General features: G+C 40.4%; 53 protein-coding genes and 4 tRNA genes. 26 read left to right on the forward strand and 31 right to left on the reverse strand.

Translation table 11 applies throughout. From position 1 onward, the window contains the following. The 15 genes from WBM98_RS06610 to WBM98_RS06680 form a co-directional block, all read right to left on the reverse strand. Positions 1 to 722: GTP-binding protein (locus WBM98_RS06610; protein ID WP_424365238.1), on the reverse strand; the 722-nt coding region annotated here is incomplete at its 3' end. Positions 723 to 776: 54 nt separating this feature from the next. After that, positions 777 to 848: transfer RNA gene (locus WBM98_RS06615), tRNA-Thr, on the reverse strand. A gap of 299 nt (positions 849 to 1,147) precedes the next feature. After that, positions 1,148 to 1,220: transfer RNA gene (locus WBM98_RS06620), tRNA-Gly, on the reverse strand. 82 nt (positions 1,221 to 1,302) lie between these two features. After that, a tRNA-Tyr gene (locus WBM98_RS06625) sits at positions 1,303 to 1,384 on the reverse strand. A 25-nt stretch (positions 1,385 to 1,409) separates the two neighbouring features. Then, positions 1,410 to 1,483: transfer RNA gene (locus WBM98_RS06630), tRNA-Thr, on the reverse strand. 101 nt (positions 1,484 to 1,584) lie between these two features. Further along, positions 1,585 to 1,887, reverse strand: coding sequence for a ribosome hibernation-promoting factor, HPF/YfiA family (gene hpf, locus WBM98_RS06635; RefSeq protein WP_424365239.1), 303 nt, complete (start codon positions 1,885 to 1,887; stop codon positions 1,585 to 1,587). 29 nt (positions 1,888 to 1,916) lie between these two features. Continuing rightward, on the reverse strand, positions 1,917 to 2,819 hold the full coding sequence (locus tag WBM98_RS06640) for a tyrosine-type recombinase/integrase (protein WP_424365240.1): 903 nt from the start codon (positions 2,817 to 2,819) through the stop codon (positions 1,917 to 1,919). Positions 2,820 to 2,920: 101 nt separating this feature from the next. Next, positions 2,921 to 3,115, reverse strand: a complete 195-nt coding sequence (gene rpsU, locus WBM98_RS06645) for a 30S ribosomal protein S21 (RefSeq protein WP_109654682.1) — start codon at positions 3,113 to 3,115, stop codon at positions 2,921 to 2,923. A 69-nt stretch (positions 3,116 to 3,184) separates the two neighbouring features. Then, positions 3,185 to 4,324: an acyl-CoA dehydrogenase family protein gene (locus WBM98_RS06650; RefSeq protein WP_424365287.1), complete on the reverse strand. Its 1,140-nt coding sequence runs from the start codon at positions 4,322 to 4,324 to the stop codon at positions 3,185 to 3,187. Between the two features lie 26 nt (positions 4,325 to 4,350). Continuing rightward, positions 4,351 to 5,238, reverse strand: a complete 888-nt coding sequence (locus WBM98_RS06655; protein ID WP_424365241.1) for a ComEA family DNA-binding protein — start codon at positions 5,236 to 5,238, stop codon at positions 4,351 to 4,353. Positions 5,239 to 5,264: 26 nt separating this feature from the next. Beyond that, positions 5,265 to 7,334: an amino acid carrier protein gene (locus WBM98_RS06660; protein ID WP_424365242.1), complete on the reverse strand. Its 2,070-nt coding sequence runs from the start codon at positions 7,332 to 7,334 to the stop codon at positions 5,265 to 5,267. A gap of 102 nt (positions 7,335 to 7,436) precedes the next feature. After that, a complete protein-coding gene (locus WBM98_RS06665; RefSeq protein ID WP_424365243.1) occupies positions 7,437 to 8,441 on the reverse strand; it encodes a potassium channel family protein in 1,005 nt (334 codons plus the stop codon). 2 nt (positions 8,442 to 8,443) lie between these two features. After that, the gene (locus tag WBM98_RS06670) at positions 8,444 to 8,671 is read right to left on the reverse strand and encodes a PspC domain-containing protein (RefSeq protein WP_223198206.1); all 228 of its coding nucleotides are present in this window, start codon (positions 8,669 to 8,671) and stop codon (positions 8,444 to 8,446) included. A gap of 9 nt (positions 8,672 to 8,680) precedes the next feature. Beyond that, on the reverse strand, positions 8,681 to 9,964 hold the full coding sequence (locus WBM98_RS06675; RefSeq protein ID WP_424365244.1) for a DUF2851 family protein: 1,284 nt from the start codon (positions 9,962 to 9,964) through the stop codon (positions 8,681 to 8,683). 60 nt (positions 9,965 to 10,024) lie between these two features. Further along, a complete protein-coding gene (locus WBM98_RS06680; protein WP_424365245.1) occupies positions 10,025 to 10,336 on the reverse strand; it encodes a rhodanese-like domain-containing protein in 312 nt (103 codons plus the stop codon). A 175-nt stretch (positions 10,337 to 10,511) separates the two neighbouring features. Between WBM98_RS06680 and WBM98_RS06685 the strand changes: the two genes are divergently transcribed. The 10 genes from WBM98_RS06685 to WBM98_RS06730 all read left to right on the forward strand — a co-directional run bounded on the left by WBM98_RS06685 (position 10,512) and on the right by WBM98_RS06730 (position 18,587). Continuing rightward, positions 10,512 to 10,958 carry a MarR family winged helix-turn-helix transcriptional regulator gene (locus WBM98_RS06685; RefSeq protein WP_424365246.1) on the forward strand — a complete coding sequence of 149 codons (447 nt, stop codon included), beginning with the start codon at positions 10,512 to 10,514 and terminating at the stop codon, positions 10,956 to 10,958. A 33-nt stretch (positions 10,959 to 10,991) separates the two neighbouring features. Then, a complete protein-coding gene (locus WBM98_RS06690) occupies positions 10,992 to 11,570 on the forward strand; it encodes a YceI family protein (protein WP_424365247.1) in 579 nt (192 codons plus the stop codon). A 245-nt stretch (positions 11,571 to 11,815) separates the two neighbouring features. Continuing rightward, positions 11,816 to 13,213, forward strand: a complete 1,398-nt coding sequence (locus WBM98_RS06695; protein ID WP_424365248.1) for an anthranilate synthase component I family protein — start codon at positions 11,816 to 11,818, stop codon at positions 13,211 to 13,213. Positions 13,214 to 13,234: 21 nt separating this feature from the next. Next, on the forward strand, positions 13,235 to 13,798 hold the full coding sequence (locus tag WBM98_RS06700; RefSeq protein ID WP_424365249.1) for an anthranilate synthase component II: 564 nt from the start codon (positions 13,235 to 13,237) through the stop codon (positions 13,796 to 13,798). Between the two features lie 95 nt (positions 13,799 to 13,893). Next, positions 13,894 to 14,886 carry an anthranilate phosphoribosyltransferase gene (trpD, locus tag WBM98_RS06705; RefSeq protein ID WP_424365250.1) on the forward strand — a complete coding sequence of 331 codons (993 nt, stop codon included), beginning with the start codon at positions 13,894 to 13,896 and terminating at the stop codon, positions 14,884 to 14,886. Positions 14,887 to 14,897: 11 nt separating this feature from the next. Beyond that, positions 14,898 to 15,680: an indole-3-glycerol phosphate synthase TrpC gene (trpC, locus tag WBM98_RS06710; protein WP_424365251.1), complete on the forward strand. Its 783-nt coding sequence runs from the start codon at positions 14,898 to 14,900 to the stop codon at positions 15,678 to 15,680. Positions 15,681 to 15,694: 14 nt separating this feature from the next. Beyond that, positions 15,695 to 16,357: a phosphoribosylanthranilate isomerase gene (locus WBM98_RS06715; RefSeq protein WP_424365252.1), complete on the forward strand. Its 663-nt coding sequence runs from the start codon at positions 15,695 to 15,697 to the stop codon at positions 16,355 to 16,357. Then, a complete protein-coding gene (trpB, locus tag WBM98_RS06720) occupies positions 16,354 to 17,535 on the forward strand; it encodes a tryptophan synthase subunit beta (RefSeq protein ID WP_424365253.1) in 1,182 nt (393 codons plus the stop codon). The genes WBM98_RS06715 and trpB overlap by 4 nt, the downstream gene beginning before the upstream one ends. A 61-nt stretch (positions 17,536 to 17,596) precedes the next feature. Then, positions 17,597 to 18,358, forward strand: a complete 762-nt coding sequence (gene trpA / locus WBM98_RS06725; RefSeq protein ID WP_424365254.1) for a tryptophan synthase subunit alpha — start codon at positions 17,597 to 17,599, stop codon at positions 18,356 to 18,358. A 4-nt stretch (positions 18,359 to 18,362) separates the two neighbouring features. After that, entirely contained in the window at positions 18,363 to 18,587 is a 225-nt protein-coding gene (locus WBM98_RS06730; RefSeq protein ID WP_424365255.1) for a hypothetical protein, read from the forward strand. 5 nt (positions 18,588 to 18,592) lie between these two features. On the opposite strand, the gene WBM98_RS06735 is transcribed toward WBM98_RS06730, so the two are convergent. Beyond that, positions 18,593 to 20,008 (reverse strand): alpha-amylase, encoded by a 1,416-nt coding sequence (locus tag WBM98_RS06735; RefSeq protein WP_424365256.1) that lies wholly within the window; start codon positions 20,006 to 20,008, stop codon positions 18,593 to 18,595. A 158-nt stretch (positions 20,009 to 20,166) separates the two neighbouring features. Here WBM98_RS06735 and WBM98_RS06740 point away from each other — a divergent pair, with 158 nt between their 5' ends. After that, on the forward strand, positions 20,167 to 21,663 hold the full coding sequence (locus WBM98_RS06740) for a M20/M25/M40 family metallo-hydrolase (RefSeq protein WP_424365257.1): 1,497 nt from the start codon (positions 20,167 to 20,169) through the stop codon (positions 21,661 to 21,663). Positions 21,664 to 21,783: 120 nt separating this feature from the next. Further along, on the forward strand, positions 21,784 to 21,927 hold the full coding sequence (locus WBM98_RS06745) for a hypothetical protein (protein ID WP_424365258.1): 144 nt from the start codon (positions 21,784 to 21,786) through the stop codon (positions 21,925 to 21,927). A 110-nt stretch (positions 21,928 to 22,037) separates the two neighbouring features. On the opposite strand, the gene WBM98_RS06750 is transcribed toward WBM98_RS06745, so the two are convergent. Then, positions 22,038 to 24,581 carry a phosphoenolpyruvate carboxylase gene (locus WBM98_RS06750; RefSeq protein WP_424365259.1) on the reverse strand — a complete coding sequence of 848 codons (2,544 nt, stop codon included), beginning with the start codon at positions 24,579 to 24,581 and terminating at the stop codon, positions 22,038 to 22,040. Positions 24,582 to 24,767: 186 nt separating this feature from the next. Further along, positions 24,768 to 25,436: a uracil-DNA glycosylase family protein gene (locus WBM98_RS06755; RefSeq protein ID WP_424365260.1), complete on the reverse strand. Its 669-nt coding sequence runs from the start codon at positions 25,434 to 25,436 to the stop codon at positions 24,768 to 24,770. Between the two features lie 126 nt (positions 25,437 to 25,562). Here WBM98_RS06755 and WBM98_RS06760 point away from each other — a divergent pair, with 126 nt between their 5' ends. After that, complete coding sequence (locus tag WBM98_RS06760) at positions 25,563 to 25,691, forward strand: 30S ribosomal protein THX (protein ID WP_188315505.1); 129 nt, start codon at positions 25,563 to 25,565, stop codon at positions 25,689 to 25,691. Between the two features lie 3 nt (positions 25,692 to 25,694). Here the strand turns inward: WBM98_RS06760 and WBM98_RS06765 are convergent, their stop codons facing one another. The 4 genes from WBM98_RS06765 to WBM98_RS06780 all read right to left on the reverse strand — a co-directional run bounded on the left by WBM98_RS06765 (position 25,695) and on the right by WBM98_RS06780 (position 28,588). Then, the gene (locus WBM98_RS06765) at positions 25,695 to 26,060 is read right to left on the reverse strand and encodes a hypothetical protein (protein WP_424365261.1); all 366 of its coding nucleotides are present in this window, start codon (positions 26,058 to 26,060) and stop codon (positions 25,695 to 25,697) included. A 55-nt stretch (positions 26,061 to 26,115) separates the two neighbouring features. Continuing rightward, on the reverse strand, positions 26,116 to 26,877 hold the full coding sequence (yaaA, locus tag WBM98_RS06770; protein ID WP_424365262.1) for a peroxide stress protein YaaA: 762 nt from the start codon (positions 26,875 to 26,877) through the stop codon (positions 26,116 to 26,118). Positions 26,878 to 26,968: 91 nt separating this feature from the next. After that, positions 26,969 to 27,997, reverse strand: coding sequence for an RluA family pseudouridine synthase (locus WBM98_RS06775; protein WP_424365263.1), 1,029 nt, complete (start codon positions 27,995 to 27,997; stop codon positions 26,969 to 26,971). Positions 27,998 to 28,000: 3 nt separating this feature from the next. Continuing rightward, a complete protein-coding gene (locus WBM98_RS06780; RefSeq protein ID WP_424365264.1) occupies positions 28,001 to 28,588 on the reverse strand; it encodes a PASTA domain-containing protein in 588 nt (195 codons plus the stop codon). 203 nt (positions 28,589 to 28,791) lie between these two features. On the opposite strand from WBM98_RS06780, the gene WBM98_RS06785 reads away from it, so the two are divergent. The 4 genes from WBM98_RS06785 to WBM98_RS06800 all read left to right on the forward strand — a co-directional run bounded on the left by WBM98_RS06785 (position 28,792) and on the right by WBM98_RS06800 (position 33,840). Beyond that, on the forward strand, positions 28,792 to 29,775 hold the full coding sequence (locus WBM98_RS06785) for a D-alanine--D-alanine ligase (RefSeq protein ID WP_424365265.1): 984 nt from the start codon (positions 28,792 to 28,794) through the stop codon (positions 29,773 to 29,775). Between the two features lie 9 nt (positions 29,776 to 29,784). Next, positions 29,785 to 30,237 (forward strand): pantetheine-phosphate adenylyltransferase, encoded by a 453-nt coding sequence (gene coaD, locus WBM98_RS06790; protein WP_424365266.1) that lies wholly within the window; start codon positions 29,785 to 29,787, stop codon positions 30,235 to 30,237. Between the two features lie 209 nt (positions 30,238 to 30,446). Beyond that, the gene (locus tag WBM98_RS06795) at positions 30,447 to 33,446 is read left to right on the forward strand and encodes a PAS domain S-box protein (RefSeq protein ID WP_424365267.1); all 3,000 of its coding nucleotides are present in this window, start codon (positions 30,447 to 30,449) and stop codon (positions 33,444 to 33,446) included. Beyond that, entirely contained in the window at positions 33,433 to 33,840 is a 408-nt protein-coding gene (locus tag WBM98_RS06800) for a response regulator transcription factor (protein ID WP_424365268.1), read from the forward strand. The genes WBM98_RS06795 and WBM98_RS06800 overlap by 14 nt, the downstream gene beginning before the upstream one ends. Positions 33,841 to 33,873: 33 nt before the next feature. Here WBM98_RS06800 and WBM98_RS06805 read toward each other — a convergent pair whose 3' ends face one another. Continuing rightward, the gene (locus WBM98_RS06805; RefSeq protein ID WP_424365269.1) at positions 33,874 to 34,461 is read right to left on the reverse strand and encodes an NUDIX hydrolase; all 588 of its coding nucleotides are present in this window, start codon (positions 34,459 to 34,461) and stop codon (positions 33,874 to 33,876) included. Between the two features lie 7 nt (positions 34,462 to 34,468). Between WBM98_RS06805 and pyrE the strand changes: the two genes are divergently transcribed. Continuing rightward, the gene (pyrE, locus tag WBM98_RS06810) at positions 34,469 to 35,110 is read left to right on the forward strand and encodes an orotate phosphoribosyltransferase (RefSeq protein ID WP_424365270.1); all 642 of its coding nucleotides are present in this window, start codon (positions 34,469 to 34,471) and stop codon (positions 35,108 to 35,110) included. Positions 35,111 to 35,119: 9 nt separating this feature from the next. Continuing rightward, the gene (locus tag WBM98_RS06815; RefSeq protein ID WP_424365271.1) at positions 35,120 to 35,515 is read left to right on the forward strand and encodes an SRPBCC family protein; all 396 of its coding nucleotides are present in this window, start codon (positions 35,120 to 35,122) and stop codon (positions 35,513 to 35,515) included. 1 nt (position 35,516) lies between these two features. Here the strand turns inward: WBM98_RS06815 and WBM98_RS06820 are convergent, their stop codons facing one another. After that, positions 35,517 to 36,248 carry a biotin--[acetyl-CoA-carboxylase] ligase gene (locus tag WBM98_RS06820; protein WP_424365272.1) on the reverse strand — a complete coding sequence of 244 codons (732 nt, stop codon included), beginning with the start codon at positions 36,246 to 36,248 and terminating at the stop codon, positions 35,517 to 35,519. 95 nt (positions 36,249 to 36,343) lie between these two features. Between WBM98_RS06820 and rsfS the strand changes: the two genes are divergently transcribed. The 6 genes from rsfS to WBM98_RS06850 are packed head-to-tail and all read left to right on the forward strand — an operon-like array spanning position 36,344 to position 41,198. After that, a complete protein-coding gene (gene rsfS / locus WBM98_RS06825; RefSeq protein ID WP_424365273.1) occupies positions 36,344 to 36,721 on the forward strand; it encodes a ribosome silencing factor in 378 nt (125 codons plus the stop codon). A gap of 9 nt (positions 36,722 to 36,730) precedes the next feature. Continuing rightward, a complete protein-coding gene (gene ftsH / locus WBM98_RS06830; protein ID WP_424365275.1) occupies positions 36,731 to 38,815 on the forward strand; it encodes an ATP-dependent zinc metalloprotease FtsH in 2,085 nt (694 codons plus the stop codon). 58 nt (positions 38,816 to 38,873) lie between these two features. Beyond that, positions 38,874 to 39,485: an LUD domain-containing protein gene (locus WBM98_RS06835; RefSeq protein WP_424365276.1), complete on the forward strand. Its 612-nt coding sequence runs from the start codon at positions 38,874 to 38,876 to the stop codon at positions 39,483 to 39,485. Between the two features lies 1 nt (position 39,486). Continuing rightward, a complete protein-coding gene (locus WBM98_RS06840; protein ID WP_424365277.1) occupies positions 39,487 to 40,290 on the forward strand; it encodes a phosphatidate cytidylyltransferase in 804 nt (267 codons plus the stop codon). Further along, on the forward strand, positions 40,280 to 40,960 hold the full coding sequence (locus WBM98_RS06845) for a phosphatidylserine decarboxylase family protein (protein WP_424365278.1): 681 nt from the start codon (positions 40,280 to 40,282) through the stop codon (positions 40,958 to 40,960). Before WBM98_RS06840 ends, WBM98_RS06845 begins: the two co-directional genes overlap by 11 nt. Beyond that, on the forward strand, positions 40,938 to 41,198 hold the full coding sequence (locus tag WBM98_RS06850) for an acyl-CoA-binding protein (RefSeq protein ID WP_424365279.1): 261 nt from the start codon (positions 40,938 to 40,940) through the stop codon (positions 41,196 to 41,198). Before WBM98_RS06845 ends, WBM98_RS06850 begins: the two co-directional genes overlap by 23 nt. A 13-nt stretch (positions 41,199 to 41,211) precedes the next feature. On the opposite strand, the gene WBM98_RS06855 is transcribed toward WBM98_RS06850, so the two are convergent. From WBM98_RS06855 to WBM98_RS06870, 4 genes are read right to left on the reverse strand one after another with little or no spacing between them, the layout of a single operon-like run. Next, positions 41,212 to 41,973, reverse strand: a complete 762-nt coding sequence (locus WBM98_RS06855; RefSeq protein WP_424365280.1) for a creatininase family protein — start codon at positions 41,971 to 41,973, stop codon at positions 41,212 to 41,214. 19 nt (positions 41,974 to 41,992) lie between these two features. After that, on the reverse strand, positions 41,993 to 43,261 hold the full coding sequence (locus tag WBM98_RS06860) for a sterol desaturase family protein (RefSeq protein ID WP_424365288.1): 1,269 nt from the start codon (positions 43,259 to 43,261) through the stop codon (positions 41,993 to 41,995). Between the two features lie 42 nt (positions 43,262 to 43,303). Continuing rightward, positions 43,304 to 44,014, reverse strand: a complete 711-nt coding sequence (locus tag WBM98_RS06865) for a response regulator transcription factor (protein WP_424365281.1) — start codon at positions 44,012 to 44,014, stop codon at positions 43,304 to 43,306. Beyond that, entirely contained in the window at positions 43,998 to 45,281 is a 1,284-nt protein-coding gene (locus WBM98_RS06870; RefSeq protein WP_424365282.1) for a sensor histidine kinase, read from the reverse strand. The genes WBM98_RS06865 and WBM98_RS06870 overlap by 17 nt, the downstream gene beginning before the upstream one ends. A gap of 258 nt (positions 45,282 to 45,539) precedes the next feature. Between WBM98_RS06870 and WBM98_RS06875 the strand changes: the two genes are divergently transcribed. Then, positions 45,540 to 46,685 (forward strand): hypothetical protein, encoded by a 1,146-nt coding sequence (locus WBM98_RS06875; RefSeq protein WP_424365283.1) that lies wholly within the window; start codon positions 45,540 to 45,542, stop codon positions 46,683 to 46,685. 100 nt (positions 46,686 to 46,785) lie between these two features. Here WBM98_RS06875 and ppk2 (WBM98_RS06880) read toward each other — a convergent pair whose 3' ends face one another. The 3 genes from ppk2 (WBM98_RS06880) to WBM98_RS06890 form a co-directional block, all read right to left on the reverse strand. Further along, the gene (gene ppk2, locus WBM98_RS06880; RefSeq protein WP_424365284.1) at positions 46,786 to 47,568 is read right to left on the reverse strand and encodes a polyphosphate kinase 2; all 783 of its coding nucleotides are present in this window, start codon (positions 47,566 to 47,568) and stop codon (positions 46,786 to 46,788) included. Positions 47,569 to 47,578: 10 nt separating this feature from the next. After that, positions 47,579 to 48,427 (reverse strand): polyphosphate kinase 2, encoded by an 849-nt coding sequence (ppk2, locus tag WBM98_RS06885; RefSeq protein WP_424365285.1) that lies wholly within the window; start codon positions 48,425 to 48,427, stop codon positions 47,579 to 47,581. Between the two features lie 108 nt (positions 48,428 to 48,535). After that, positions 48,536 to 48,972, reverse strand: a 437-nt coding sequence (locus WBM98_RS06890) for a hypothetical protein (RefSeq protein ID WP_424365286.1), incomplete at its 5' end; no start/stop codon positions are given.

A 48,972-nucleotide genomic window follows, 5' to 3' on the forward strand; every position in this document is an offset into this window, starting at 1 on the left:
TCACCTGTATTGGCAACACCTGTTTCGATACGCCCAGTTGCAACAGTACCACGACCAGTAATCGTAAATACATCTTCAACCGGCATTAGGAAGTCTTTCTCAATATCCCTTTTTGGTAATTCGATCCACTCATCAACAGCGTTCATCAATTCCATAACGGTATCAACCCATTTTTGCTCACCATTAAGTGCGCCAAGAGCCGATCCAGAAATAACGGGACCGTTATCACCATCATACTCATAGAAAGAAAGCAATTCCCTTACTTCCATTTCAACAAGCTCTAAAAGTTCATCATCATCGACCATGTCAACTTTGTTCAAGAAAACAACCATTCTTGGAATACCTACCTGACGTCCTAAAAGGATGTGCTCACGAGTTTGTGGCATTGGACCATCTGTGGCCGCAACCACCAAGATAGCACCGTCCATTTGGGCAGCACCTGTTACCATGTTCTTCACATAATCCGCGTGACCTGGACAGTCAACGTGTGCATAGTGGCGATTCGCCGTAGAGTATTCAACGTGGGACGTGTTGATGGTGATACCTCTTTCTTTTTCTTCAGGAGCGTTATCGATAGAATCGAAACTTCTCACTTCAGATAGTCCTGCGTTAGCCAATACTGTTGTAATAGCGGCAGTCAATGTAGTTTTACCGTGATCTACGTGTCCAATAGTACCGATATTCAAGTGCGGTTTGGAACGATCAAATGTTGCCTTTGCCATATTTAATAAATTTAATCTTAGTTATATATTAGTGTACAATTAATGCCTTAAATGAGCCAACGACGGGAATTGAACCCGTGACCTCTTCCTTACCAAGGAAACGCTCTACCCCTGAGCTACGTCGGCTTGTTGGGTTCTAGGTTGATGTCATACGTTTTTTGATAAACCAAAACAACATCGAAATACAACAAACGTTAACCCATGGTTTTTGGGTGTTGGACCAGATTCTTAAGAACCTACCCAGAAACGATACCATCGTTTCCTTACTACCCAAAGAACATATCAAAAGAACAGGTCTTTCGATATTCAGAGGGAGACATGGGTTTACCTTGACTCCACTCCTTACAGGCTTTCACCCTTTTTTATCCCAAACATCCTGAACCGTTCGATAGAAACAAAATTCCTGATGCCAAGAAAAATCCTTGAGCGGGAGACCGGGTTCGAACCGGCGACATTCAGCTTGGAAGGCTGACGCTCTACCAACTGAGCTACTCCCGCAATTTTTGCAAATCCCTAAAATCATATTCCAAATTCCAAAAATTTCTCTTTGGTGTTCGGAATCCAACATTTCCCAAAAGTGTGGGGAGAGCAGGATTCGAACCTGCGAAGACGTAGTCAGCAGATTTACAGTCTGCCCTCGTTGGCCGCTTGAGTATCTCCCCAATACCTTTATTTAAAGAACTTTTGAGCCGATAGAGGGACTCGAACCCACGACCTGCTGATTACAAATCAGCTGCTCTAGCCAGCTGAGCTACATCGGCCTATCAACACTTTTTTACGCATAAAAAAGTCCGCTATTTCTAACGGACTGCAAATGTATATATTTATTTGTTTAAACAAAATAATTTAAGGAAAATTTTCGTTACACTTTTTCACGCTGGATTTCCTTTATTTTTTTTAGTTTCCTTTCCAGGGAACTGCATGCCGAATCGATTGCTTCCTCGAACGATTTGCATTGTTTATTGACAACGAATCTATCCTTGGGCACATTTAGTCTAATATCCACAATCTTATTCTCCTTTGAACTGGTATTCTCAACTTTCAAATACACATCCGCACTTATAACCTTATCATAGAAAGTTTCTAATTTATCCAAACGATTCTGTAAAAAATCCAACAATTTTTTGTCGGCATTGAAATTAACTGACTGCGCATTTACTTTCATAGGCTATAATTTTAAAATGTTAAACGATTTTATTGCCCTTTCGGTTCTTTACCCCTTGGGTGGGCCGATGCATGTATTTTTTTAAGTTCAGCAATACTGTTGTGCGTATAAACCTGTGTTGAAGCTAAACTCGAATGGCCGAGCAACTCTTTTACCGAATTCAGATCCGCCCCTTTATTGAGCAAATGAGTCGCAAAGGTGTGTCTTAATATATGTGGACTCCTTTTCACCTTCGAGGATACCCTACTAAAATACCCATTTATAATTCTATAAACAAGGGTTTCATATATTTTATTGCCCGAATTGGTAAGAAAAACAAACTCCCCCTCCCTAATGGTTTCCAATTGATTCCGCAATGGAATATAGGTATTAAAAAGCGCCACTGTAGGCGACAATAAGGGCACAATACGTTCCTTGTTTCGTTTACCCAAAACCTTTATCGACCTTACGTCGAGTTTCACATCGTTCATTTTGAGATTGATAAGTTCAGACCTTCGTATTCCCGTCGCATACAACAATTCGATGATCAATTTATCACGTCTTCCCTCAAAATCATCGCCAAAGGGCAATTGCGATAGCACGCGCTGCATCTCATCCTCTGAAAATGGCACTTCGATCTTTTTTGATGTTTTTAGGGCTTTATGTTTTGCCAAAGGATTGGCGGCTATCGTACCGATTTGTTGCAGAAACTTATAATAGGCCTTCAATGAGGCTATTTTTCTATTGACCGACCTATTTGATATTTGGGTATTGACAAGGGCAACGATCCAACTTCTAATAATGGGGTATTCGACCCTATCTATATCCTCAAGGTCATGAAAACCGGAACAAAACGCAATAAATGATTGAATATCCCTTTGGTACGCATTTCGGGTATGTTCCGAATAATTCTTCTCTAGGTGTAAATAAGAAATAAACTTGGGTAGCGACATACCACAAAGTTAGTAAAGTTGGCCTACCAATGATCCAAAATAAAAAAATCCCATCTCTCGATGGGATTTTTTTCAATAATTGTACACTGTTATATAAAATCTTAGATTTCCTCTTGATCTCTTAAACCTTGTATGTATTGTGCTTTTTGAATCTGCGCTCTTCTTTGTACTGAAGGTTTGGTGAATTGCTGACGTTTACGCAATTGACGCATGGTACCCGTCTTATCGAACTTTCGTTTAAAACGCTTTAAAGCTCTGTCTATGTTTTCTCCTTCCTTGATCGGTATTATTAACATGGGCTACAACCTCCTTTCTTTTGTGATTAAGGGTGCAAATATAAAATGAATTAATGGATTAGTAACGAACTATTTTAAAATATTTTTCGCAATAACCACTTTTTGGATTTCAGTAGTCCCTTCACCAATGGTACATAGCTTGGCATCCCTATAGAACTTCTCAACGGGAAAATCCTTTGTATACCCATAGCCCCCATGTACTTGAACGGCCTCATTGGCTATTTTAACACATGCCTCGGAAGCATACATTTTGGACATCGCACTTAATTTGGTCATTTTTCTACCTTGGTTCTTTAGAAATGCAGCTTTATGAAGCAGTAATTCAGAGGCCTCAATCTCCGTTGCCATATCCGCCAATTTAAAGGATATGCCTTGAAATTGGTTTATCGGCTTCCCAAACTGTACCCTTTCCTTCGAATATTGCAATGATGCCTCGTAGGCTCCCTTGGCAATACCCAAAGACAAGGCGCCAATCGATATCCTCCCCCCATCCAACACCTTCATGCTTTGAATGAAACCTTCACCGACCTCACCTAATCTATTGCCATCGGGAATGCTACAATTATTGAATATAAGTTCTGCCGTTTCACTGGCCCGCATACCTAATTTGTTCTCTTTCTTACCGCTGGAAAAACCTGGAGTACCTTTTTCAATGACAAAGGCCGTCATACCATGGCTATCGCCTTTTTCCCCAGTCCTGGCAATTACAACGGCTATATCCCCGCTTATACCGTGGGTAATGAAATTTTTGGCTCCATTCAATACCCATTCACTTCCTTCTTGAATGGCCGTAGTGCTCATTCCCCCTGCATCAGAACCTGTATTGTGCTCTGTCAACCCCCAGGCACCGATCCACTCGCCCGTTGCCAATTTAGGAATCCACCGCTGCTTTTGGGCCTTATTGCCGAAAGATAAAATATGGTTGGTGCATAGTGAGTTATGGGCAGCAATCGATAATCCTATGGACGGGTCTACCTTGGAAATTTCCTCGATAATCGCGATATACTCGTGGTACCCTAGCCCAGAACCACCATATTCTTCTGGGACTAAAATTCCCATAAATCCCATTTCACCGGCTTTCTTAAAAAGTTCAACCGGGAAGAACTGGGCTTCGTCCCATTCCATTATATGCGGTCGTATATGTTGTTCCGCAAATTTTTTAGCCGCCGAAGCAACATGTTCTTGGGTTTCAGAGTAATCAAAACACATCGTATCTTTGAACATTCTCACATTTTTTATAGGGCCAAATATAATTTAATTCTATCGATCTTTTGTGTTGGGAAACCCTCAATTTCATTTAATTCGCCAAAGGAATTGAAAGCACCGTTGTTTTCCCTATACCCTACAATTTTTACAGCCAACGTCTTCGATATATAAATAAGTCGGGAAATTTCATTTGCGGAAGCGGTATTGATATTGATCTTCACGACTTGGGGTTGGCTCATCACTTTGAATCTTTTAAGAGTTCTTTGAACCACTTCGGGCTCCAAACCATAGACATCATATAGTTGGTCATCACTGAAAAATCCACCTAATCGATCCCTGAATTTTACGATTCGCTGTGATAGTTTATCCCCTACCCCATATACCGCTCTTAATTCGGCCGCGGTTACCGTATTGAGGTCCTTGATCTGTATCGATTCACTATTTTTGCCCTGCTCATCCTCAGCATCGAAAACCAGGGGCGCTTGATTATCGGTAGCCTTCGTTTTAATCCAATCAGGAAACTTGAAAAAAGGTGCTATACGGTTCAACAGCGTATCCGATACCTGGGTTACCTTTTGAAATTCCTTAGCACTGTTCACGAATAAATTCTTTGAGCGATATGCATGCAGCCTATCAATTTCCTCCAAGGACATCCCTAAGGTATAGCCTTTATAATCCGAGATATAATTAGGGTTAAAAGGGTAAAGTGGTATGGATTCCTGTTGTAGCGTTTTTCGCTTAAGTGAATCGATGCGCCCTTGGGTTTCCATATCGACCGAAAGGTTTCCTTCCACATCGGTCGAAGCATTTTTCACACCATATAAAATGACTTGCAACACAACAATGATCCCTAGCAAAAAGAAAATCCCACTGCGTTCCTGTTTGGAAAACTTGAGGTGGGATTTTAAACTTTTCATCTTTATGACAACTGATGGAACCTATTTTATTCTGCCAACTTCTGTTTCTTGTACAATTGGTTGGCTTTTAATTTGACCCAATATTCGTTCAAATCCTTTTTTACTTCCCCAGACATTATATAGAGGCCAATGATATTTGGAAATGACATCGCCAAAATCATCATATCTGAAAAATCGAGTACCGCTCCCAAACTCACTGAAGCTCCTATCACGACAAAAATCAAGAAAAACATTTTATAGACCATTTCAGATTTCCTGCTTTTCCCGAAAAGATAGGTCCATGCACGCATGCCATAATACGACCATGAAATCATTGTGGAAAATGCAAACAAGAAAACGGCCAAGGCAAGAACATAGGGAAACCAAGAGATTTGACTTGCAAAGGCGTCGGAGGTCAACTGTGCCCCTGCCATGCCTTCTACTTCGTGCATTCCTGTAAAGATGAGCACCAAGGCCGTTAGGGTACATACCACGACCGTATCGATAAATGGTTCAAGTAAGGCTACAAAACCTTCAGAGGGCGGATGATTGGTCTTGGCCGTACTGTGCGCAATCGCCGCAGAACCCACGCCAGCTTCGTTGGAGAAGGCCGCTCTTTGAAAGCCAATAACAAGTACCCCAATGATACCTCCCTTAAGGGCTCCTGGATTGAAAGCCCCTTCAAAAATAGCAGAAAAAGCCGGTCCGATATTCTCAATGTTCATTACGATTACCACCAAGGCCGCAACGATATAAATCGATGCCATTATAGGAACGATTTTACCGGTTACCCTGGCAATACTACTAATGCCTCCGATAATGACCACACCCACAAGAATGGCCGTGATCACCCCAAACCAAAATCCGTTGCCTGCCAATATAGGAAACTGCCCTGCCAATTGCTCAAAAGATTGATTGGCCTGAAACATATTCCCTCCACCAAAGGAGGCCCCAACAGCAAGTACGGCAAAGAATCCAGCAAGCACTTTTCCAAGCCCCTTCATATTCCTTTTCTCAAGTCCATAACGCAGATAATTCATCGGACCTCCGAACACTCTTCCATCGGGAAGAATATCCCTGTATTTGACACCTAGCGTACATTCCACGAATTTTGAGGACATTCCCAACAACCCGCAAACGATCATCCAAAAAGTGGCGCCGGCACCGCCAAGCGAAACCGCTACGGCCACTCCGGCAATATTTCCCAAACCAACAGTGCCCGAAACAGCTGTGGCCAAGGCCTGAAAATGGGTAACTTGCCCTGGGGCGTTGGGATCGTCATATTTACCCTTGGCCAAATCGATGGAATGTCGAAAACCCTTAATATTTATGAAGCCCATTCGAATGGTAAAAAATAAGGCCCCTAGTACCAACCACATCACGATAAATGGTATGCCTTTGGTTATGGGATCACCATTGGGATGGGTCATGACCATTGGTTCGTCATATTTTATGCTCGCCAAATAATGGGCCCCCTGCTCGATTACATGCTCCTGATTGTCAGAATTGTATATTACCTTGCCTTCCTCTACCAAATAGTCCAATTTGCCCGTTGCAGTGGACAAAACCGTTTCTTCTGTTCCCTGGCTGTTGGAAATTATCGCAAGTTGATCTCCTTTTTTGACTTTTGCCCCATTGGGTTTCAACCATCGTTTCAGGACGAATTTGTCCTGCACATCATGTGACCAATTTGGGACGGCTATCATTTTTTCATCGGCATAGGCGACTGGGTCATAGATGCCAATGGCCGCAAAGGGATCCCAAAATAATACGGAGCCCAAGGCACTAACGGCTGGGGTCATGGTACCATTGAACACTTCTGTAATGGATTGGGTCTTTATGGTAAAAACCTTGGTTACGGATTGTCCGGCAGCATCGATGACGGTAACCGTATAAGGAACCCCTTCTACCAAGCCGCTAGACATTTTAGAATGCAATGAAGTACTTTGGTTGCTCCATTTATAGGTATAAGGTTCGGTGCCTCCATCAACTTTCAATTCTATAGCCCCATCATTTATATCATCTGATGGATTTATGGCCTTACCGGTAACCGCAAGATCTTGGGAAAATGTCATAATGCCAAAGAGCATAATAAAGGGAAGGAGATACTTCTTCATAATTAATTGTAGCGGTTAATATTTGATGGTTATAGGCTGAAATGACCGACAATATCCTAAAAAAAATCAACCCAATCAAATATTGGGAAGAAAGAAAAAGGATTAAATGTGAAACATTTCATTCAATTTGCGTATTTGTTCTGGCCTTCCCAGCACGATAACCTTGCTTTTGGGCTGTAAGGGCAAGTCGGCTTCCGGGTTAATGGTGTATTTACCGTTAGGAGCGATATATCCGATAATGGTGCACCCTGTTTTTCGCCTTAAATCAAGATCTCGAAGCGATTTGTGCTCTCCATGTTCCGCAAAATCCTCTATGGCTACTTCCTCTAGATTCGTTGTATGCTCACCTTCCAAAGACAGTTCATCCATAAATGAGATGAGATCTGGCATGACCACCAGCGAAGCCATATGGTCTCCACCGATCTTGTCTGGCATAATGACCTGATCCGCACCTGCCAATTTGAGCTTTTTCTGGGAGGTAACCAATGAAGCCCTACTGATGATATTCAAGTTCTTATTCAATTGCCTTGCGGATAAGACCACAAAAAGGTTGGCAGCATCATCGGGTAAGGTTGTTATAAGATAACGCGCACGCTCAATACCCGCCTCCATCAATACTTCATCTTCATTGGCGTCACCTTCAATAAAAAGTACGCCATCACCATATTTTTCAATAATTTCCTTATCTTTTTCTACAACAACAAATGGTCTTTTATAGGCTTTTAACCTTTCAGCTGCCTGATTACCATTACGGCCAAATCCGCAAATAATTACGTGGTTAGAAAGAGATGCGATCATGTTTTTCAATTTTTTCTTTTTTAAAACGTCCAAAGAATTTCTACTTAGGATATATTCCGTTATTACCGATATAGCAAATCCAAAGATGAATACACTTGCTATTATTAAAAATACAGTAAAAATCTTTGCTTCGGGACCTAATGGGCCTACCGTGGAAAAACCGACAGTAGTGACCGTAATAACAGTCATATAAAAGGCATCTAGCCATGACATATCTGAAAGAATCCTATACCCTACCACTCCGGTCGTCACAATAATGACAATCAATACTACTGCAATGTATATTTTGGAACGAAATAATCTTATCATATTCAGAGGTCAAATACCGATGTTCTTTTGGTGTGCACCAAATCTTTTATCTTCAACCAAAAAGCCAGAAAAAGATACAATGCAAATCCAAAGCCTAAAGTTACGAATGTGAGGTAAATGAACGATGTCCTGACCACCCTGGCACGAATACCCATCCGTTCCGCAATACGCCTACATACTTCAAATCCTCTTTTTTGAAGATAGTATAAAAGTTGATAGAAAACATTCATGTTCTAAAATTAAATATTTCCATGCAATAAACTACTACCTATCGCACATTGAAGGCATTTATTTTTCAAACAGTAGCCTTTATAAAGTTGTAGGATCGCTTGGCTATCGCCAGCGGATTTCACGTTCACTCCAAAGGCTTTGAATTTCTTCAGAATAACGTTGTCCTCCTTTTTTATTTTATCTATTATAGCGCATATTTCCTCCATACAATCCACACCCCTATGCCTGGCATAACAGAATTTCAAAGGCAGAATGGTATTGATAATCAAGAGGTCGATAAAAGGCTTTGTCAATTTTTTTATCCGCTTTTTCGATTCTTTTCCAAATGTAAAATGATTGTCCCAATACCGACTTGCAGCTATATCGAAAATGGTGTACAGTCCATCAAGACTTTGAGTGTTCATTACCTTTTGAAACAGATTGGGGTGCCTTTCATATACACTGACGATTTGTGAAAGCCTGATTGTGGGAAAATTGGTAGGTCGAAGCTTAAAGAATTCAGGTTGTGGCACACGTTCTTGGTTAAGGCCGAATTTTTGTTGCAAATAGGTATACTCCTTTTTCAAAACTTCAAAATAGGCATCCTTGGTATCGTCCCGATCCAATAAACCTGCCAAACCGAATAAAACACTTTCCAATCTCAGTGGGTCTTTCTGTAATTTTCTTACGATTGAAAAATCCAACGCCTGGGCAATACCAAAGAAAGAAGCACCATTGATATTCAGCCCGAAATTTTTCAGAAGTAGCATGAACAAAACTTTCTCCCAATCATTATTGGAATCCTTTAGAAGTGCGTTGACCATCACGGATTTTTGTTCCAAACGCTCAATGTAAAGGCGTTCTAACCAATTTTTTAATGCAAAAGCATCAACTTTTGAAATATCACTTTCGCAATTGATGAATTTCGTTGATCGATTATCAAATAAATACCTGTAATTCTTCAATAGTTCCACGGGCACATACTTCTTTAATTCAAGGGTGGGAATTCGTGTCTTATCCTTTCTATAGACATCTATATCATCATGCCAAACGACATGGAGAATGACGTTGTCATAAGAACTATCCTTTTCATGGTGATGGGCATACCAGTCCGAGGCATTTGAATGGACTTCCACATTACCGGCCCAAAGTTGTCCATCAATTTTGATTTTGGCATTGAAAAAATCGGGGCCAGATTGTTGGTTGTGGGAACCTGGATCTAGAATGTCAAGTGTTTCATCCCACGTGGTAACCAAATCCTGCCAGTACAATTTTTTGTATTTCCAAATAAATTGAAGTAAATCTTCCCGCATGCCTCTAAAATAAAAAATCCCACATAATTGTGGGAGTTTTCATTCCAATATTATCAATGGTCAGCGGATTATCTCTCCCTGCCAGGCTATAATCCCGCCACTGAGGTTATAGGCCTTATCGATACCAATGCTATTCATTAAAGCGCATGCCTGTCTGCTTCGGGCCCCTGACCTGCAATAAACATAATAACTTTTTGATTTGTCCAATTTTTCCAATTCAGCCATAAAGTGTTGACCAAGGTAAATATCGATATTGCTGGCGTCTGGAATAAAGCCTTGTTTAAATTCCAAGGAAGTACGAACGTCCAGAATGAAAGCATTCTCATCGGTTTTCAATTGTTCCATCCATTCCTTTTGGGATAAATCTGCCATAGTATCTCATTTTTAAGGCGCAAAAATAATATTTTTCTAGTATTAAATGCGCGTAAACCATGGAATACCATAGCCAAAAAAGGGTGCCTCAAGTTTTTAACAAAACTTTATCTATCCATATACATGGACATAATGGGCAATAATATACATTTGTACATACAACTATTGTAAGTACATGAATGTAGAAGAGCGCATAAAATCAACGGATGAAATTCCTTTAAATCGCAGAACGATAATTCATTTGATGTTGGTGGCCAACACCATCAATGAACACTTGGGTCATGCCTTAAAGCCTTTTGATATTTCGATTCAACAATTCAATGTGCTCCGCATCTTAAGAGGTCAAAAAGGGAAACCTGCCAACCTTTCTACCTTGAATGAAAGAATGGTGACCAAGATGAGCAATACGACCCGCTTGGTCGATAAATTGATTATGAAAAAATTTGTCGAACGGCATACATGCCCGTCAAATAGAAGAAAGATAGAAATTCGTATCACCACCAAAGGCAATGAGCAACTCTCAAAAATGGACGTGCTCATTGCTGAAACTGAAACAGATTTATTGAAACAATTCACAACGAACGAATTGGAACATTTAAACCTTTTATTGAATAAATTTTAAATCCTGATTAGTAACAACTAAAATTAAAAACAAATGAAAAAGAATTTTTTTGCACTGACCTTGGCCGTTATATTCGGCGCTACAGCAACGGCCACCGAACCCATTAAAGCAAATAAGAAAGATGTGAAAACCGAGGATAGCAATGTCACTTGGAAAGCCTATAAGGTGACCGGGTCGCATACGGGAACTGTAAACCTGATAAGCGGCGCCTTGCATTTTGATGAAGGCAAACTTAGCGGCGGTGATTTTACGGTCGACATGACCTCCTTAATAAGTACTGACCTTGAAGGGGAATACAAGGGAAAATTGGAAGGGCATTTGAAATCGGATGACTTCTTTGGTGTTGCCAACCACCCTACTTCTTCCTTGGTTTTCACCAAAGTCGAGGCCTCGGGTAAAAACTCCTATAAGGTGACTGGTGACTTGACCATTAAGAACATTACCAAACCTGTCACCTTCGATGTGTCCGTTTATGGAAGCAAAGCGACCGCAACCATGAAAATTGATAGGGCTGCATATGATGTACGCTATGGTTCGGGTAGCTTTTTTGATAATTTGGGCGATAAAACAATCTATGATGAATTCGACCTTGTAGTAGACCTTGTATTTTAAGGGACCGATTTACATACGGTAAGCCCTAGCTATCAAAAGGTACCTAGGGCTTATAATTTTTTTACAAAAAACGTGTTTGTTGTTTTAAAAATGATTTCTATATTTGGGCCAATGAAAAATTTTGTAACAAATACTTGGTGGTGGAGTACCTTACGAAAATCGTCGTGAGCGAAGCATCATTGTAGTTATACCATACAAAAGGCTTGTCTATCACGACAAGCCTTTTTTAATTTTATATTTTGAGCATGGTCTACCAATTTAAATCACATCATAAAAAAATCCTTGCCGATACCATTACCCCGGTAAGTGTCTACTTAAAAATACGCGATAGATTCCCGAACAGTATTCTATTGGAAAGTAGCGACTATCACGCCAATGACAATAGTTTTTCCTATATCTGTTGCAATCCCATCGCCTCGATCAAGATTGAGGATGAAACGATAGTGGAGGCATTTCCTGATGGAAAAATTACGACAAGGAAAATCGATTCTGACACCGATGTGGTGAAGACCATCAACGATTTTAGCCTTAAATTCAAAGCCGATCAAAATTCGTTCAAGTTCATAGATAATGGCCTATTCGGTTATATGGCCTATGATGCGGTGCGCTATTTTGAGGATATAAAAATCAACAAGAAAGATGATACGATGGACATTCCGGATATTTATTATGCGGTATACCAGAACATCATTGCCATCAATCATTTCAAGAATGAAGCCTATATCTTTGCCCATTGTTACGAATCGGCGAGTAATATTGACGAAATCGAACATATTCTCAATGTAAAGAATTTTGCTTCCTACAACTTCAATAAAGAAGGGAAACCCACATCGAACCTCAGGGATGATGAGTATAAAGCGCATGTTGCTTTGGCAAAAAAACATTGTCAACGGGGGGATGTTTTTCAATTGGTCTTATCACGTAGATTTTCCCAAGGGTTCAAAGGGGACGAATTCAATGTATACAGGGCCCTTCGCTCCATAAATCCCTCCCCCTATCTGTTCTACTTTGATTATGGCGATTTCAAGATTTTTGGCAGCTCCCCCGAGGCCCAATTGATCGTAAGTGATGGTAAGGCGGAAATACATCCGATAGCCGGAACGTTCAAAAGAACCGGAAATGATGAGCAAGATGCCGAACTGGCCAAAAAATTGACCCTAGATGACAAGGAAAACAGTGAGCATGTAATGCTGGTGGATCTGGCCAGAAACGATTTAAGTCGACATGGCAATATGGTCAGTGTAGATAATTATAGGGAGGTACAGTTCTTTTCGCATGTGATCCATTTGGTGTCAAAAGTATCTGGACAAAAGAAAAAGGATATCACAACCATGAAAGTAGTGGCAGATACCTTTCCGGCCGGTACATTGAGCGGTGCACCAAAACATATGGCCATGCAACTCATTGAACGTTATGAAAAGACCAATAGAGGGTACTATGGTGGGGCTATTGGTTTCATGGATTTCAGCGGAAACTTCAACCATGCCATCATGATCCGTACCTTTTTGAGCAAAAACCATCAATTGCATTATCAAGCCGGGGCAGGCTTGGTAGCAGCCTCCGATCCGGAAGACGAATTGCAGGAAACCTATAACAAACTGGGAGCATTGACCAAGGCCTTGGAAATTGCGGAAACCATCTAAAATTTCCAAAAGAGAGATGATATGAAAAAAATATTGGTAATTGATAACTACGACAGCTTCACCTATAACCTGGTCCATTATTTGGAGGATTTGGATTGCAACGTTGTAGTGAAAAGAAACGACCAACTTACTTTGCAGGAGGTTGCTGCGTTCGATAGAATCGTCTTATCCCCTGGCCCTGGGATTCCCGATGAAGCAGGTCTGCTCAAGGAAATCATTGCGACCTATGCGCCAACCAAAAGTATCTTTGGCGTTTGTCTAGGGCAGCAAGCAATAGCGGAAGTATTTGGGGGCTCATTGATCAATCTAGATGAGGTATATCATGGGATAGCTACTAAAATCAATATCATCAAAGACGATCTACTCTTTGATGGATTGCCTAGGGAAATTGAAGTCGGACGTTATCATTCCTGGGTGGTTGATCCGAATATGCCCGAAGTTTTGGAAGCGACTTCCCTAGACGAAAACGGACAGATCATGTCGCTGCGCCATAAAATCTATGACGTCTGTGCCGTTCAATTTCATCCCGAATCGGTATTGACACCACAAGGGAAAAAAATATTGGAAAACTGGTTAAATAGCTGATTTTTAAGTTATTCCCACGTTGGTGGGAATCCATCTAATTACTGTAAACCAAAACAACATGTATCCTGCCTGTGTAGGAATGACAAAACAAAAGAATGAAAGAGATTTTAAATAGATTGATCAATCACGATATCCTGACCAAGGAAGATGCCAAACGGGTTTTGGTCAATATCGCAAAAGGCGAATATAACACCAGCCAGATAGCTGCATTTCTAACGGTATATATGATGCGGAGCATAACCATCGAAGAGCTGGAAGGCTTTCGAAATGCATTGTTGGAATTATGCCTCGCCATTGACCTTTCAGCCTATAATCCCGTCGATTTATGTGGTACGGGCGGTGACGGCAAGGACACCTTCAACATATCCACCTTGGCCTCCTTTGTCACGGCCGGTGCCGGTGTAAAAGTAACCAAGCATGGTAATTACGGGGTTTCCTCAAAATGCGGCAGCAGTAATGTCATGGAATTTTTAGGCATAAAATTCAGCAATGAGGCAGATTTCCTTACAAAGTCTATCGAGGAGGCCGGGATTTGCGTTTTGCATGCACCTTTGTTCCATCCTGCCATGAAAAATGTGGCCCCCATCCGAAGGGAATTGGCCGTAAAGACCTTTTTCAATATGCTGGGACCTATGGTCAACCCCGCTTTTCCCCAAAACCAGATGGTGGGCGTCTTTAATTTGGAATTGGCCCGTATGTATGGATACCTGTATCAGAATACCGATAAGAACTTCACCGTAATTCATGCCTTGGATGGGTATGATGAAATTTCATTGACCGGAGCCACAAAAACGATTTCTAACAAATCTGAAGGGATATTAACACCGGAGGATTTTGGGGTTACCTCTGTACGGCAAGACCAGATTTTGGGTGGGGACACCATTGAGGAATCGGCAAAGATCTTTTTGAATATCTTGGAGGGGAAAGGGACAGAAGCACAGAACAATGTCGTCTGCGCCAATGCCGGAATAGCCATTGCGACCGTGAAAGGGGTGGGCCCTAAGGAAGGATTTGAAAGTGCCAAAGAATCCTTGCTCTCTGGTCGAGGATTAAAAGCCCTGCATAAATTACAAGCGTTAAGCGCCTAATCGTATCGAGAATGAATATCTTGGATAAAATAGTCAAAGACAAAAGAGTGGAAGTCAATCTGCGAAAAGGATTGATCCCTACTTCCCAATTGGAGCGTTCCGTACTCTTTGATCGGGAGACAATGTCATTGGCCCATGCGCTCCGAACCAGTAAAAGTGGGGTTATTGCAGAACATAAACGGCGTTCCCCGTCAAAATCAGTGATCAATCAGAACTTGAACGTACAGGATGTTGCATGGGGATATGAAAATGCGGGTGCCTGTGGTATGTCGGTATTGACCGATGGTAAATACTTTGGGGGTTCCCTAGATGACCTACTTCTGGCCAGAGCAGCGGTAACAATGCCCCTGTTACGCAAAGAATTCATCATTGATGAATATCAGGTTCTTGAGGCAAAGGCCTTTGGAGCCGATGTAATTTTATTGATTGCAGCCATTTTGACACGGGCTGAAATCGAGACGTTCTCCGAATTGGCCAAGAGTTTGAACATGGATGTGTTATTGGAAGTCCATAATGAAGGGGAATTGCGAAAATCCATAATGCCAAGTTTGGATATGTTGGGAGTGAACAATCGCAACCTAAAGACGTTCGAGGTCAGTTTGGAAACCAGCAAGACGCTGTCCGCTATGATTCCGGATGACTTTGTGAAAGTATCGGAAAGTGGTATTAGCAGTGTTGAAGCCATAAAAGAATTACGCCCTTTTGGGTATCAAGGCTTTTTGATCGGTGAGAACTTTATGAAAACCGATGACCCTGGCAACAGTGCAAAGGCGTTCATTAATTCCCTGACTTAACGAAAATACGTACGATGAGCCAATACCATAAAATAACCAACGATTCAAAAAGGGAACCGCTACGGATAAAGGTTTGTGGTATGAATTTGAATACCTCGGCAGTTGCAGGATTAAACCCTGATTATTTGGGATTTATATTTTGGGAACCCTCAAAAAGGAATTATAATGAAAAGGAGGTGATTCTACCTCATCGCATTAAAAAAGTAGGGGTTTTTGTCGATGCATATATTGAAGAGATTATTGAAAAAGTCAATACCCATCAACTCTTGGCCGTTCAATTACACGGAAAAGAATCTCCAGAATTCTGTCGTATGCTTAAAAGTGAATTGAAAGGGGTCGATATCATCAAGGTTTTTTCCATAAAAGAAGCCTTCGATTTTACAACACTTCAGCCCTTCGAATCAGTTTGTAATTACTATCTATTCGATACCAAAGGAAAACTACCAGGTGGCAATGGGTATAAATTCAATTGGAAGATATTAAAGGATTATCCATCCCATAAACCCTTTTTTATAAGCGGGGGCATTGGTTTGGAGGATGTGGAATCTATAAAGGAATTTATGACCCGACCAGAGTCCATTCATTGCCATGCCGTAGATGTGAATAGCAGGTTTGAAATTGTACCTGGATTGAAAGACATTGCCAAATTAACAGATTTTATAAAAAGTTTAAGATGAATTATCACGCAGACGAAAAAGGGTATTATGGGGAGTTTGGTGGGGCATTTATCCCTGAAATGCTCTATCCGAATACCGAGGAACTTCGCCAGAACTATATCCGTATCATGGAAGAACCTTCCTTTAAAAAGGAATTCGACCAGTTATTAAAGGATTATGTGGGAAGACCAACCCCTTTGTATTTCGCTGAACGATTATCAAAGAAATACAATACGAAGATTTACCTAAAAAGAGAGGATCTTTGCCATACAGGGGCCCATAAGGTAAATAACACGATTGGGCAGATCCTTATGGCCAAAAAGTTAGGGAAAAACAGGGTCATTGCCGAAACGGGTGCTGGGCAGCATGGTGTTGCAACCGCTACCGTTTGTGCCCTAATGGGCATAAAATGTGTAGTGTATATGGGGGAGATCGATATTGCCCGACAAGCGCCAAACGTGGCCCGAATGAAAATGTTGGGTGCCGAGGTCCGCCCGGCGTTGTCGGGGAGCAAAACCTTGAAAGATGCCACCAATGAAGCGATACGGGATTGGATCAATAATCCCGTCGACACCCATTATATCATTGGCTCCGTGGTCGGTCCTCATCCCTACCCCGATATGGTAGCCCGGTTTCAATCGGTGATTTCCGAAGAGATTAAATGGCAACTCAAAGAGAAAGAAGGTGTTGAAGATCCCGATTATGTAGTGGCCTGCGTTGGAGGAGGCAGTAATGCCGCAGGGGCTTATTACCATTATCTGGATAATCCTAAAGTTGGGATCATTGCCGTCGAAGCGGCAGGCAAAGGAATTAATTCCGGAGAAAGTGCCGCAACCTCCGCACTCGGTAAAGTTGGGATTATACATGGCAGCAAAACCCTATTAATGCAGACCCAAGACGGACAAATAACGGAACCCTATTCGATATCGGCCGGACTCGATTATCCTGGCGTGGGCCCCATGCATGCCCATCTGTTTAGATCAGGTAGAGCCGAATTTATCTCGATTACAGATGATGACGCCATGAATGCCGGGCTAATGCTTTCTCAACTTGAAGGAATAATACCGGCCATCGAAAGCTCCCATGCCTTTGCCATATTGGATTATAGGAAATTCAAACCGGATGACATTGTTGTGATCAACCTTTCTGGACGTGGGGATAAGGATTTGGATACGTATATAAAATATTTTGAACTTTGATGACTAAAAGTAAACTGGGTAGAGATTACCGCATGCGCGGGAATGACAAAATACAAGATTGATGAACAGAATAAACATAAAACTGAAAGAGGGTCAAAAAATCCTCTCTATATATTTTACAGCGGGGTATCCAAAGTTGAATGATACGGTGCACATCATTCAGGAACTGGAAAAAAATGGGGTTGATCTTATCGAAATCGGCTTGCCCTTTTCAGATCCCCTGGCCGATGGGCCAACCATACAAGAAAGCTCAACAACTGCTTTAAAAAACGGAATGCATACCGAATTGCTTTTTGAACAGTTAAACGACATTCGAAAATCAGTTTCCATCCCATTGATCATTATGGGATATTTTAATCCCATTTTTCAATATGGGGTCGAGGCTTTTTGTAAAAAATGCCAGGAAATCGGTATAGACGGACTTATTCTTCCCGATTTACCTTTGGATGTATATCAAAAAGATTATGAGGCCATTTTTAAAAAATACGGTTTGGTCAATGTATTTCTCATAACCCCACAAACCAGCGATGAACGCATCAAGCAAATCGATGAGGCCTCAAACGGATTTATCTATATGGTCAGTTCGGCCAGTACCACAGGTACTACCAAAGGTTTTGGAGACCCACAGCTACGTTATTTTGAACGTATTTCTGCATTGAACCTGAAAAATCCGCAAATCGTAGGTTTTGGGATCAATACTGCTGAAACCTTCAAGCAGGCTACCCGTTCTGCTGCCGGGGCCATTATAGGTTCTGCCTTTATTAAACACCTTACATCCTATGGGGTCGACTCCATATCCAAATTTGTACAATCAATTCGATAAGCTTATGGAATTCATCAATAATTGGAAACTTGTTATTTTATTGTGCCTAACGCTAGGCTTGGCTCCCTTCTTTCCTGAACCCCATATTTGGGGTAAAATCCTTTGGATTGCAGGCGGGGCAAATGGCATGGCTTTTATGGATTGGTTCGATGTTGTTTTACATGGCTCTCCCTTTATCCTTTTACTCCGATTGATAAGTCTCAGGGTAATTGGCCTTTTGAAAAAGTAGAATCTTTAATTCAAGGACCATATGGCATATCCCCTTGCCGGGGCTTTAAGTGCTACAGCTCCTGAATTATTTGTAGAAATTCCCGTAGTAATGCTCCCCGAATAATCATGAAGGGTTTTACCGATCCAAGGCGTAGTGACTGTTCGTGTATTTTGTGATGCCTTACGATTTATATAAATCATCAACCCTGGATTTGCACCTTCGCCTTCACGCAAAGCAATATATTCGTCATTATTTGAAAATAATACTGACAGTGCTCCTACGGCTAGGGTTCTATTAATATATATTAGCGTATTCAGCTTTTCCTTGAATTCGATATTTTCATAATCGGAATAAAAAATTGTAGGATAGCCGGGGTGTGTAAGAATATAGGCGTAGGCATAAAGTTTATCGCTCTCTTTAATCACAGGCTCCCTGTCCGTATCATGGTTTGCCACAAAGGTCACTGCTTTATCAGGATTGGTCTTCCAGAGCATATCCCCTGTTTCAAGAATACCAAGATTATTCTGTTGAAACGCATCCTTCAATTGAAATAGACAGGGAAAATCGAAGGCGTTACTACCCGACCCTGTCATCCATTGTCGAACCAAATCGGCATTACCGTCGTAATATTCGCCTACCGACCATCCTCCAACTTCATCTATCCATGCCTTAACAAATTCTGCGTTAAAACTTTTGACATAATCAAATCGCCAACCATCAAAACCTACGGTATTCTTATAATATTTCGCAACGGAATTCTCATTTTTCCAAAATCCATTTTGCACATTGGGCTGTTGATGACATAAGTCCTGTTCCTCGAAAAACAAAGCAGATTCATCCATGGAGTGAAGACTATTCGGGTGATAATCCTCATAATTTCTATTGAATATCCCGGAGGCATTTCCATTTGTTTGATTGAACAGGGTATACGTATCCTTATCGCGATAAGGATTATACTGCAAACCCCCTCCACTATTGTGACCCATTACAATATCTGCGATGACCTCTATACTATTGCTATGGGCCTTAGCGATTAGATTTTCCAGCTCCGTTCTTGACCCAAAGCGGGTTTTTGTAGTGCCATGTTGAAAATATTCCCCAAAATCATAATAGTCCGAAGGGTCATAACCCATTGAATATCCTCCAGAATGCCCTTTGGATGCAGGTGGCAACCAAATTCGATCTACTCCTGCAGCAGCCCATGCATCGGTTTTATCGGCTATATTGTCCCACCATTCAAACCTGGGTTCAACATCCCAGTAAAAGGCCTGCATTAGCACCCCTCTTCCGTTTAAATAGATGGACAAGTCCTTCCCTTTTGAAATTGGTCCTATATCCATGTCTTCCGTATTATCTTTTTTAGAACAAGAAAAGATTGTTGCATTTGCCAAAATCGAAATAAGCAATAGCTTTATGTAATATCGTTTTGGAAAAGTCATTCTTCGAGAATTAATTCATTGTTAATTGGTCAAAGTTAGTGATCCTTTATCTTTAAGCACCTTTTTTTTATAATATATGGTTTGATAATTAAATGTGTAAAACTGGGATCAAAAAACTAGAATTGCCTACTTTTGGTCCCTATCAAAAAACACAGGAAATGAAAAGATACCTTGCTCTAATTTGTTTATTAATTTCGGGGTATTCAACGGCACAGGATGATGATGTTTTAAAAACCTACATAAGCCATTCCATCAATGAACTAAGGGAATTCGTGGCCATACCCAACGATGCCTTGGAACATGCCGATATCAATAGAAACCTAACTTGGTTAACCAAAAAATTCAACGAAAGGGGATTCAATTCCTCTATTTTACCCACCGAGGGGGAATCCTTGTTTTTTGCGGCATTACCGATGGAGGACAATAAACCGACGCTTCTTTTCTATATGCATCTTGATGGGCAATCCGTCGACCCCACCCGATGGGATCAACCGGACCCTTATAACATCGTTTTAAAATCAGAAGATGGGAATGGATGGAAGACCCAATCTTTTGACAGTTTAGCAAATAACCTAAATTATGATTGGCGCCTTTTCGGGCGTTCAACTTCAGATGACAAAGGCCCTATAGTGATGTTTTTGAACGCCATTGACCTTTTGAAACGGAACAATGTAACACTTCCGTATAATGTAAAAGTTATTTTGGATAGCGAGGAGGAAAAGGGAAGCCGCCCCCTTCCTAAGGCTGTTAAGGAATATCGCGATTTATTGAAAGCTGATTTCTTGGTCATCAACGATGGTCCGGTCCATGTTTCGGGCAAACCCACCGTTGTGTACGGTTGTAGAGGCATCACAACGATTACCTTGACCACACACGGTCCCCAAAAACCCCAACACAGTGGCCATTATGGCAATTATGCCCCTAATCCCGGTTTTCAATTGGCACAACTGTTGGCCAGTATGAAAGATGCCGATGGCAAGGTGCTGATCAATGGGTATTATGACGGAATAACGCTGGATGCACCTACCATGGAGATTCTAAAAAATGTTCCTGATGACGCTGCGACCATCAATGGGAGCCTGGCCATAAAAACACCGGAAAAAGTGGGTGGTTTTTATCAAGAGTCCCTACAATATCCTTCCTTAAATATAAGAGGTTTGGGTTCTGGATGGATCGGTGAAAAAGCACGGACCATTGTTCCCGAAAGTGCCACGGCCGAAATCGATATGCGATTGGTTCCCGAATCCGATGGGAATAGATTGAAAGACCTGGTGAAAGCCCATATCCAGAATCAAGGATTCTTCATCATGGATTCCATTCCGACCAAGGCGGAACGCATGGCCCATGAAAAAATCATCACCATAAACGAAGGATCTGTAACCAATGCCTTTAGAACCGATTTGGATAACCCGTATGGGGATTTTTTGGTCAATGTATTAAAGGATTCTTTTGGGGAAGATGTAGTGCAAATACGGATCATGGGCGGTACCGTGCCTGTAGCCTCCTTTATCAACGAATTACAGATTCCGGCTTTTATTGTTCCCATGGTCAATGCCGACAACAACCAGCATAGTCCCAACGAAAATCTGAAAATCGGCCAAATTGCCTATGGCATTAAAGCGTTTTATGGAATACTCAGCACCAAAATGAATTGATCTCACCTTGAATCCAATTCATGTCATCTTAACATTCCCTAACAAAGTTTTACGACGTTCTTAACGGAGATTGTGTCCTTCCTTCCTTATATTAAGGTTGAACCTAAAAAACTAAAAATAATGGGAATAATCAAAGACAATAAAAAATTTAAAAGAAAAGTAGAACAAACAAATCCGACCAACCCTACGGGTAATACGGGTATCGATACCAATACATTTGATATTGACGAAATGACGATAAAAAAGCAACAGAACAAAAAATAGGGTTTATAACCCTGCGCGGTTTCGAAGACCTCGCAATATTGAACCCGAAGTGAACATTTTAGACCTACATGTTGATTACAACGTGTAGGTCTTTTTTATATACAAGAATATTAAGCCGAATTTCTACTGGCGTTGATATTACCATAAAGAGATCTCGTAACTATTTTCTCATAGACTTCCTTATAAGCCGTCTTTTGCCCTATTTTCTGAAGGGCATATTGCTGGATTACCAAAAGAGGAAGCACAATGTTTTCCCTAATCTGAATCGATTCCCGCGATGTGGCTTCATTTTCCATTAAGACTTCGGTACCGGAAATCAACAATAACATTTCTTTGGAAAGCTGGTACTCTTCATACAGAATATTCCAAAAACCACCATATTTAGCATCCTCCTTCATATAGCTTGTCAGTTCAAAATAGCATTTGGTGAGCGACATCATACTGTTATGCATCAATGCTTTAAAAAAGGGAACTTCCCTGTACATTTTCTTCAATTCCCTCAATCGTCCGGAATCCCGAATCGTTTTAATGGCCGTACCGATACCAAAATAACCGGGCACATTTTGCTTCAATTGGCTCCATGAACCTACAAAGGAGATGGCCCTAAGATCACTTAAGGTCAACTGTTTTTTATTCCCTCTTTTACCAGGCCTACTACCAATATTGGCTTTTTGATAGTATTTAAGGGTGCTCCGATTTTCCAAGTAAGGGATAAACATTTCATGGTTTTTCAACGCATCATATTTCACATAGCTCAAATCGGACAGTTCCTCCAAGAGTTTTCGATGTTCCTTGGAAATCACATTTTCTTTACCGAATAGGTTGTTCGACAAACCTGCAGTCAACAATTGTTCGCTATTGTGCATAAACTGTTCCTTGGTACCATAGGTACTTGTAATGGTCTGCCCTTGAATGGTGAGCTGTATCTCATTGTTCGCAATATCCTTGGTCTGTGCTGCATAGAAACGATGGGTCTTGCCACCCCCACGAGCTGGCGGTCCACCCCTACCATCAAAAAACAAGGCCTTTATTTGGTTCTTTTTACACACTTTGGAGAGCTGTTCCTTGGTCTTTAAAATTGACCAGTTGGCCTTGACATATCCCCCATCCTTGGTGCCATCGGAAAAGCCCAGCATCATTGTTTGACTCTCTTTTCGCTGTTCTAAATGCTTTCGATACTCAGGGAGGTCAAATAAGAATTGCATAATTCCCTCGGCTTCTGCCATACCGTTCATCGTTTCGAATAGCGGGACAATATCAAAGGAGATGCCATCATCTTTCCAACCACACCATCGAAACAAGCCATAAACAAACAATACGGAAAAGATATCCTCGGAATTACTGATAATATATCTATTACAGCCTTCTTCCCCATTTTTAGTTTGTATTTCCTTCAATTGGGAAATATTCAAAAGGGTATCCTTTACAATGTCCTTATAGTCCTTTGGATCTGCCTTGATTTTTTTCTGAACCAATAGCTTTACCAAATCGGCCTTTTTCAATTCCTGGATACTTTCTTTTATGAACCCGTTCTTCTTTAATATGGTTTCAACAACCAATACATGTTGGCTATGGTCCTGCCGTATATCCAGTGTTGCGAAATGTGTCTTAAAAATCTTTACCTTATCAATAAAATGATCCAACTTACCCAGATATAATCCATGATAGTCTTTTATCAAAACGTCACGCATGGTCATTAAAGGGTTGATGATCTCCTGGTAGGAGATACTATTTTCAGGATTGAACATTGCCGAATAAAGCTGATTGCGCAATACCTTCAGAGGACCCTGCACTTCCTTAAACGTAAGTTTTTGTTGAAGGAATTTAAGATCGTTATAATAACATTTCATTAGATTGAGCCGAAGCTCATCCGCAACATTCTTGGTTATTTCAGCGGTTACGAATGGGTTGCCATCCCTATCACCTCCAGGCCAAAACCCGAGTTTCATGATGTTGTGGTTCTCAAAATCATCATTATCTATATTCTCTTTGATGTATGCATATAAATCCCCCATGGCATCATAGTAGACATGCCTTAGGATATAAATGATGTTTTTGGCCTCGTCCAACGGCGTTGGCTTTTGGCTGTTTATCAATGAAGTAAGGCCCAATTGCTGCAAGGTGACATCGATATCATCGATTTTATTTTCCAAGATAAGTAAACGCAGGTCGTTCATGATATCAAGTACGGCCGGGGTATAAAATTGGGTCGGATGTGCCGTAAGTACGATCCTAGCGCTAAAGTTCGATAGTTTTTCGGCCACTTTGTCCCAACTTTTGGTCTTGTTCACCAGTTGAAAATAATCCTTGATGGAAAGTGAATCGCTATGTTCCTGAAGTTTGGGAAATGCCGCATCTTCAACACTATCGTACAAAACAACCTGTCGCTCAACATATTGGATAATACGGAACATAAAATCGATTTGATCCTTTTCGTCTTCTATCATCACATAATTCTTGAAGAACGATTCCAAAATGTTTTGGGGATTAAGACCTTGGTTAAGCCCTTGTACAGATTGATGGTGTAACAGTGGGACCACCATACCCACGTTCTCTATATTCCTATAGGGAAGATTCAGAAATAGGCTATTGTACACGTTGAACTTATTCTGAACCGATTTTTTAAATTCCTCTAATCTTTCTGTTTGATGCATAACCTTTTACGAATGTATCCCCATTTAAAAGGGGTTGTGGATTTCCCTAACTTAATATTTTGGCAAATATCGACATAATCACTAAACCAATATTTACATATTTAATCAACTAACAAAATAAGCTACTGACATTACAAAACCAACAGTTCCCCTAAATAAATAATGTGGGGCACACAACAGGATGTCCTAAAAATATGGCCCATACTGTAGTACCCTATAATCCAGGGTATTGAACCCGGGGTTTTTGGCTTTCAATTCCTTATAATCCAATAGGCTCCCCACAGCGCGATTGGCCGCACCAGAAGGGGCAGTCAATGAGACGGTTTGTATTGTTCTTTGGGGATCTAAATCTGAAGGCAGCTTAAATTGATGGATCCGTGGTACATGATCATTGACCAGCTCCAACGTTATCTTGTTCAGTTTTAAATGTTGGCGAAAAAAATATTCCGGTCCATTTTTACTGTTCCCACCGGTAAACAACAACGTTTGTACCTTCTCGTATTGTCGTAGATAACCTATAAGATTTCTAAGTTTTATGTTTTTCATCCCCAAATCAGAGGCATCGATTTTGGAACGCTCGGCACTTTGCACTATATCACATATCCCTATCTTACTTCGGATCAAAAACCGCTTTCGTTGTTCTATGGCTTCCAACGTTGTTTCAAACTTTAACTCTAAATTGAATAGTTGATCAAGGATGGGCCATAGCTGGCCGTCCCGACTCCCGTAGCAAAAGTCCACATCCCGATCTTTCAATACGCCAATCGTAAACCTTGGTGGAGGCAAGGTGCCTACGATCAACTTCGTGACTTCCTTAAAAAGAAAGGGTTCATAAGGATGGGTATGTAAAAACAAATGGTATATGTTTTATTTAGACAAAAAAAAGTTTAAACCTCAAATATACATTTTTGAAATGTCGGAAAACTACAGTTACCATTTCTTTTAAAATGAGTAACTTTAAGGATAATAAATATTCAATATATGGGAAAAGGTGACAAAAAATCGAGAAGGGGAAAAATAGCCAACAATTCATATGGCGCAAGAAGACCTCGAAAAATAAAAAAACGACCTACCGTCGAAGAAAAAATCGATATCAAGAAAAAGAAATAGCCCTTAGTCGATAACGAAATTCAAGGAGACGTTTCCTCCTTCGTCTATCCCTATTTCATAGGTGTAGTATCCGAGGAACAAAGGAGTTTCCCCAACGAAGTCGATAGGTTGCATCACATAGGTTTCCCCATCAGTCGAAATATTGATATAGGCATAGCTATATGCCGTTTCGTATTCCAAATAGTCTGAGTAGGAATCAGGGGCAACGTTGGTATGAACCATCCCATCACCACCTACCTGAATCGTATCAAAATGAACTGAGCTCACATTTTTTACCCGGATCTGTATTCCGTTCAATTCATCATCACGATCGGAACAGCCCAAAATGAAGACAAACACACTAATAGTTACAAAAAGGAGACGTTTCATACTTGTTTTTTTATAGAATACTGTATGGTTAAAACGGCCAAAATGAAGAAATATTCTATCGAATAAAAACCGGCTCGTTTTCTTTTAACGTATGTTCCTTGCTAAAGAGATAACCATCTTCATTAAAAGCACATAAATCCTTTAAAGTTTTTACATCATGATCCAAAATATACCGGACCATCGATCCCCTTGCCTTTTTCGCGAAAAAACTAATGATTTTTAATTTGTCGTTTTTCCAATCCTTGAAAACCGGGGTTATTACGGGTACTTTAAGCTTTTTTTCGTCAATGGCCCCGAAATATTCCTTGCTGGCCAAATTTATGAACAACTCCTTATCCTTCAATTCGGCATTCAAATGGTCGGTCAATTCCTTTTTCCAAAACTCGTAAAGGTTTTTTTTACGCCCAATTTTCAATGTGGTTCCCATTTCGAGACGATAGGGTTGGATCAGGTCCATTGGTTTCAGAATCCCGTACAGCCCTGACAATATTCTCAGTTTATCCTGCAGTTTATCCAACTTTTCCTCAGGAATCGTATAGGCATCCAATCCTTGATAGACATCCCCATTGAAGGCATATATGGCCGGTCTTGCATTTGAAGGCTCAAATGGAATGGCAAATTTCTGATTGCGCTCCCAATTTAGTTCCGCAAGCTGATCCGATATATCCATTAATTTGGCCAGTGCTCTAGGTTTCTTTTTAGCCAGCACCTTGTTCAATTTTTGGGCCTGTTCTAAAAATCGGGGTTGGGAATATCTCACGGAAGGCAATTCGCTCTCAAAATCCAGCGATTTTGCCGGGGAAATAACAATTTTCATAAGACTGCTTTTGAAGTATAAAAATATAAAGGAAAACCATACTAACCCACCTGCTTGGGCAAGTAGTTTCTTATAACTGTATTATCGAAATTTATTCTTGTTTACTATGCTTGGCATACTCTTGCCATTTTGAGATACAGGCTGCCATATCCTCAGGGATTTCAGAATCAAATCTCATGTGTTCACCCGTCGCGGGGTGCACAAATCCCAAAGTTTTGGCATGTAGGGCCTGTCTTGGGAGGATTTTAAAGGCATTTTCGACGAATTGTTTGTATTTCGTGAATGTGGTGCCCTTCAATATTTTATCACCACCATAGCGTTCATCGTTAAAAAGGGTATGCCCGATATATTTCATATGCGCCCTGATTTGATGTGTGCGCCCAGTTTCCAATTTACAGGACAGCAAGGTAACATACCCCAAACGCTCCAAAACGGTATAATGCGTGACCGCATCCTTACCCTCGTCTCCTTCAGGAAAAACTTGCATTTGCAACCTGTTTTTCGGATTTCGACCAATATGGCCCTCTATAGTTCCTTGATCGTTCTCAACATTTCCCCAAACCAAGGCCACATACTCACGCTCCGAGGTTTTGTCAAAAAACTGTTTCGCCAAGTGTGTCATACCCGCTTCTGTTTTGGCGACCACCAAAAGTCCTGAAGTATCCTTATCGATACGATGCACCAATCCAGGTCGTTCATTATCATTTTTAGGTAGATCCTTAATGTGGTACAATAAGGCATTAATCAGGGTTCCAGAGTAATTGCCGTGTCCCGGATGTACCACCATCCCAGGTTGTTTATTGACGACCAAAAGTGTTTCGTCTTCATAAACAATATCAATGGGTATATCCTCTGGTATTAGTAAAAGCTCGTGCGGTGGGTGCTCAAAAAGCACTTTAACCTCATCCCCGGCTTTCACCTTGTAGTTTTGTTTTACAATGGTATCATTGACCCAAATATGGCCATCCTTTGCAACTTGTTGAATTTTGTTGCGCGTGGAATTCTCAATGAAATTCATCAAAAATTTGTCAACCCTTAGCGGCTCTTGACCTTTTGAAGCGACGAACTTATGGTGTTCATATAGCTCTTCTTCATTAGGCTCTTGTTGTTGTGGACCCATATTTTATTCAGAATCGGCCTTTATCTGGGCCCGATCGGGTATGGTGCCATTACCACACACCAATTCCAATTTGGAGGTTTTAGGCAGTTTTTCGCCCGGATTAATATTCTTGCCCTTATACTTGATATAGTAGACCATATCTTTCCCTAATTCATCGATATAGGTCACGCGTTGCACATCGAGGCCAACGGCCTTTAACATAGAGGTGGCATTGCGTTGGGTAACTTGGATGATTTTGGGTACGGTGACCTTTTTATATCCTGAGGGATTCACCGTCAAATATATTTTGCGATTCTCCTTGACCTTGCTCCCTGCCTTGGGATCCTGTTCAATAATCGAAAACCTAGGATAGTCAGGATTGAAATTGGCCGAATCCAAAACCTCAAAGCGTAACTTAGCTTCTTCAACAGCCTTACGCATATCCATCACCGACATTTTCGCAAAATCAGGTACCTCGATATACTCCCCATGGTTTGTGGTATTGTTCAACCACCGTAAAGCCACGAAGACTAAAATAACCGACACCAAGACGGCCAAACCCAGTTGTATCAATAAAGTACGACTTCGTAAAAAGTTGAAAAAATTTCTCATCGCGAATAAAAGTTGCCACAAATATAGGAAATGAGGTAAAACTTTAGGCGACCACATTCCCAAATGTTGGTTAAAGAATGTAACGCAACTTGAAACTTGACCATAACTTCAAAAAAAAAACCATGGGACCCATTGAAACCCATGGCTTTTTCTTTACTTTGAATCTAGAAAGGTGCATTACTATCAATTGACCAAAGTATGCTATGAAAAAAAAAGTGGCCATAATCATGGGCGGCTATTCCAGCGAGTACAAAATTTCACTCAAAAGTGGGAATGTTGTTCATTCCTATTTGAACAATACTACCATTGAAAGCTATCGAATCCATATTTTTAAGGATAAATGGGTATATGTAGATGAGAATGAAAGGGAATATGCGGTGAACAAGGATGATTTCACCGTGAATGTCGATAAAAAAACATTAAGGTTTGATTGTGTTTTCAATGCCATTCATGGCACCCCTGGTGAAGATGGTTTAATGCAGGCCTACTTTCAATTGCTCGAGATTCCACAAACTTCCTGTAATTACTATCAAGCAGCTTTGACCTTCAATAAGAGGGATTTATTAAGTGTTTTAAAACCTTACGGGATTAAATCGGCCCCATCCTTTTATTTAAATTATGGCGATGAGATCAATGAGGATGCCATCGTTGACCGCGTAGGATTGCCTTGTTTTGTAAAGGCCAACAAAGCGGGTAGTAGTTTTGGCATATCCAAAGTATTCAAAAAGGAGGACCTGAAAGTAGCTATTGAACTGGCTTATAAAGAGGACAATGAAATCATCATAGAGGGGTTCCTGAACGGTACGGAGGTTTCAGTTGGGGTTATCAAATATAAAGGCAAAACCAAGGTTTTACCTATTACCGAGATCGTTACCGAGAATGAATTTTTTGACTATGAGGCCAAATATGAAGGAAAGTCCCAAGAAATCACCCCTGCCAGAATCACCCCAAAACAAGAAAAGAACGTTCGAGAGGTCGCGGCATACGCCTATGATATCCTAAAGATGAACGGCTTCTCACGCAGCGAATTCATTTTTATGGGAGATGAACCCTACATGCTCGAAATGAACACCACTCCGGGTCTTACCACAGAAAGTATCTTACCACAACAGGCGATAAAGGCAGGAATATCGCTTTCAGACCTGTTTGAGAACGCTATCTTGGAAGTATTGCCAAAAAACCCATAACTTTAGCCCATGAGACGCGCAATTTTCCCTGGTTCCTTCGACCCACTAACCTTGGGGCACCATGATATCATCACGAGAGGCATCACACTATTTGATGAACTTATTATTGCTGTTGGCGTCAATGCCGACAAGAAATATATGTTTACCCTTGAGCAACGTCTCGAGTTTATTACCAAGGCATTTATCACGGAACCGAGAATTAAGGTCCTTACCTACGAAGGGCTGACCGTGGACTTTTGTGAAAAGATAAATGCCGGTTTTATTTTACGGGGGTTGAGAAACCCTGGGGATTTTGAGTTCGAAAAGGCCATTGCGCATACTAACCGTAAGCTTTCAGAAATTGAGACCGTTTTCTTATTAACCTCGTCGGGCAAATCTTTTATCAGTTCTTCCATTGTAAGGGATGTTATTAGAAATGGTGGGGATTATTCTATCTTGGTACCCGATACTGTAAGGGTCTAACCCTACTATCTGTTGAGTTTTAAGGGCACCGATTTCTTATTCATACAAAGAATCGAGCATCTTATTTGTCAGTTTTTTCTTCTTTTTGTCGTTCTTTTTTCATGTTTCATACTGTCTAAATACTGTATCACAACTACTATGGCCCAATTCACAACAAAGCTTTAGCATTCTTCGATAATACATCTACATTCGTAAGAAATTACATCAGCATGATTAAGGAGACGCCGGTAGGAATTAATAATTATTTGATAAAACAGCTGCCAAACGCCACTGTTTTTTTGAATAAGAAATTAGAAGTTGTTCATGTTTCCGATAAATGGATCCAGGATTTCGAGTTGATAAATGATAATGTTATCGGCAAGAAAATAAGCGAACTCTTTAACAATATGGGTAAAGTTTGGCTAAGGAATTTGAAAGAATGTCTAAAGGGAAACCGAAGTGAACCTACCAAAGAAATTCATTGCACTGCGGAAAATAAGGAAAAAAGGGTTGAATGGACCAATGTTCCTTGGTACGACGAAGAAGAGAACATTATAGGAATCATTGTACAAACAGTGGATATTTCAAAAAAGGTACTAGGTGAATTGAAATTGGAAAAATTAACATCACTGCTATCAGGGAAATCGGAGATTTCTAAAATTGGCACCTGGGAATATGATATCGTAAAAGATAGTATTCATTGGTGTGAAATGACCAAAAAAATTCACGAGGTACCAGAGGATTTTATACCGAGTGTGGAGACTTCGATTGGTTTTTACAAACTCGGTTATAGTCGAAACACTATTTCCATGGCTTTCAATAATGTGATGCAATTCGGTAAGCCTTGGAATGAAAAACTTCAGATAATCACTGCAAAAGGGAATGAAAAATGGGTTAGTGCAACTGGAAAGCCCATTTTTGACCATGATAAGTTGATTGGTCTCATTGGCACCTTTCAAGACATTACTGAACAAATATTGTCAGAAACGAAAATAAAGGAAAGTGAACAGTTACTTAAAACATTAATTGACAATCTTCCCATAAACGTCTATATCAAAGACATTGAATCAAGGAAAATCCTGGTCAATAAAGCAGAATGTGACTTCGCAGGAGTGGATAGTCCCAATGATATTTTGGGTAAAAATGACTTTGATATCTATGACAAAGAAACGGCCCAAACTTTTAGGGACGAAGATTTAGAAGTGATAAATACCTTAAAACCTATTTTAGGCAGAGAGAGTACATGCAAAGCCAAGGATGGTTCCCTAACTTCAATTTTGGTGTCAAAGATACCTTTGTTCAATGCGAAAAATGAGATAGAGGGTATTGTTGGCATGTCTTTGGACATTACTGAAATGCGAAAAGCACAAAGAAAACTTGAAGAAAAAGAACGGAATTTTAGAAGTATTTTCAATTCATCCTACCAGTTTACGGGTATTCTCGATATCGACGGAACTTTTATCGAAATAAATGAAACGGCTTTGGGTTTCACAAATGTCACTGCTGAAGAGATTATCGGTAAAAAATTCTGGGAAACCACGTGGTGGCCCCAGACAGAAGCTATAAAACAGTCACTTAAAAAAACCATTAAAGCTGCGACCAAAGGAAAATTCTATCGAAATGAAGTTGAGGTTTACGACAAAAACAAAAATAAGATCCCCGTCGACTTTTCATTAAAACCTATTTACAATGATAAGAACAAGGTAGTTTCCCTATTGGCCGAAGGCCGAATGATCACGGAAATGGTTGCGGCCCGAGAAAAAATAAAGGAAAGTGAGTTAAAATTCAGGACACTTTATGAAATGTCGCCAGTAAGTTTTGTACTGTATGATTTTGAAACCAGTAAAATAATCGATTTCAATCCTGCTTTCGAACGCACATTCGGATATGGCAAAAGAAGTGTCAAAAATATTGATTTTTGGGCCCTCTTTAATGACAGAAACAAATATTATAGGGAACAGATCAATAATGACCTTGAAACCAAAGGTACTTTTGGACCATTTGGTGAAAAACTGATACACAAAAATGGTGTTGAATATTCAGTTATAATTAATAAATCACTGATTATCAATAAAAAAGGAGAAAAACAGGTTTGGACGATCATTCAAGATATTTCTGAATCCGAAGAGAAAGAAAGACAAATTCGCGAAGAACGCAAATTGCTCAAAACGGTTATTGATAATTTACCTTTAAACGTCTATATAAAAGATGAACAATCAAGGAAGATCTTGGTCAATAAAGCCGAATGCGATTACCTAGGCGTTGAAAATGCTGAAGAAATTCTAGGTAAAAGTGACTTTGATCTTTATGATAAGGAAATTGCCCAAGTATCCCGTGATGAGGATTTACGGGTAATGATATCCTTAAAACCGATTTTGGGGGCCGAGACCATCAATAAAAAGAAAGATGGCACGATTACCACTTTCTTAACCTCAAAGATTCCTTTAAAAGGCGAAGATGGAAATGCTTATGGGTTGGTAGGTATAAGTCTGGACATTTCTGAATTAAAACAGAAGGAGCAGGAACTAAGAAGCCTTATCAATGTTACCTCATTACAAAACAAAAAACTACTGAATTTTGCCCACATCGTATCCCATAATCTAAGATCCCACTCTGCCAATTTCTCAATGTTGTTAGAATTCTTGGTCAACGAAAAAAATGAGGGTGAGAAGAAAAATATTCTAAAAATGCTGGTCGATGCTTCAAATAATTTACTTGAAACCTTAGAAAACCTTAATGAGGTCCTGGCAATCAGTACTAAGGTGAATTTAAAGAAGTCATCAGTTAACCTGAATCAAAATATCAACAAAATCAAACAAAACCTTTCTTCACTTCTTAAAAACAATAAAGTTAAAATCATCAATACCATATCAGATGAAGTTTGTGTACCGGCAGTACCGGCTTATACTGAAAGTATATTGACCAATTTTATTACCAATGCCATAAAATTCAAATCTATTGAACGGGATCCCGTAATCAAGTTAAGCGTTACGAAAAACGATGGCTATACAATTTTAAGTTTTGAAGATAATGGACTTGGTATCGACTTAAATAAATATGGGGATAAATTATTCGGGATGTACAAAACGTTTCATGATAATCCCGATGCAAGAGGTATTGGATTATACTTGTCAAAAAACCAAATCGAAGCCATGAACGGGAAAATGACGGTTACTAGCAAGGTAGGTGTCGGAACAACTTTTAATATTTATTTCAATGAAGAAAATTAATTCCATATATATCGTTGATGATGATCCGATAACCGTTTTCGGTATTCGTAAAATGTTGGATACCGCCATCGAATTCAATTCGATCAGTACTTTTGGTAATGGCAAGCTCGCCATTAACGGCATAAAAGAAACGTTGCACACCGCAGACCCCATTCCAGAAGTTATTTTCTTGGATTTAAACATGCCTATTATGGACGGCTGGCAGTTCTTGGAAGAATTCATCGAACTACCTATAACTGATAAAATAATCATCAACATTGTTACTTCCTCCATCGACCCGGCTGATTATGATAACTGGGAGCTTTATAAACATAAAACCCATCATTTGATTCGATTCAACAATAAACCTATAACCAAAGCGAAAATAATCGAAATCACAAAACCTGTGGAATAAAAACGGTCATAGGTTAAAGAAAAAAATGCTGTTTCATTCACCAAACAAAGATCTGATATTGATATACGAATTGGCAAGTGCTTTTTTTATCTTTTTAGGGCCTTTCCATTTCACTTTTACGATGCCCTCGCTTTCTTGGCCTTTTAATTTACCTTCATAGGAAGTTTTCATGGCAAACCAATGTACTTCCTTTAATTTGTACTTTCCGTTGCGTTTAAAGATATGATAGGTCGTTTTTAGGAAATTTTCTATTTGGAGTTTTTTTACGCCGGTTTCCTCCTCTACTTCCCGAAGCGCACATTCCTCAATAGTTTCCCCTTTATCCAACTTACCCTTGGGTAGGTCCCATTTATCATTCCGGTAAATGAAAAGCACTTTTCCCTTTTCATTGGTCACTACCCCACCTCCGGCGACTTCCTTGGGAATCGTCTTGCAGAATTTTTTAAGAAGTTCTTCATGGTTGGGGTGGTATATATAGGCTTCGGTCAACTTTTTCCGTGCCAAGGCATTGATTGCTTCATGCACGGCATCGCCATTCAATAAGAAGTACTTGCTGTTTGAGATTTCCGATAGTTCATTTGTTAAAATCAGAGGTAGTTCTTTAACAAAAACTTTATACATTTGTGAAATGGTTTTAGATAAAAACACGGCAAAAAAAACTGCAGAGCTTCTGCTGCAAATTAATGCAATAAAGTTGAAACCGGAAAATCCATTTACTTGGGCCTCTGGATGGAAATCACCGATCTATTGCGATAATAGGATTATTTTATCTTATCCCCACATAAGAAATTTTGTAAGGGAAGAAATGGCCAAGCAGGTGGAAAGCCTTTATGGCAAACCTGATGTCATTGCTGGAGTGGCCACCGGGGCTATAGGAATCGGAGTCTTAGTAGCCGATTATCTGGGATTGCCATTCATCTATGTTCGCCCAGAACCAAAATCACATGGTCGCCAGAACCAAATTGAAGGGCTTCTCGAACATGGTCAGCATGTAGTGGTCATAGAAGATTTGATCAGTACGGGCAAAAGTAGCCTAAATGCAGTGGATGCCCTAACATTGGCTGGCGCAAACATCAAAGGGATGTTGGCCATATTTACGTATGGTTTTGATGTCGCTACCACAAATTTCAAAAAAAAGGAACTTGAACTACATACCTTATCTGACTATGCCCATCTAGTAGATCAGGCTTCAGAAACAGGATATATCAAGGAACAACAAATGAACACCTTATTGGAATGGCGCAAAGATCCGTCCCAATGGAACCGATAATAGGATACCATGTATATAGAAACTCCAAAAAACACCATCGATAAAAGTGCAAAGGAAGTATATGATTTTCTTACGGATCTTAAGAACTTCGAAAAACTAATGCCCGATAATATTGATAAGTTCGAGATAATCAACGAGGATCGATTTCTTTTTGCCCTTAAAGGAATGCCTCAAATCGTATTGCAACGACAAGAACAAGATCCCTACACTAAAATCGTATTGGGAGCTGCCAGCGATAAATTACCTTTTATCCTGACAGCGACTATCGAGGCAATTGAAGAAGATACCTGTGAAGTGATCTTGAGTTTCAACGGGGAGTTCAATGCCATGATGGCCATGATGATCAAAACACCCATCTCAAATTTCATGCGAACCCTTACCGAAAATCTAGCTGCTATTCAATAGCCTAATAAAGCAGGTTTATTTCTTTCATGTTATATTCCTTTAGAATGCCATCCTCAAGGGCAACGACCAATTTTCCCTGAAAGGATACCCCTCGAATAAACCCCATGAACATGTGCCCGTTGACATCTGTGAATGTTGAAGGTTTATCCTTTCTAAAAAGGATACTTTCATAGTGCTCCCAGATTACTTCAATCCCTTTTTGTTCAATGTTCATAAAAGAATCCTTCAATGCATGCTGCAGTAGTCGCAATAATTCATCCAGATCAAAAACGCTTCCGGTCAATAATCTGAGTGATGAAACATTGGGGAGGTTCAGGAATTTTTCTTGGTTAACATTCAACCCGATTCCAATAACAGAGGAAAGCATTCTCGACCCTGAAAAATTATTTTCAATCAATATTCCACAGACCTTGAAATGACCTGACATAATGTCGTTTGGCCATTTAACCCGTAAATCGGGTATGTTCAATGATTTCAATGCCTTAAAAACGGCTAGGGAAACACAGATATTCACTAAAAAAGGGTCGGTGAATAGGTCTGAATTTAATTTTTTCAAGATACTGAACGTTAGGTTTTTAAGCGGTTCAGATTCCCATGTAGTACCCATTTGGCCTCTTCCAAGGGTCTGGGAATCGGCCACCACAATCGACAAATCATCCATGGATCTTTTGTTCATTAAATCCTTTAAGTATAGGTTTGTAGAGTGCGTGGCATTAAGTTTGATTATCTGCATGTATCACCTTTAAAAAAGATTAACCTTCTATTGTTAAAATTTTTAAGGATAAAAGAACAAAAAAATAATAACTTTGTACAAATTAAAAATATTGAATGCAGAAAAGGAAAGCTAGTGCAGATGAGTTAATTGCATTAATTTTACAGGGAATCGAAGAAGTAAAAGGGCACGATATAAGTATACTTGATCTGAGAGAAATTGAAAACACAGTTTGTGACTACTTTATTATATGCAATGGTACTTCCAATACACATGTGAATGCCATAGTAGGTTCAATCCAAAAAACAGTTAGCAAGGCTATCAAAGACAAACCTTGGCATGTTGAAGGTGAAGGCAATGCCGAATGGGTTTTAATGGATTATGTAAATGTAGTGGTACATGTCTTCCAAAAACATATTAGAGAATACTACGATATTGAAGGACTTTGGGGTGATGCCAAGTTCACCACGGTAGAAAGTAGTATAAATCAGTAAAAAAAAATAATGGCTAAAGATAACAATACAACTCCCAAAAAACCAAAATTCAGTTCATGGTGGATCTATGGACTCATAGCAATATTTTTGATTGGGTTTCAGTTCATTGGTGGAGGCAACCTTGCCAATACAAAAAAAACAACTACCTCTGAACTCCAGGAATATCTGAGGAATGGTGATATCAGTAAGATATTGATTATTACCAATACTAACCAGGCCAAGGTGTTTCTGACCGATGAAGCCTTGAATAAAGAAGTGCATAAGGATGTTGCGGAAAAACCAATGTTGCCCAGTACAGGAGCCATACCGCAATATATTTTGGATTATGGGGATCTTCAGATTTTCCAAAACGAAATCACGGAAATAAAAAAAGAGCAAAATCTTGATACGATCGTTGAGTTCGATAAAGAATCGAATTATTTGGGCGATCTATTATTGGGCATACTTCCCTTTGTATTGATTATCGGTATTTGGATTTATCTCATGCGACGTATGTCGGGTGGTGGTGGTGGCGGTGCCGGTGGCCAGATTTTCAATATCGGCAAATCGAAAGCCAAACTGTTCGACGAAAAGACAGATACCCGTACTTCTTTTAAGGATGTCGCTGGCTTAGAAGGTGCCAAGGAGGAAGTCGAGGAAATCGTGGAATTTTTAAGGCATCCTGATAAATATACGTCCTTGGGAGGAAAAATTCCTAAAGGCGCCTTGTTGGTTGGCCCTCCGGGGACAGGTAAAACGCTATTGGCAAAAGCCGTTGCAGGCGAGGCCAAGGTTCCCTTCTTCTCGCTATCTGGCTCAGACTTTGTGGAAATGTTCGTAGGGGTTGGCGCTTCTAGGGTACGTGACCTCTTCAAACAAGCCAAAGACAAATCACCCGCCATCATATTCATAGATGAGATCGATGCCATCGGTAGGGCAAGGGGCAAGAACAACTTCACTGGATCTAATGATGAACGTGAAAATACCTTAAACCAGTTGTTGACAGAAATGGATGGTTTTGGCACAAATACCAATGTAATAGTACTAGCGGCCACGAACCGGGCAGATGTTTTGGACAAAGCCTTAATGCGTGCCGGTCGTTTCGATAGACAGATTTATGTGGATCTGCCAGACATACGGGAACGTAAGGAAATATTCGAAGTGCATTTAAGGCCGATTAAAACTGCGGAAACATTGGATTTGGATTTCTTGGCCAGACAAACCCCAGGGTTTTCCGGGGCCGATATCGCAAATGTTTGTAATGAAGCTGCTTTGATTGCCGCACGACAAGAGAAAAAGGCAGTTGGCAAACAAGATTTCTTGGATGCAGTAGATCGTATTGTTGGAGGATTAGAGAAAAAGAACAAAATCATTACGGTTGGTGAGAAAAAAACCATCGCATATCACGAAGCAGGTCATGCCACAACGAGTTGGATGCTGGAACATGCTGCTCCCTTGGTTAAAGTCACTATCGTACCTCGAGGACAGTCTTTAGGTGCTGCCTGGTACCTACCGGAAGAACGCCTTATTGTCCGTCCCGAGCAGATGTTGGATGAAATGTGCGCTACCTTAGGTGGTAGAGCGGCTGAAAAAGTGATTTTCAACCAAATCTCAACTGGTGCTTTGAGTGATCTTGAAAAAGTCACCAAACAGGCACGAGCCATGGTAACCGTTTATGGTCTAAATGATCAAATAGGAAATCTTACCTATTATGACTCCTCCGGACAAAATGAATATGGGTTCACGAAACCCTATAGTGAGGAGACGGCCCAAAAAATTGACACCGAGATTTCAAAGATGATTGAAGAGCAATATCTAAGAGCCATCGATGTTTTGGAAAAGAACAAGGATAAGCTCATTGAATTGGCTGAACGGCTTCTGGAAAAAGAGGTGATTTTCAAAGAAGATCTAGAAAAGATTTTCGGGAAAAGACCCTTTGACAAACATTTTGATGGGAAGGGACAGGAAATAACCGAAGAACAAGCCGAAACAGCTAAAAAAGAAGCTGAACTGAAGGAAAAAGCAGAAAAAGTCGTTAAAGCCAAGAAAAAAGAGAAAGAGAAAAAAGAAGGTATTTCCAAGCTCAAAGAGAAAGAGAAAAAAGAAAATAAATAAACACGATTTACGTTGTCTTAACTGTAAGAACACGCAGTAAGACGCTTTAATTTAGTTAATGGGGCTATTTGACAAACTTTTCGGAGGCGGCAAAAAAAAGGTTTCGAAGGAAACCGCGGAAACCCGTGGGGTTCATATGCCTGATCTTAATATTCCTGTTGATGAAAAATTCACCATCCATTTTAAAAAGAACGGTGGAAAGTTCATCTATTGCGATTCTTTTCAAGAAATATCAGAAGCCCTACATAATATTGTCAAAGAGAACAGTTGGGAAAACCATCCGTTCTTTGCGATGAACCCCATGTTAGAGGATAGGTTTTCCAAAGAGCATATCACGTTTACCCATAAGACCCAGGAAAGCGAGGTATTCTTCACAACTTGTGAGCATCTGATAGCCCAGAATGGTTCTATCTTGGTTTGTTCCAATCAATTGATGGAAAAAAAGCTTCATGAACTCCCTGCCAATGTCATTGTTTTTGCAACCACGAGCCAATTGGTGGAATCCATTGGAGAGGGACTCAAGAAAATAAAGAAAACATATGGCCATAATATTCCGGCCAACATTACCACCCTCAAACACTTTCAGGCTACCAACGAAAATTCAGATGATTTCTTGACATATGGTAGTAGTTCCAAAAATCTGTATCTTTTACTTTTGGAAGATCTATAATATGAAAGAAGTAATTAGAAGGGCACTTTCTGGGGCGGTTTATATCATACTCTTACTTTCTGCGGTATTCTTGAGTTCAGATGCCTTTGATTTTTTGTTCATGACCTTTGGTCTGGCCTGTCTATATGAATATAAAAGGCTCGTACATCTTAAAGGGTACCATGTTTTTATTGCCTATTTGGCCCTATGGTGGGGCTTTATTTACCTGGTTAATGATCGATGGTTGATCCATATTCTCATGTTTCTGACCATATCAACGAATATAGCCCTGCTTTTTTTTCTCTTTTCGAAGAAAAAGAAACCATTTAGAGTCTATCAAAAGTTTATCATCGGTTTATTCTATATTGGGGGTGGTTGCATATTTCTTACCATGATCCCTTATAAGAACAATGATTTCGCCAAATTGCTGATCATGGGAATTTTTATCCTAATTTGGATCAATGATTCTTTTGCCTATTTGGTGGGCAGTACCTTAGGGCGCAACAAATTGTTCCCAGCGGTGTCACCAAAAAAGACCATTGAGGGTACTTTGGGCGGATTTGTCTTTACGGCCATAGCCGCCTATTTCCTAGGCAGGTACGAACCCATCATAGGTCCTATGCAATGGATGATATTGGCAGGTGTAATCGTATTGTTTGGAACGCTGGGTGATTTGATAGAATCGAAATTAAAAAGGTCTGCTGGGGTAAAGGATAGCGGAGCCATAATACCGGGTCATGGTGGTATGCTCGACCGTTTGGACAGTATGGTATTTGCCGCGCCCTTTGCCTATTTAACATTAAATATTTTCGCTTATGTTTCATAAAGAAGGGCAAACCATTATACTGACGACCTTTGCTCTGGTTGTTATTATTGTTTTGCTATCGGAATTCTATCTTATGAACCAGTGGTTGCGCTGGGCTCTGCAAATTAGCTCGGTGGTTGTACTGGTGTTGATTCTTCAATTTTTCAGGAATCCGAAAAGAAGTACCAACAATCTTTTTGATGAAATACTGGCACCTGTAGATGGTAAGGTCGTCGTCATTGAAGAAGTTTTTGAAACTGAGTATTTTAATGAGAAGAGAATGCAGGTCTCTATATTCATGTCCCCTTTCAACGTTCATGTAACTCGCTATCCCATCAGTGGCACCATCAAATATTCCAAATACCATCCTGGAAAGTACCTGGTGGCTTGGCACCCCAAATCGAGTACCGATAATGAGCGTACCACTGTCGTGATCAACACGCCCAAATTTGGTGAAATCCTTTACCGGCAAATTGCCGGGGCCATGGCCAGACGTATCGTTAATTACGCTGAAGAAGGTGAAAGTGTGCACCAAGGGGAAGATTCAGGTTTTATTAAATTTGGTTCTAGGGTCGACTTATTATTACCTTTGGATTGTGGCATTGCAGTAAAGCTAGATCAAAAGGTGGTCGGTGCCAAAACGTGTATTGCTACCTATCTTAACAAGAATGAAGAAAGAGACCTTATCTAAAAAATTTGAGGAAGCCGTGGCAGTGGTCAACAATTATACGGAACCACTACCTGCCGACCTCTTGTTAAAATTGTATGCCTATTATAAGATTGCGAACAAGAATTACAATAATCCCGGAAGCAAGACTCCATTGATCAATGCGTTCAAGGCCAATGCTTTGATCCAGGCCCAGAACATTGGCCGTGAAGATGCGATGAAATCCTATATCGCCTTGGTGAAAAAAGAAATAAAAAAATGATGGGTATCCTTACCTATTCATAAAGATCGTCTTGATCGGCTTTACAGAGTTCAAAAATAAAGTTTCCAATTTTACGGGTAACATCGGTAAAATATCGTTCCCCTTTTTCCTTGGTAGATTTCATGGGGTCACCAACACCGGTATCCTCACTGATCTCGGACCATTTTCGTTCAGCCCATACCCATCCTTCAGCGAAGGATTTTATTTTATACCCTTTGGATGCTCCCCTACCCCAATCGCTCTTCGGAAGTACTAACGCTGGCTTAAGGTAAAGCATTAAACTGGTTTCCATTTCATCGGCATGGTCACCCTCATTATCAAAATATTCGGTCTTATCCATCGATTGGAACCAATTCGAAAAACATAGGAACATTTCAGGGAACCTCAATCCCAATTCCCTGACCAAAGGTTTAAAATTGTTGCCCCCATGACTGTTGAATATGAGTAATTTCTTGATGCCTTGCCGGTTGAGCACCGTAACGACATCTGTCAATATGGCCAATTGCGTACTTGGGTTCAGATTAATATCGAGATAAATATCCGATTGTCCGGTATTCACACCAAATGGGATTGTCGGCAATACGATGACCTTACCCCCCTGCTCCCAAGCAATCCTTGCCGATTCAGCAGCCAGGGAGTCACTCTCATAGACGTCGGTGGCATAAGGCAAATGATAATTATGTGCCTCGGTTGCCCCCCACGGCAAAACAGCCAAATCAAAATGGGCGTCCTTGAGTGCTTTCCAGTTGGTTTCGGCCAATATATAGGGTCTCATAGCATTTTATGTTTATAGGTTACATGGCAACCTTGTTAGTTGTGTGATTATTTTCAAAATTCGTAAAATAGATGGCGGCGGATATGGTTATCAAAAAATAAATACCGACCATAAAGCTACCATATTTAAAATAGGCATCGATACCGAACCAATCGCCCGTAATCCATAGTAAGGCAATACCGAAGATTCCCCGCAACACCTCTATCCAAACCGCATAACCTACCCTATCCATCAGGGATGTATATCCATAGATGCCTATGAACACAAAAGCCCCGAAAAACACTAGGCCATTAAACCCAATGGACGCATAATTATAAAACATGAACAAGAGTAAAACGGTGGTAAACAATACTTGAAATACCGAATATCCCTTAAGGGCATCTGAAGCGGGGGGCATGTACTTTTTAAAATGGTAGACATCCTCGATTATCGGTATCGGATAGCTATCCTTCACATCGATAGGTCGCCAACCCGTGGGCATGAACCAAATCCGAAACTTATCCCAAATACTTCGGGTGTACCAGGCATCTTTCATTAAACGCCATAAATGCTGAAAATTTATTACGATCGGATTCCATGTTGACGCTGGCTTTAAAACACCATATTGCGGGGGAACCTCATCCAATTCTTCCTGAAAGGTGCCAAACCAACGATCCCATACACAAAGGATCTGCCCAAGATTCTTATCGATATACTCGGGATTTATTGCATGGTGCACCCGATGTTGGGAAGGTGTTACCAAAATATATTCCACCCATCCCAATTTTCCGATATGCTGGGTATGGTACCAAAACTGGGCAAATAGGTGAATGGGGGCAAGAATGGCGATTACCATGCTGGGGATACCCAATATGGCGGCCGGAAACATCAATATGGGAAAATAGCCCAAAAGATTGGAAATCGGTTGACGAAGGGCACATGCCAAATTAAATTCCTCACTACTATGATGGATCACATGCTGGTTCCAGAAAAAATTAATCGTATGGTTCAATCTATGGTTCCAATAGCCTGCCAGATCAATCACCAAAAAAGCAACGAGCCACACCAACCAAGTAGCTTTGAGCGATACCAAAGCCAAATGTTCCAGTAAGAAAGGATAGGTGACGATAATGATACCTATACCCAATGAATCCTTAACGATATTAGTAAGTCCAGAACTTATACTGGCCACCGAATCCATTACCTTATGTTTTTGATCTTTTACCACATACCCATAAAGCATTTCTATGACCAAAAGGATCATAAAAAAAGGAATCGCATATAATAAGGCCTTGGCGTAAGTTTCCACGGTGTCGATTTCAGCAATGAAATATACCAATAAATAAGGAAATCAGATATTCTTCCCCACATGGGTTTTAAGAACAAACCCTTTCCCGTGCACATTTTCAATTTTCAAGGATGGATCTCTGGCCAGGTACTTTCTTAAATGGGTAACAAATACATTAAGGCTTTTTCTGGTAAAATAATCATTGTTTCCCCAAATCGTATCCAATATATCCTTATGACGGCATAGGGTATTCGCATGGGTTGCCAAATATTTGAGCAGATCGCTTTCCCGCGACGTCAGGTGATCCACCTCGGATTCAAAAAACAATTCCTGTGTAGTACTGTTCAATCGAAAACTTCCGATTTCGAACATTGATTTTGCTGTATCCCTAGAGGTGCTCTTGTTCAATCTATCGAGTAAGGCCAAAATCCGTACCACCAGTTCCTCTTCATCAATCGGTTTTTTAAGATAATCCAACGCACCAAGTGAAAATCCTTTCAAAACATCGATCTTCAATGATCTTGCCGTTAAAAATATAAAGGGAAGGTCAGCATATTTTTTTGCAATCTCCGCTGCCAAGGTAAAACCATCCATCTGCACCATCATTACATCCAATATCGCCAAATCGAAGGCATGTAGTCCAATCAGATCCAATACCTTGGTGGGGTCTTTTTCCCAAATCACCTCAAAGTCCTTCATTTTAAGGTATTCAGAAAGCAAATACCCCAAAGAAGCATCATCTTCAACCAATACTATTTTATACTTTTTTTCCATTTTTATTATACAAGGGTATTTTCATGGTTATCGTTGTTCCCTGATCAACTTCGCTTTGTAATGCAATGGTACCTTTGTGCTTTTCAATTACTTTCTTGACATAACTAAGACCCAGTCCATACCCTTTCACGTCATGTTTATTTCCATTGGAGACCCTATAGTATTTTTGAAAGACCAATTTTTGGTCTTTCTTTCCGATTCCTTTTCCGTTGTCGGATATCGCAATAACCAAACTACCCTTTTCTATTCGGGATATCAGTTCGATCATAGGGTCCTTTGCGTATTTTTTGGCATTGTCCAGTAGATTGTTAACGGCATTTTCCATATGAGGGACATCTGCTTTTATCCAATAGGGCCTATCGATCAAAGTAAAAGAGAACTGCACCTTCTCGAACGAGGTCAACGTCTCGAATTCTTTGCATAGGTTTTCTAAATTAGGGCCAAAATCAATGGCTTTAAGATCGAAGCCCCCTTTACTTTCCTCAAAACTGGCGAGTTCAAGCACTTTGTCGATATGGGTCTTCAATCGTTCCACTTGTTGCCGTATAATTTCCAAAAGAGGTGCTTTCTCCTCCGATATTCCATCGGCCAACATTTTGGATGCCAATCCAATTGAAAATACAGGGGTCTTTAATTCGTGGGTAAGATTGTTTATGAACTCATTGGTCGTGGTAATGACATTGCGCTGCCAATAATAGGTCTTCAACATCCAGAGGATCGAGGCAATGATCCCCATGATGAACAAAAGACTGGGCACAGTCAATCCGTTGAGTTTTGAAAGATAGTAACTATCCAAATTCCTGAATTTCATCTCTAAGATCAAATCGGCATCCAATATGTTAGGCAGATACCCTTTAATTTCGATGGGATAGGTGACCACTTCCGCCGAACGCTCATAAACCACCGGCGATTTCAGATAGTACGCTGAGTCTTTGGTGAATAAGCGATAGGAAAAATCGGCTTCAATACCCTTCTCCACCAATTTTTCTGTCAGGAAGTCATTCAAAAAATGACTGGATGCATTCTTTAGACTATCGACGCTTATATTAAAATAAAGGCTATCTTCCCTGATGGCATTGGCGAGTAGGAAAGTCAATTTGTTCTTGGTTTCCAACGTGTTTTTAATCTGTTCACTCGCCAAACCGATTTTGCTGCTGAACTGTACTTTGGCCAAATTGATTCCAATTCTCAAATATTGGTACTGCACGATCGAGAGCCCTAGGATGGATACAATAAAAATTAGGATATAGAGTCTTCGTTTTTTCAAAACACCAGCTAAAGAAGTATAAAAATAGGATTCTCTTTGCGGTTTTTAGTTTTTTGTTCATCTAATTAACTTTTCATTAATCCTTTTTAATTTTTGCTTAATGCACACCTACCTTATTTCGGACTATTTTAGCCCTGATTTAAGTTGAGTTAAATTATAAACAATAAATAGGCCAGTCATCTTGGTAACGTGAGTGGCCTTTTTATTTGAACATATTCTTCCCCCGCTCACAGATTTTCAACATCTAAAACAAGTCATATGAAACAGTCACAAAAAAAGACGGTAGTTCTTCATGTCCTATTTTTATCGATAGGTACACTATATTGTTCGGGGCAGGGTTGTGTTGCCATACGCCATTTTTCTTCATGTGTTGGATCGACCCTAGAAAACAATCAATTACATTCAGGCGATATACAAATTGGTATGAATTACCGCTATTTTAGGTCTTTTAGACATTTTAGGGGGTTGGAGGAAGAGCCTGACCGCTTGGCCAACGAAACGGAAGTGATCAACAATGCCCACGCCTGGGATTATTTTTTAACCTACGGCTTAAACCAACGATGGTATGCTAGTATTACCTTACCTGTTGTCATAAATACCAGGTCTTCGCTCTATGAACATGGCAGGGAAGAACGCCACACTACTTTTTCAAGAGGTTTGGCCGATATACGTATGGGCATTGGGTATTGGCTATTAGATATGGAAAAGCACCCCAATGGAAATATGGCCCTTGGATTGGGAATAAAACTGCCCACGGGAAATTATAATGCCACAGATGTTTTCTACAATGTGGGTCCTGAGGAAAGCCCGCAAGTACGACCGGTAGATCAATCCATCCAACCTGGTGATGGTGGGTTTGGACTGATCATGGACTTTCAGTTTTACACGAAGATCACTACGGATATCTTCGCCTACGGTGGTGGATTTTATTTGCTGAATCCGAAGGAAGTAAATGGCATAAGAACCTTTAGAGAAACCCTGAGCCCCATTTTGGAAAATGAGGCGATCATGGCCGTTCCGGATCAATTTTCCGTACGCGGTGGATTAAGCTATCATGTATATCAAAACATTTCAACGTCATTGGGTGTTCGGTATGAGGGCGTACCGGTCAAAGATATCATGGGAGGAAATAACGGATTCAGAAGACCTGGGAATGTGCTCTCCATTGATCCCGGATTGGCCTTTTCCAAGAACAATTTCTCATTGACCTTGAACGTACCTTTTGCTGTAAGACGGGAGCGGCCCCAAAGTGTTACGGATAAGCAGACTGAAGCACTTACTGGCGTACCTAGAAATGGAGATGCGGCTTTTGCCGATTACCTGATCAACTTTGGAATCTCTTATAGATTTGCAAGAAACAAAATAAAAATAGATCCTACCCTTCTAAATGAATTTAAAAACTAATGCATTTCAACAACGAAGATCACTCCGGTGTTTCCCAAAATAAACGAGATTGCCATGGCTGTCGATAATTATTGGCTATGGCTGGGGGCCTCTATGTGTTTTATTTATATGGAATGGTCTTTAGGATATGATCTATGGCCTTCAACCGGGCTTCTGTCTTTCTGTTAGCCTCAATAATGACCCATGGAGCATATGTTGTATCCGTCTCCTTCAACATCACTTTTTTGTATCTGGTATATTCGTCCCAAAGGTCCTGGGCTTTTTCATCCACTGCCGACAATTTCCAGCGCTTTAAATTACTTTTACGAATATCGTCAAAACGTTTTTGCTGTTCTTCCTTGGTAATTGAAAAATAAAACTTGATCAGATAGGTATCAGAGGCAATGATCATTTTTTCAAAATCATTGACCTGCGACATGAACCTTTCATATTGTTCTTGGGTACAAAAGTTGTTAACGGGCTCTACGACGGCCCTATTATACCAACTGCGGTCAAAAAATACGATTTTACCGGGTTTTGGCAATTTGTTCACATAGCGTTGAAAATACCACTGGCCCTCTTCATCTTCCGTCGGTTTGTTCAAAGCGACAATTCTATAATATCTTGGGTTTATGTAGGCGGACATTCTGCGTATGGCCCCTCCTTTACCAGCAGCATCCCTACCTTCAAAGATGATGACGATCTTTTGCCTGTTCTCTATTGCCCAAGTCTGTAACTTTACCAATTCCGACTGCTGTTCACGCAATCGAACTTCGTACTTGACCTCTGACAAGGTTTTCTCCAAATCGATTTTCTTATTACCGAATAAACTTCGTAACCCAAGTTTTGAATTGAGCAAATCCAAATCCTCATCGGTAAGGTGTATGTTTTGTACTTTCTTCATTGTATCTATATTAGATATCGATCTGTTTGGCATTCCTGTAATAACGAACAATGATGTTCGGGTCGGGTTGTATAAGGCTCGATATTTTTTTCCTTTTGGTATAATCGAATTTCGAAAGTAAATAACGCATACTTTCCAATCGGGCCGTTTTCTTGTCATTGGTCTTGACAATGATCCAAGGACTGAAGTCTGTGTGGGTCTTCGTGAACATCTGCTCCTTATAGAAGGTATAGTCATCCCATAGTGCCTGCCCCATTTTATCAACTGGACTGAATTTCCATTGTTTCAACGGATTCTGTAGTCGGGCATTGAATCTTTTGATTTGCACTTCCTTTGAGATTGAAAACCAAAATTTTATGATAATGACCCCATCCTCATATAACATATGTTCAAATTCAGGTACTTGTACCATAAATTGGTTATACTCCTTTTTGGAACAAAAGCCCATTACCGGTTCTACGACGGCCCTATTGTACCAACTACGGTCAAAAAAGACGATTTCCCCTGGATTGGGTAATTCTTTGATGTACCTTCTAAAATACCATTGCCCCCGTTCATTGTCAGTAGGTTTTGAAAGAGCAACAACCCGCGAAGAGCGAGGGTTCAAATGTTCCATAAACCGTTTGATGGACCCCCCTTTACCTGCGGCATCACGCCCTTCAAATAGCACGGCCACCCTTAAATGATTCTCGGTAATCCATTGTTGCAGATTGACCAGTTCGCTCTGAAGCTTGCTCAATTCCAATTCATACCTAAGGTTTCTTACAACATTATCTATTTTTATGTCGTTTTTATCAGCTATGGCAATCAGATCTTTTCTTGTCTTGGCCGATGCTAAATCTTCTGTGGTAAACTTCATGTACTGTTTTATAAGTTCCTAAAAATACAACTTAGAACAAGGTATAAAATAGCTCTACCAAAATTTTACAAGTTATGGTAAAGTAATATTTACTTTCTTGATATGGGATTAATTAAAGGGTCCGATCATGATGTGGGCCCGGTGTGTACCGGGATCCATAAGCCAAGGCATTCCTTTGGCATGTGGTTTTATGGGCAAACCGGTCTCCTCTGGGGTTGCGAAAGGCGTATAAATCACATACCGGAACTGCCCATCCTTGAGCGCTCCTGTAGTCTTGTCATAATTAGCCTCCGTGCCATAAAAAATGTAGGTCATGCTAGGCGCTCTGGGCATCTGTATTTTTCCTGATGCCACTTCGGAACCGCGAATATCGCGTTTTTCCTTTGTATTCTTCCCTTCGGCAGCCAGTTCACGACCCCGGGCCATAAAGGGTTCCAGTTTTTTGGAATAACACGATACGCTGATCCCTTCTTTAGCAGGGTCATCCCCGATACAAACCAAATTATTGGTGCCTTCGCGCAATACTGCGAATTCCCCTTTTTCAT

Source organism: Maribacter sp., from assembly GCF_049667165.1.
In the GTDB taxonomy this organism is placed as follows: domain Bacteria; phylum Bacteroidota; class Bacteroidia; order Flavobacteriales; family Flavobacteriaceae; genus Maribacter_A.

Coding starts and splice junctions, on each gene's coding strand:
- WBM98_RS06655 (WP_424365241.1), bottom strand. CDS start 5,238: ATGAAAAGTTTAAAATCCCACCTCAAGTTTTCCAAACAGGAACGCAGT.
- WBM98_RS06750 (WP_424365259.1), bottom strand. CDS start 24,581: ATGCATCAAACAGAAAGATTAGAGGAATTTAAAAAATCGGTTCAGAAT.
- WBM98_RS06845 (WP_424365278.1), top strand. CDS start 40,280: ATGTTTCATAAAGAAGGGCAAACCATTATACTGACGACCTTTGCTCTG.
- ppk2 (WP_424365285.1), bottom strand. CDS start 48,427: ATGAAGTTTACCACAGAAGATTTAGCATCGGCCAAGACAAGAAAAGAT.
- trpA (WP_424365254.1), top strand. CDS start 17,597: ATGAACAGAATAAACATAAAACTGAAAGAGGGTCAAAAAATCCTCTCT.
- rsfS (WP_424365273.1), top strand. CDS start 36,344: ATGCAGAAAAGGAAAGCTAGTGCAGATGAGTTAATTGCATTAATTTTA.
- WBM98_RS06685 (WP_424365246.1), top strand. CDS start 10,512: ATGAATGTAGAAGAGCGCATAAAATCAACGGATGAAATTCCTTTAAAT.
- WBM98_RS06675 (WP_424365244.1), bottom strand. CDS start 9,964: ATGCGGGAAGATTTACTTCAATTTATTTGGAAATACAAAAAATTGTAC.
- WBM98_RS06840 (WP_424365277.1), top strand. CDS start 39,487: ATGAAAGAAGTAATTAGAAGGGCACTTTCTGGGGCGGTTTATATCATA.
- WBM98_RS06640 (WP_424365240.1), bottom strand. CDS start 2,819: ATGTCGCTACCCAAGTTTATTTCTTATTTACACCTAGAGAAGAATTAT.
- WBM98_RS06760 (WP_188315505.1), top strand. CDS start 25,563: ATGGGAAAAGGTGACAAAAAATCGAGAAGGGGAAAAATAGCCAACAAT.
- trpC (WP_424365251.1), top strand. CDS start 14,898: ATGAATATCTTGGATAAAATAGTCAAAGACAAAAGAGTGGAAGTCAAT.
- WBM98_RS06695 (WP_424365248.1), top strand. CDS start 11,816: ATGGTCTACCAATTTAAATCACATCATAAAAAAATCCTTGCCGATACC.
- WBM98_RS06815 (WP_424365271.1), top strand. CDS start 35,120: ATGTATATAGAAACTCCAAAAAACACCATCGATAAAAGTGCAAAGGAA.
- WBM98_RS06775 (WP_424365263.1), bottom strand. CDS start 27,997: ATGGGTCCACAACAACAAGAGCCTAATGAAGAAGAGCTATATGAACAC.
- WBM98_RS06670 (WP_223198206.1), bottom strand. CDS start 8,671: ATGAATGTTTTCTATCAACTTTTATACTATCTTCAAAAAAGAGGATTT.
- WBM98_RS06665 (WP_424365243.1), bottom strand. CDS start 8,441: ATGATAAGATTATTTCGTTCCAAAATATACATTGCAGTAGTATTGATT.
- WBM98_RS06735 (WP_424365256.1), bottom strand. CDS start 20,008: ATGACTTTTCCAAAACGATATTACATAAAGCTATTGCTTATTTCGATT.
- WBM98_RS06780 (WP_424365264.1), bottom strand. CDS start 28,588: ATGAGAAATTTTTTCAACTTTTTACGAAGTCGTACTTTATTGATACAA.
- WBM98_RS06850 (WP_424365279.1), top strand. CDS start 40,938: ATGAAGAAAGAGACCTTATCTAAAAAATTTGAGGAAGCCGTGGCAGTG.
- WBM98_RS06740 (WP_424365257.1), top strand. CDS start 20,167: ATGAAAAGATACCTTGCTCTAATTTGTTTATTAATTTCGGGGTATTCA.
- WBM98_RS06680 (WP_424365245.1), bottom strand. CDS start 10,336: ATGGCAGATTTATCCCAAAAGGAATGGATGGAACAATTGAAAACCGAT.
- trpB (WP_424365253.1), top strand. CDS start 16,354: ATGAATTATCACGCAGACGAAAAAGGGTATTATGGGGAGTTTGGTGGG.
- WBM98_RS06865 (WP_424365281.1), bottom strand. CDS start 44,014: ATGGAAAAAAAGTATAAAATAGTATTGGTTGAAGATGATGCTTCTTTG.
- ftsH (WP_424365275.1), top strand. CDS start 36,731: ATGGCTAAAGATAACAATACAACTCCCAAAAAACCAAAATTCAGTTCA.
- WBM98_RS06785 (WP_424365265.1), top strand. CDS start 28,792: ATGAAAAAAAAAGTGGCCATAATCATGGGCGGCTATTCCAGCGAGTAC.
- WBM98_RS06730 (WP_424365255.1), top strand. CDS start 18,363: ATGGAATTCATCAATAATTGGAAACTTGTTATTTTATTGTGCCTAACG.
- coaD (WP_424365266.1), top strand. CDS start 29,785: ATGAGACGCGCAATTTTCCCTGGTTCCTTCGACCCACTAACCTTGGGG.
- ppk2 (WP_424365284.1), bottom strand. CDS start 47,568: ATGAAGAAAGTACAAAACATACACCTTACCGATGAGGATTTGGATTTG.
- WBM98_RS06855 (WP_424365280.1), bottom strand. CDS start 41,973: ATGAGACCCTATATATTGGCCGAAACCAACTGGAAAGCACTCAAGGAC.
- WBM98_RS06805 (WP_424365269.1), bottom strand. CDS start 34,461: ATGTATAAAGTTTTTGTTAAAGAACTACCTCTGATTTTAACAAATGAA.
- WBM98_RS06660 (WP_424365242.1), bottom strand. CDS start 7,334: ATGAAGAAGTATCTCCTTCCCTTTATTATGCTCTTTGGCATTATGACA.
- WBM98_RS06875 (WP_424365283.1), top strand. CDS start 45,540: ATGAAACAGTCACAAAAAAAGACGGTAGTTCTTCATGTCCTATTTTTA.
- trpD (WP_424365250.1), top strand. CDS start 13,894: ATGAAAGAGATTTTAAATAGATTGATCAATCACGATATCCTGACCAAG.
- WBM98_RS06795 (WP_424365267.1), top strand. CDS start 30,447: ATGATTAAGGAGACGCCGGTAGGAATTAATAATTATTTGATAAAACAG.
- WBM98_RS06835 (WP_424365276.1), top strand. CDS start 38,874: ATGGGGCTATTTGACAAACTTTTCGGAGGCGGCAAAAAAAAGGTTTCG.
- yaaA (WP_424365262.1), bottom strand. CDS start 26,877: ATGAAAATTGTTATTTCCCCGGCAAAATCGCTGGATTTTGAGAGCGAA.
- rpsU (WP_109654682.1), bottom strand. CDS start 3,115: ATGTTAATAATACCGATCAAGGAAGGAGAAAACATAGACAGAGCTTTA.
- WBM98_RS06820 (WP_424365272.1), bottom strand. CDS start 36,248: ATGCAGATAATCAAACTTAATGCCACGCACTCTACAAACCTATACTTA.
- pyrE (WP_424365270.1), top strand. CDS start 34,469: ATGGTTTTAGATAAAAACACGGCAAAAAAAACTGCAGAGCTTCTGCTG.
- hpf (WP_424365239.1), bottom strand. CDS start 1,887: ATGAAAGTAAATGCGCAGTCAGTTAATTTCAATGCCGACAAAAAATTG.
- WBM98_RS06650 (WP_424365287.1), bottom strand. CDS start 4,324: ATGTGTTTTGATTACTCTGAAACCCAAGAACATGTTGCTTCGGCGGCT.
- WBM98_RS06690 (WP_424365247.1), top strand. CDS start 10,992: ATGAAAAAGAATTTTTTTGCACTGACCTTGGCCGTTATATTCGGCGCT.
- WBM98_RS06715 (WP_424365252.1), top strand. CDS start 15,695: ATGAGCCAATACCATAAAATAACCAACGATTCAAAAAGGGAACCGCTA.
- WBM98_RS06765 (WP_424365261.1), bottom strand. CDS start 26,060: ATGAAACGTCTCCTTTTTGTAACTATTAGTGTGTTTGTCTTCATTTTG.
- WBM98_RS06700 (WP_424365249.1), top strand. CDS start 13,235: ATGAAAAAAATATTGGTAATTGATAACTACGACAGCTTCACCTATAAC.
- WBM98_RS06745 (WP_424365258.1), top strand. CDS start 21,784: ATGGGAATAATCAAAGACAATAAAAAATTTAAAAGAAAAGTAGAACAA.
- WBM98_RS06800 (WP_424365268.1), top strand. CDS start 33,433: ATGAAGAAAATTAATTCCATATATATCGTTGATGATGATCCGATAACC.